Annotated in this window: 54 protein-coding genes and 4 tRNA genes (1 of these 58 running past the window's edge); 25 read left to right on the plus strand and 33 right to left on the minus strand. The window is 67.7% G+C overall.

All coding sequences use genetic code 11. The features are described from left to right. Positions 1-659 (minus strand): AraC family transcriptional regulator (locus tag G9373_RS46485; protein WP_346842830.1); only part of this gene is annotated, 659 nt, incomplete at its 3' end. Between the two features lie 99 nt (positions 660-758). Between G9373_RS46485 and G9373_RS16415 the strand changes: the two genes are divergently transcribed. Then, positions 759-1,175, plus strand: a complete 417-nt coding sequence (locus G9373_RS16415; protein ID WP_167115901.1) for an SRPBCC family protein — start codon at positions 759-761, stop codon at positions 1,173-1,175. A gap of 73 nt (positions 1,176-1,248) precedes the next feature. On the opposite strand, the gene G9373_RS16420 is transcribed toward G9373_RS16415, so the two are convergent. The 3 genes from G9373_RS16420 to G9373_RS16430 all read right to left on the minus strand — a co-directional run bounded on the left by G9373_RS16420 (position 1,249) and on the right by G9373_RS16430 (position 2,722). Next, the gene (locus tag G9373_RS16420) at positions 1,249-1,728 is read right to left on the minus strand and encodes a DUF5130 family protein (protein ID WP_005264322.1); all 480 of its coding nucleotides are present in this window, start codon (positions 1,726-1,728) and stop codon (positions 1,249-1,251) included. Continuing rightward, on the minus strand, positions 1,715-1,975 hold the full coding sequence (locus G9373_RS46490; protein ID WP_005248217.1) for a hypothetical protein: 261 nt from the start codon (positions 1,973-1,975) through the stop codon (positions 1,715-1,717). The genes G9373_RS16420 and G9373_RS46490 overlap by 14 nt, the downstream gene beginning before the upstream one ends. A 75-nt stretch (positions 1,976-2,050) precedes the next feature. Further along, a complete protein-coding gene (locus G9373_RS16430; protein WP_167115904.1) occupies positions 2,051-2,722 on the minus strand; it encodes an HNH endonuclease in 672 nt (223 codons plus the stop codon). 140 nt (positions 2,723-2,862) lie between these two features. On the opposite strand from G9373_RS16430, the gene G9373_RS16435 reads away from it, so the two are divergent. The 3 genes from G9373_RS16435 (at position 2,863) to G9373_RS16445 (ending at position 5,820) form a co-directional block, all read left to right on the plus strand. Continuing rightward, entirely contained in the window at positions 2,863-3,258 is a 396-nt protein-coding gene (locus tag G9373_RS16435; RefSeq protein ID WP_005264320.1) for a globin, read from the plus strand. Between the two features lie 67 nt (positions 3,259-3,325). After that, on the plus strand, positions 3,326-4,921 hold the full coding sequence (locus G9373_RS16440; RefSeq protein WP_005570298.1) for a glycoside hydrolase family 13 protein: 1,596 nt from the start codon (positions 3,326-3,328) through the stop codon (positions 4,919-4,921). After that, on the plus strand, positions 4,909-5,820 hold the full coding sequence (locus G9373_RS16445; protein ID WP_167115907.1) for an EamA family transporter: 912 nt from the start codon (positions 4,909-4,911) through the stop codon (positions 5,818-5,820). Before G9373_RS16440 ends, G9373_RS16445 begins: the two co-directional genes overlap by 13 nt. A gap of 7 nt (positions 5,821-5,827) precedes the next feature. Here G9373_RS16445 and G9373_RS16450 read toward each other — a convergent pair whose 3' ends face one another. The 7 genes from G9373_RS16450 to G9373_RS16480 form a co-directional block, all read right to left on the minus strand. Beyond that, positions 5,828-6,514, minus strand: coding sequence for a hypothetical protein (locus tag G9373_RS16450; RefSeq protein WP_005570295.1), 687 nt, complete (start codon positions 6,512-6,514; stop codon positions 5,828-5,830). Beyond that, entirely contained in the window at positions 6,507-6,932 is a 426-nt protein-coding gene (locus G9373_RS16455) for a thioesterase family protein (RefSeq protein ID WP_167115910.1), read from the minus strand. Before G9373_RS16455 ends, G9373_RS16450 begins: the two co-directional genes overlap by 8 nt. Beyond that, positions 6,929-11,830: an NAD-glutamate dehydrogenase gene (locus G9373_RS16460; RefSeq protein ID WP_133984508.1), complete on the minus strand. Its 4,902-nt coding sequence runs from the start codon at positions 11,828-11,830 to the stop codon at positions 6,929-6,931. Before G9373_RS16460 ends, G9373_RS16455 begins: the two co-directional genes overlap by 4 nt. A 107-nt stretch (positions 11,831-11,937) precedes the next feature. Next, positions 11,938-12,363, minus strand: coding sequence for a thioesterase family protein (locus G9373_RS16465; RefSeq protein ID WP_037207361.1), 426 nt, complete (start codon positions 12,361-12,363; stop codon positions 11,938-11,940). Position 12,364: 1 nt separating this feature from the next. Continuing rightward, a complete protein-coding gene (gene ettA / locus G9373_RS16470; RefSeq protein ID WP_005264313.1) occupies positions 12,365-14,044 on the minus strand; it encodes an energy-dependent translational throttle protein EttA in 1,680 nt (559 codons plus the stop codon). Between the two features lie 133 nt (positions 14,045-14,177). Then, positions 14,178-14,606 (minus strand): single-stranded DNA-binding protein, encoded by a 429-nt coding sequence (locus G9373_RS16475; RefSeq protein ID WP_005264312.1) that lies wholly within the window; start codon positions 14,604-14,606, stop codon positions 14,178-14,180. Between the two features lie 168 nt (positions 14,607-14,774). Continuing rightward, positions 14,775-16,805, minus strand: coding sequence for a cytochrome c oxidase assembly protein (locus G9373_RS16480; RefSeq protein ID WP_133984510.1), 2,031 nt, complete (start codon positions 16,803-16,805; stop codon positions 14,775-14,777). A gap of 104 nt (positions 16,806-16,909) precedes the next feature. Between G9373_RS16480 and G9373_RS16485 the strand changes: the two genes are divergently transcribed. Both G9373_RS16485 and G9373_RS16490 read left to right on the plus strand, forming a co-directional pair. Beyond that, on the plus strand, positions 16,910-17,287 hold the full coding sequence (locus tag G9373_RS16485; RefSeq protein ID WP_005264310.1) for a DUF4345 domain-containing protein: 378 nt from the start codon (positions 16,910-16,912) through the stop codon (positions 17,285-17,287). A gap of 57 nt (positions 17,288-17,344) precedes the next feature. Then, positions 17,345-17,417, plus strand: a tRNA-Arg gene (locus G9373_RS16490). A gap of 70 nt (positions 17,418-17,487) precedes the next feature. On the opposite strand, the gene G9373_RS16495 is transcribed toward G9373_RS16490, so the two are convergent. The 3 genes from G9373_RS16495 to G9373_RS16505 all read right to left on the minus strand — a co-directional run bounded on the left by G9373_RS16495 (position 17,488) and on the right by G9373_RS16505 (position 19,984). Further along, positions 17,488-18,312: an alpha/beta hydrolase gene (locus G9373_RS16495; RefSeq protein ID WP_133984626.1), complete on the minus strand. Its 825-nt coding sequence runs from the start codon at positions 18,310-18,312 to the stop codon at positions 17,488-17,490. Positions 18,313-18,707: 395 nt separating this feature from the next. Further along, positions 18,708-19,268: a PaaI family thioesterase gene (locus tag G9373_RS16500; protein WP_005570286.1), complete on the minus strand. Its 561-nt coding sequence runs from the start codon at positions 19,266-19,268 to the stop codon at positions 18,708-18,710. Continuing rightward, the gene (locus tag G9373_RS16505) at positions 19,268-19,984 is read right to left on the minus strand and encodes an SDR family oxidoreductase (RefSeq protein ID WP_133984628.1); all 717 of its coding nucleotides are present in this window, start codon (positions 19,982-19,984) and stop codon (positions 19,268-19,270) included. Before G9373_RS16505 ends, G9373_RS16500 begins: the two co-directional genes overlap by 1 nt. An 86-nt stretch (positions 19,985-20,070) precedes the next feature. Between G9373_RS16505 and G9373_RS16510 the strand changes: the two genes are divergently transcribed. Together G9373_RS16510 and gdhA are read left to right on the plus strand one after the other, a co-directional pair. Beyond that, the gene (locus tag G9373_RS16510) at positions 20,071-20,574 is read left to right on the plus strand and encodes a helix-turn-helix domain-containing protein (RefSeq protein ID WP_005570282.1); all 504 of its coding nucleotides are present in this window, start codon (positions 20,071-20,073) and stop codon (positions 20,572-20,574) included. Between the two features lie 100 nt (positions 20,575-20,674). Further along, complete coding sequence (gene gdhA, locus G9373_RS16515; RefSeq protein WP_005570280.1) at positions 20,675-22,018, plus strand: NADP-specific glutamate dehydrogenase; 1,344 nt, start codon at positions 20,675-20,677, stop codon at positions 22,016-22,018. 55 nt (positions 22,019-22,073) lie between these two features. Here gdhA and G9373_RS16520 read toward each other — a convergent pair whose 3' ends face one another. Genes G9373_RS16520 through G9373_RS16530 form a run of 3 tightly spaced genes read right to left on the minus strand, consistent with a single transcriptional unit; the run spans position 22,074 to position 24,611 of the window. Next, positions 22,074-22,283: a hypothetical protein gene (locus tag G9373_RS16520; protein ID WP_005248259.1), complete on the minus strand. Its 210-nt coding sequence runs from the start codon at positions 22,281-22,283 to the stop codon at positions 22,074-22,076. 12 nt (positions 22,284-22,295) lie between these two features. Further along, the gene (locus tag G9373_RS16525) at positions 22,296-23,468 is read right to left on the minus strand and encodes an acyl-CoA desaturase (RefSeq protein WP_043791709.1); all 1,173 of its coding nucleotides are present in this window, start codon (positions 23,466-23,468) and stop codon (positions 22,296-22,298) included. Between the two features lie 33 nt (positions 23,469-23,501). Next, a complete protein-coding gene (locus G9373_RS16530; protein ID WP_133984630.1) occupies positions 23,502-24,611 on the minus strand; it encodes an FAD-binding oxidoreductase in 1,110 nt (369 codons plus the stop codon). 118 nt (positions 24,612-24,729) lie between these two features. Between G9373_RS16530 and G9373_RS16535 the strand changes: the two genes are divergently transcribed. From G9373_RS16535 to G9373_RS16545, 3 genes are all read left to right on the plus strand, one after another. Then, the gene (locus tag G9373_RS16535; protein ID WP_133984632.1) at positions 24,730-25,437 is read left to right on the plus strand and encodes a TetR family transcriptional regulator; all 708 of its coding nucleotides are present in this window, start codon (positions 24,730-24,732) and stop codon (positions 25,435-25,437) included. A gap of 26 nt (positions 25,438-25,463) precedes the next feature. Beyond that, positions 25,464-26,315, plus strand: coding sequence for an alpha/beta hydrolase (locus G9373_RS16540; RefSeq protein ID WP_005570272.1), 852 nt, complete (start codon positions 25,464-25,466; stop codon positions 26,313-26,315). Between the two features lie 77 nt (positions 26,316-26,392). Next, positions 26,393-26,971, plus strand: coding sequence for a hypothetical protein (locus G9373_RS16545; RefSeq protein ID WP_005261984.1), 579 nt, complete (start codon positions 26,393-26,395; stop codon positions 26,969-26,971). Here the strand turns inward: G9373_RS16545 and G9373_RS16550 are convergent. Beyond that, positions 26,968-28,293, minus strand: a complete 1,326-nt coding sequence (locus tag G9373_RS16550; protein WP_133984634.1) for an MFS transporter — start codon at positions 28,291-28,293, stop codon at positions 26,968-26,970. The genes G9373_RS16545 and G9373_RS16550 overlap by 4 nt on opposite strands. 126 nt (positions 28,294-28,419) lie before the next feature. Between G9373_RS16550 and G9373_RS16555 the strand changes: the two genes are divergently transcribed. Genes G9373_RS16555 through cmrA form a run of 3 tightly spaced genes read left to right on the plus strand, consistent with a single transcriptional unit; the run spans position 28,420 to position 31,813 of the window. Further along, positions 28,420-28,953 (plus strand): PadR family transcriptional regulator, encoded by a 534-nt coding sequence (locus G9373_RS16555; RefSeq protein WP_037206011.1) that lies wholly within the window; start codon positions 28,420-28,422, stop codon positions 28,951-28,953. A 13-nt stretch (positions 28,954-28,966) separates the two neighbouring features. Beyond that, a complete protein-coding gene (locus G9373_RS16560; RefSeq protein WP_005570269.1) occupies positions 28,967-30,991 on the plus strand; it encodes an NADPH-dependent 2,4-dienoyl-CoA reductase in 2,025 nt (674 codons plus the stop codon). 18 nt (positions 30,992-31,009) lie between these two features. Beyond that, positions 31,010-31,813 carry a mycolate reductase gene (gene cmrA, locus G9373_RS16565; protein ID WP_005570268.1) on the plus strand — a complete coding sequence of 268 codons (804 nt, stop codon included), beginning with the start codon at positions 31,010-31,012 and terminating at the stop codon, positions 31,811-31,813. 63 nt (positions 31,814-31,876) lie between these two features. Here the strand turns inward: cmrA and G9373_RS16570 are convergent, their stop codons facing one another. Beyond that, on the minus strand, positions 31,877-33,613 hold the full coding sequence (locus tag G9373_RS16570) for a helicase HerA-like domain-containing protein (RefSeq protein WP_167115913.1): 1,737 nt from the start codon (positions 33,611-33,613) through the stop codon (positions 31,877-31,879). Positions 33,614-33,698: 85 nt separating this feature from the next. On the opposite strand from G9373_RS16570, the gene orn reads away from it, so the two are divergent. Beyond that, positions 33,699-34,298: an oligoribonuclease gene (gene orn, locus G9373_RS16575; RefSeq protein ID WP_005570251.1), complete on the plus strand. Its 600-nt coding sequence runs from the start codon at positions 33,699-33,701 to the stop codon at positions 34,296-34,298. Positions 34,299-34,383: 85 nt separating this feature from the next. Next, positions 34,384-34,459 (plus strand) — tRNA-His (locus G9373_RS16580). A gap of 62 nt (positions 34,460-34,521) precedes the next feature. On the opposite strand, the gene G9373_RS16585 is transcribed toward G9373_RS16580, so the two are convergent. Further along, positions 34,522-35,760, minus strand: coding sequence for an Ig-like domain-containing protein (locus G9373_RS16585; RefSeq protein WP_005261990.1), 1,239 nt, complete (start codon positions 35,758-35,760; stop codon positions 34,522-34,524). 289 nt (positions 35,761-36,049) lie between these two features. Between G9373_RS16585 and G9373_RS16590 the strand changes: the two genes are divergently transcribed. Beyond that, positions 36,050-36,122: transfer RNA gene (locus G9373_RS16590), tRNA-Lys, on the plus strand. A 155-nt stretch (positions 36,123-36,277) separates the two neighbouring features. Here the strand turns inward: G9373_RS16590 and G9373_RS16595 are convergent. After that, positions 36,278-36,499, minus strand: coding sequence for a DUF3618 domain-containing protein (locus G9373_RS16595; protein WP_037236402.1), 222 nt, complete (start codon positions 36,497-36,499; stop codon positions 36,278-36,280). A gap of 161 nt (positions 36,500-36,660) precedes the next feature. On the opposite strand from G9373_RS16595, the gene bcp reads away from it, so the two are divergent. Both bcp and G9373_RS16605 read left to right on the plus strand, forming a co-directional pair. After that, on the plus strand, positions 36,661-37,134 hold the full coding sequence (bcp, locus tag G9373_RS16600) for a thioredoxin-dependent thiol peroxidase (protein WP_005261992.1): 474 nt from the start codon (positions 36,661-36,663) through the stop codon (positions 37,132-37,134). A gap of 260 nt (positions 37,135-37,394) precedes the next feature. Beyond that, entirely contained in the window at positions 37,395-38,084 is a 690-nt protein-coding gene (locus G9373_RS16605; RefSeq protein ID WP_005248286.1) for a TetR family transcriptional regulator, read from the plus strand. 68 nt (positions 38,085-38,152) lie between these two features. Here G9373_RS16605 and G9373_RS16610 read toward each other — a convergent pair whose 3' ends face one another. Together G9373_RS16610 and G9373_RS16615 are read right to left on the minus strand one after the other, a co-directional pair. Then, positions 38,153-38,545 (minus strand): holo-ACP synthase, encoded by a 393-nt coding sequence (locus tag G9373_RS16610; protein WP_005248288.1) that lies wholly within the window; start codon positions 38,543-38,545, stop codon positions 38,153-38,155. A 9-nt stretch (positions 38,546-38,554) separates the two neighbouring features. After that, complete coding sequence (locus tag G9373_RS16615; protein ID WP_167115916.1) at positions 38,555-47,878, minus strand: type I polyketide synthase; 9,324 nt, start codon at positions 47,876-47,878, stop codon at positions 38,555-38,557. Between the two features lie 454 nt (positions 47,879-48,332). Here G9373_RS16615 and G9373_RS16620 point away from each other — a divergent pair, with 454 nt between their 5' ends. The 5 genes from G9373_RS16620 to G9373_RS16640 all read left to right on the plus strand — a co-directional run bounded on the left by G9373_RS16620 (position 48,333) and on the right by G9373_RS16640 (position 50,506). Further along, positions 48,333-48,992, plus strand: a complete 660-nt coding sequence (locus G9373_RS16620) for a hypothetical protein (RefSeq protein ID WP_167115919.1) — start codon at positions 48,333-48,335, stop codon at positions 48,990-48,992. Beyond that, positions 48,989-49,471, plus strand: coding sequence for a hypothetical protein (locus tag G9373_RS16625; RefSeq protein WP_054248371.1), 483 nt, complete (start codon positions 48,989-48,991; stop codon positions 49,469-49,471). The genes G9373_RS16620 and G9373_RS16625 overlap by 4 nt, the downstream gene beginning before the upstream one ends. 47 nt (positions 49,472-49,518) lie before the next feature. Next, a tRNA-Leu gene (locus G9373_RS16630) sits at positions 49,519-49,601 on the plus strand. 141 nt (positions 49,602-49,742) lie between these two features. After that, complete coding sequence (locus G9373_RS16635; RefSeq protein ID WP_005248296.1) at positions 49,743-50,144, plus strand: hypothetical protein; 402 nt, start codon at positions 49,743-49,745, stop codon at positions 50,142-50,144. Then, positions 50,141-50,506, plus strand: coding sequence for a DUF3817 domain-containing protein (locus G9373_RS16640; protein ID WP_005248298.1), 366 nt, complete (start codon positions 50,141-50,143; stop codon positions 50,504-50,506). The genes G9373_RS16635 and G9373_RS16640 overlap by 4 nt, the downstream gene beginning before the upstream one ends. A 136-nt stretch (positions 50,507-50,642) precedes the next feature. Here G9373_RS16640 and rdgB read toward each other — a convergent pair whose 3' ends face one another. The 10 genes from rdgB to clpS form a co-directional block, all read right to left on the minus strand. After that, positions 50,643-51,260, minus strand: a complete 618-nt coding sequence (gene rdgB / locus G9373_RS16645) for an RdgB/HAM1 family non-canonical purine NTP pyrophosphatase (RefSeq protein WP_054248372.1) — start codon at positions 51,258-51,260, stop codon at positions 50,643-50,645. A gap of 4 nt (positions 51,261-51,264) precedes the next feature. Beyond that, the gene (rph, locus tag G9373_RS16650; protein ID WP_005570849.1) at positions 51,265-52,053 is read right to left on the minus strand and encodes a ribonuclease PH; all 789 of its coding nucleotides are present in this window, start codon (positions 52,051-52,053) and stop codon (positions 51,265-51,267) included. Positions 52,054-52,098: 45 nt separating this feature from the next. Next, positions 52,099-52,857: a cyclic nucleotide-degrading phosphodiesterase gene (locus tag G9373_RS16655; RefSeq protein ID WP_043792108.1), complete on the minus strand. Its 759-nt coding sequence runs from the start codon at positions 52,855-52,857 to the stop codon at positions 52,099-52,101. A gap of 132 nt (positions 52,858-52,989) precedes the next feature. After that, entirely contained in the window at positions 52,990-53,673 is a 684-nt protein-coding gene (locus tag G9373_RS16660) for a rhomboid family intramembrane serine protease (protein WP_005570845.1), read from the minus strand. Positions 53,674-53,683: 10 nt separating this feature from the next. Then, entirely contained in the window at positions 53,684-54,646 is a 963-nt protein-coding gene (locus G9373_RS16665) for a cysteine synthase (RefSeq protein WP_005570843.1), read from the minus strand. 8 nt (positions 54,647-54,654) lie between these two features. Then, the gene (locus G9373_RS16670) at positions 54,655-54,927 is read right to left on the minus strand and encodes a MoaD family protein (protein WP_005262004.1); all 273 of its coding nucleotides are present in this window, start codon (positions 54,925-54,927) and stop codon (positions 54,655-54,657) included. A gap of 63 nt (positions 54,928-54,990) precedes the next feature. Then, positions 54,991-55,410: a M67 family metallopeptidase gene (locus G9373_RS16675; protein WP_240483034.1), complete on the minus strand. Its 420-nt coding sequence runs from the start codon at positions 55,408-55,410 to the stop codon at positions 54,991-54,993. Positions 55,411-55,540: 130 nt separating this feature from the next. Continuing rightward, the gene (locus G9373_RS16680; protein ID WP_167115921.1) at positions 55,541-56,611 is read right to left on the minus strand and encodes a P1 family peptidase; all 1,071 of its coding nucleotides are present in this window, start codon (positions 56,609-56,611) and stop codon (positions 55,541-55,543) included. Beyond that, on the minus strand, positions 56,608-57,195 hold the full coding sequence (locus G9373_RS16685) for a DUF2017 domain-containing protein (RefSeq protein ID WP_167115923.1): 588 nt from the start codon (positions 57,193-57,195) through the stop codon (positions 56,608-56,610). The genes G9373_RS16680 and G9373_RS16685 overlap by 4 nt, the downstream gene beginning before the upstream one ends. Before the next feature lie 36 nt (positions 57,196-57,231). Continuing rightward, positions 57,232-57,570 carry an ATP-dependent Clp protease adapter ClpS gene (gene clpS, locus G9373_RS16690; protein WP_039950843.1) on the minus strand — a complete coding sequence of 113 codons (339 nt, stop codon included), beginning with the start codon at positions 57,568-57,570 and terminating at the stop codon, positions 57,232-57,234. Between clpS and G9373_RS16695 the strand changes: the two genes are divergently transcribed. Continuing rightward, positions 57,569-57,671, plus strand: the 5' end (the start) of a protein-coding gene (locus tag G9373_RS16695) for a nicotinate phosphoribosyltransferase (protein WP_065491791.1). The gene runs 1,277 nt beyond the window's last position; 103 of the gene's 1,380 nt are visible here — the first part of the coding sequence; the start codon lies at positions 57,569-57,571; its stop codon lies beyond the right edge, outside the window. The two genes, clpS and G9373_RS16695, sit on opposite strands and share 2 nt — an antisense overlap.

Raw genomic sequence — 57,671 nt, forward strand, 5'->3', positions numbered from 1 at the left:
CGCCCGACCCGAACCCTGTTGCGGTACCTGGTGAGCGAGACGCCCATGACTGCACTGAACGCACGACTGAGCGCGAACGGTGACACCCCGAACCGTCCGGCGAGCGGTATCAAACCGTCCGAGCCGGGCTCGTCGTCGAGGACCGCCGCGCGGGCCGCCGCGGCCACTACGTGGTCCGGAATGCCGCCGCGCCGGTGTGAACGCGACCGCGCCCGTGACGCGGCGACCGCGACGACCGCGACGAGCCGGACGGCCTCCTCGGCGAGGGCGAAGTGGACGTCGCCCGTCCGGCCGGCACGGAGCAGGCGCCGATGAAGAAGGTCGACGCGGGCATCGACGTACACATCCGAACGGCCGAGTGTCCAGTGGTCACCGGCGATCGCACGCCAGAGCTCGGGCCGGACACTGATCGACGTGCACCGGTCTCCACCGGCGGGGTGCGCGAACTGTTCCACTTCGCCGGGTATTCCGAGATACGCCACGGTCGGATCGGCCACCGACTCACGTCTGCCGATCCGGCGAACGAATCGGCCGCCACGGACGAGCACGAGCCGGTGATCGTCCCGCACCTCCACGTCCGACCAGGCCGTGTGCACGCCACAGCAGTCCACCGCCCAGACACTCGCGCCCGGCAGACGTGCGACCTCGCTCACCGCCACAACGGGGACGCTACTCGTGGGGCCCGACACCTTCCCGCACATACGGTGGCCTGCAAGAATCTTCAATCCTCACGGCAGTTCCCGCGGCAGGCTGCAGTCATGTCATACATCTACGAGTCCACCCACATCGATGTCACACCCGCTGCCGCGTGGGACGCTCTGCGCGACTGGGGTGCGTTGCACACGCGGCTCGCCGCAGGTTTCGTCACCGCCTCGGTGATCGACCGGGGAGATCGGGTCATCACGTTCTTCGACGGTTCCGTCGTCCGGGAGCGTCTCGTCTCGTGCGACGAGGACGCGCGCCGACTGGCCTGGTCGATCGTCGACGGCCCCTACCTGCATCACAGTGCTTCCGCCCAGGTGAGCGACGACGGCCACGGCGCGACCGTGTTCGTCTGGATCGCGGACATCCTGCCCGCAACTCTCGCGGAGCGGACCGCGCAGATGATGGAACTCGGCATCGACGCCGTTCGGCGGACCCTCGAAGGCGCCGATCGCGTCGTCGGCACCCGGTGAGACACCGACGGCCCGATCCGGTTCAGGAGGACTGAGCCGGATCGGGCCGCGCGGATGCTGATCTGTGTAGGTTTTACGGCGAGGCGATCGCCGCACTCATCACGCGGATGGCACTCACGAGACCGTCGATGAGGTCCCCGTCGCCGAACGACGACACGGCGGCGGTGGCGCCGAGCTGGGCGACCCGGTCGGTGACCCGGTTGGCCACGGCCCGGCCGCTGCGGATCTCGACCGTCCGCTGGTTGGGCGAGACCGCGATGAGCACGGACCGTTCCGCCTCGGGCGTCGTCGGGAACAGCGCGTCGGCGCCGGCCGCGGTGTCGGCGCCGAGGTCGCCGATGTACGCGTTGAAGCGCACCTTCGTCTTGCGGGTGCCTTCGGTGAGGGCATCGTCGAGGCGGACGAGTTCGTCCGTCGTGAACGGCAGGTCGTCGGTGAACGGCTCACCGACGCGGTGCACGCCTGAGATGCGACCGCTGGAGGTCACGACGCTGCCGACAGGCAGATTGTCCGCGGATACCGCCGACGCGGGAATCAGGTCACCACTTGCCACTTGCCGAGCCTCCAATCAGGTCTGCCGAACCGGCGTGCGCGCCGTGGTGTCCGCCGTGATGACCGTGCGTGGTCACCTCGTCGACGGCGCTCCACAGCACCGGCGCGTGCGTCCATTCCTCACCGAGGTGGAACGCGGGCGGCACGGGGCCCGGCGTCTTCTTGCCGACGAACGACATCCCCGCGAAGAAGGCGGTGATCAACGCCGGAATTCCTACGAATATCAGCACTGTCTCGAGAATGCTCACAACGCAAACGGTAGCCCAGAACCGTGCGAGGGGAAGCGTCAGGGCCGAACTTCGCGAAGCGGACGCGCGGAACGCTCAGGCGGCGCCTTCACCGAGGTAGGGCATCCACGACGGGTGCAAGTCCTTGGTGGACGCCAGCAGTCGCCAGTGCGGCCCCGACGGAGGCACGAGGGAGGCCCTGAGCGTCCAGCCGAGTTCGCTCAGCAATTTGTCCGCCTTGCGGTGGTTGCAGGGTGCGCAGCAGGCCACGCAGTTCTCCCACGAATGCTCGCCGCCTCGACTGCGGGGAACCACGTGATCGACGGTCTCGGCCTTGGCACCGCAGTAGGCGCACCGGAACCGGTCCCGGTGCATGAGGGCTGCGCGGGTCATCGGAACGCGGGCGCGATACGGGACGCGGACGTAGTTCCGGAGGCGGATCACGGACGGCACCTGCACGGACCACTGCTCGGAGTGGACGACCGGGGCCTGGGGATCCTCGTGGACGGTATCGGCTTTACCGCAGGTCATCAACACCACGGCGCGGCGGGCAGGAAGGGCGGTGAGCGGCTCGTAGGTGACATTCAGGAGAAGCACCCGGCGCTTGATCCAGAGCGGAACCGCATTCTCGCCCGGGAAAGTAGGCTCTGCGCTGCGCGCGGAGCCTTCGGTGATCACTTGTAAAGCAAACGCCCCTGAAACCCCGGCACTCCGGGCATCAGTGGGCACGAGTTGTCGGTGCGCGCGGGCGCTGTGTCGATTCTTCATGCGACCTCCGGGAGATTGCCACCAAGTGCACCATGAATTGCCTGCTCGTGCACGTCCATTTCCGACAAGAATGCAGGACGTTCGGTGAACAGACGGTGACGAAGACCGTTCGCGCCCGCACGTGCACAATGGAGGGCGCCATGACTGACGTGCAGCAGACCTTCTACGAGGCGGTGGGCGGAGCGGAGACGTTCCGCAAACTCACCGCGCGCTTCTACGAGGAAGTCGCCAAGGACGACATCGTGCGGCCCCTCTACCCCGAGGAAGATCTGGGTCCGGCCGAGCGCCGGATGCGGATGTTCCTCGAGCAGTACTGGGGCGGACCGCACACCTATTCGGACGAGCGCGGCCACCCACGACTGCGGATGCGACACCAGCCGTTCAAGATCGGCCCGATCGAGCGTGACGCCTGGCTGCGGTGCATGCACACGGCCATCGCGTCGATCGACACCGGAACCCTCGACGACGCCCACCGCAAGGCCCTCTCCGAGTACATGGACATGGCCGCGGCGTCGATGGTGAACTCCGCCTTCTGAAACCGCCCCGCGCCGATTACGCCGGTCGAGTCGTGGTGCGGGCGATCGTTTGGCACGATGGGCGTTTGTGAGCACTCCCGCCGAAACGTCCGCCGACGACACACAGCCGGCACCCTGGTGGTCCGACGCCGTCTTCTACCAGATCTATCCCCGCTCGTTCGCCGACGCGAACGGTGACGGTGTCGGCGACCTCCACGGAGTGCGGGACAAGCTGGGATACCTCGAACTGCTCGGTGTCGACGCCCTCTGGCTGAGCCCGGTGATGCGCTCCCCGATGGCCGATCACGGTTACGACGTGTCCGATCCCCGAGACATCGACCCGCTGTTCGGTGACCTCGCGACCATGGCCGCACTGATCGAGGCCGCGCACGCGCGCCAGATCAAGGTGACGATGGACCTGGTGCCCAACCACACGAGCGTCGAGCACGAATGGTTCCGCGCAGCCCTGGCGTCACCGCCCGGCAGTCCCGAACGGAACCGGTACATCTTTCGCGACGGTCGCGGTGAGGACGGCGCGGAGCCGCCCAACAACTGGCCGAGCATCTTCGGCGGGCCGGCCTGGACGCGGATCACCGAGGCCGACGGCAAGCCCGGCCAGTGGTACCTGCACATCTTCGCGACGGAACAGCCCGACCTGAACTGGGACAACCCGGATGTCGTCGAGGATCTCACGACGACGCTCCGGTTCTGGCTGGACCGCGGTGTCGACGGATTCCGCATCGACGTCGCGCACGGCATGGCGAAGCCGGAAGGTCTGCCGGACCACGACTGGTCCGCCAACGCACTGCTGCAGAACTCCGACGACGATCCGCGGTTCGACAACCCCGCGGTCCACGACATCCACCGCGGCATCCGCAAGGTCCTCGACGAGTACCCGGGCACGATGGCGGTCGGAGAGATCTGGGTTCGCGACAACGAACGCTTCGGCGAGTACATCCGGCCCGACGAACTGCACCTCGGGTTCAACTTCCGGCTGGCCGAGGCCGAGTTCTCGGCGGAGACGGTCCGGGAGGCGATCGAGAACTCCCTGACCGCCGTCGACCAGGTGGGCGGGACACCCACCTGGACCCTGTCGAACCACGACGTCGAACGGGAAGTCACCCGGTACGGCGGCGGCGAGATCGGCACGGCACGCGCCCGGGCCATGATCCTCGTAGAACTGGCGCTGCCGGGTGCGGCGTTCCTGTACAACGGCGCCGAACTCGGCCTGCCCAACGTCGACCTCCCCGATTCGGCGTTGCAGGACCCGGTGTGGGAACGGTCCGGTCACACCGAACGCGGCCGTGACGGCTGCCGTGTGCCCGTTCCGTGGGAGGGCACCGAACCGCCGTTCGGGTTCAGCACCGGCGAGCCCTGGCTGCCGATGCCACCCGAGTGGGCGGACCTCACCGTCGAGGCGCAACTCGAGGACGTCTCGTCGACGCTGTCGCTGTACCGGGCCGCACTCGAACTGCGCTCGCTGCGCCCGGAGTTCTCCGGGCCCGGGGTCGACTGGTACGGGAGCCCCGCGGGTTGCTTCGCCTTCCGCAGGCGCGGCGGGCTGATCTGCGCCCTCAACGCCACCGACGGGCCGATCTCGCTGCCACCCGGTGAGGTGCTGCTCAGCAGCGCGCCGCTCGTCGAGGGGCAGCTCCCACCGAACGCGGCTGCGTGGCTCATCTGACCCGCACTCCCGCAGTTGCGGCGGTCGTCGCAGCATCGATCCTGTTCGCCACGACGGGAGCCGCGCAGGCCCTCGCGTCCCGCTCCCTCGGCTACGACCTCGACCCGCTGGCGGTCGGCTCGGCCCGGGTCGTGGCCGCGGGCGCGCTCCTCGCGGCGTTCGCAGCGCTGCGGGGCGGGCTCGGGTTCGGTGACGGCTCCGGGATGCGCGGGTACGTGCCCGCCGTGTGGGGCGGGATCGGAGTCGCGGCGTACCAACTCGGCTTCTTCAGTGGTGTGCAGAGCGCCGGGGTGGCGGCAGGAACCATGATCGCGCTGGGTTCGGGCCCCGCGTTCACCGGGGCACTGCAGTGGGCGGTGCACCGGCACCGTCCCGGCCCGGTGTGGGCCGTGTCCACCGTCATCGCGGTCGCCGGAATGGCGTTGATCGTGGCGGGCACGACGGGCGGCTCCGACTCGTCCGGGATCCTGGCGGGTGCACTCCCTGCGCTGCTCGCCGGCCTCGGGTACGCCGCCTACACGGTTTCCGGATCGTCGCTGCTCGCCGCGGGTGCGAGTCCCGAGGCGGCGATGGGACAGATGTTCGGTCTCGGTGGACTTTTCCTGATCCCCGTGCTCGTCGCGACCTGGCCCGGCGGCCTCGACACCGGACCGGGCGCTGCGGCCGCGGTGTATCTGGCGATCGTCCCGACCGTGCTGGCGTATCTGCTGTTCGCCGCCGGTCTGCGGCGGCTGCCACCCGCGACGGTCGCGACGCTGACGCTCACCGAACCGGTGGTCGCGGCACTGCTCGGGACCGCGGTGCTCGGCGAGCAGCTGACCCTGGTCGCGGGGCTGGGCATGGCGGCCGTCGTCGCGTCACTCGCCGTTCTGGCGACCAGCACCCTGCGGTCCGGCTGACGGCGCGCTACCGCACGACCGACAACGGAATCCCCCCACCGCGGTGCCGGTAGATCGACCCGAACCGGGCGTCCACCCGCAGCCACGACGCGGTGGCACGCACCCGGACCAGTTCGGCCGCATCGATGCGCTCGAGGTCGATGTCGGCGGTCAGCCGATCCGAGCCCGCGTGCGGAACGAATCCCATCGCGGTGAGTGCGAACACCACCCGCATCGGGATGCCGACCGTGTGCTCCGCGCCCTTCACCTCCAGCACCTCCTGGTCGAGGAGTGATGCGGGCGGGCCGTGGCCGCCGCCGTGCTCCTGCGCCAGGGCCGCACCGCGCTGCGCGAGGTCCACGAGGACACGCGCCGGGACGTCGTCGACGTGCACGAAGCCCTCCGTCGGAGGCAGAGCGCCCCGCCACGCCGAATCCATCGAAAACCCGGGATCGATGTCGGCGGCGGTCGCCGCTTCGAGGGCGGCGAGCAGTTGGTCACCGGCAGCCGACGTGTCGTCGGGGGTGATGGTCCCCGCGACCGTGCGCACCGCCAGCGCGTCGAAACCGGTTGCCGCCCAGATCGTCAGGCGGCCGGGTCCGCGCTGACGCAGACGCACCACCGCCGACTCGTCCAACCGGACCACCCGCGTGAGGAACGTGGCGAGATCACCGCGTTCCGTGGCGTCCGGGATCGACAGGACGCGCTCATGCACGCTGCCAGCTCTCCAGGTACGCACGCTCGACGTCGGTGATTCTGCGCAGTCGCTGGGTGTCGATGTCGAACGCCGCGATCTGCGTGGAGGCGATGATGGACGGCGCGACCGAGACATCGACGCCCTTCGGGCGGACCTCGTAGTTGATCGTGAAATCGACCGCGCGCACCTTCTCCACCCACATCATGACGTCGAGCGGTGAATCGCTGTGCCGGAGTTGCCCGCGGTAGCGCACATGGAGGTCCGCGATGACCGCGCCGTCACGCAACGTGACAGTGGGCCGATCGTCCTCGAACAGCCAGGGAATCCGCGCCTCCTCCAGCAACGTCACCATCCGTGCGTGGTTGATGTGCTGGAAGACGTCCATGTCCGACCATCGAACTTCGACCTCCGCGTGAAAGCCCTCGCTCAACGTCATACCTCCGATCGGGTGCCCATACCTCGCACCATGCTGCGTACCTGACGCGCCGCCACCGAGAGCGTCGCGAGGTCAAGGGTCCCAGACTCGAAAATTTCGGTGAGAGCGGACCTCGCCCTGGCCAGCCGGGACGCGTTCGTCGACTCCCAGTCGTCGATCTTCTCCTGCGGCGTCTCGTGAGGTTCACCACCCAGGAGCACTTCCATCGTGAGCTGACGCAGCGAACTGTAGAGGTCGTCCCGCAGTGCGAGGCGGGCCAGCGAATGCCAGCGGTCACCCCGCGCGAGTGTGGACACGGCGCTGAGCAGCCAGTCGATGCCGAGGTGCGCGTCGAGTTCGTAGTACAGCTCGGCGACCTCGTCGATGTCGCGTTCGGCGATGTCCGCGATGTCGCTGATGTCGAGCAGGCAGAACTTGTCCAGAAGCCGGAACACCTCGAACGCGAGGTCCTCCGGCGCTCCGCGGACGACGAGCGGCCTCGCCCGTGTCTCCACGTCGGCAAGCTGATGCCCCCGCACGAGCTGCGGGACTCGCGGCGAGAGTGCGCGGAAGTCGGCCGAGTACCGGGCGATCTCGGCGCCCACGGCGAGGGGCTGAGGCCGGTTGGTCAGGAACCAGCGGGACGCGCGGTCGAGAACCCGGCCGGACTCGAGAATCAGGTCGTCCTCGATGTCCGCCGCGATGTTCGCCGACCGGATCCTCGACCACAGCTCGGGCAGGGCGAAGATCTCGGTGACCGCCGCGTAGGCGCGGATGGCGTCGGTGCTGCTCGCACCCGCCTCGTCCGCCAATCGGTACGCGAAGGTGATACCGCCGTTGTCGATGGTCTCGTTCGCGAGCATCGTCGCCACGATCTGCCTGCGCAGAGGATGCGCCTTGATCGCGGTGCGGAACCGCTTGCGCAACACTGTCGGGAAGTACCGCGGCAGCCGCGGGGCGAACGTCTCGCTGTCGGGCAGGTCGGTCGCGAGGAGATCGTCCTTGAGCGCGAGTTTCACGTGCGCGGTGAGGGTCGCGAGTTCCGGAGAGGTCAGTCCCTGCCCCGCCTGCCTCCGTCGTGCGATCTCCTCGTCGGTGGGCAGGGCCTCGAGTTTCCGGTCGAGTCCGCGACGCGACGCCAGGTGCTCGATCTGGCGGCGGTGCACACTCAGCATCGGAACCGCGCTGGTCCGGGAGACACCGAGGAGATTGTTCTGCGCGATGTTGTTCGCGAGCACGAGTTGGGCCACCTCGTCGGTCATCGACGCCAGCAGAGGATTACGTTCCTCCCGTGGCAACCCGCCGCTGCTCACCAACGAGTCCAGCAGAATCTTGATGTTCACTTCGTGATCGGAGCAGTCGACGCCCGCGGAGTTGTCGATCGCGTCGGTGTTGATCCGGCCACCGTTCTGGCTGTACTCGATCCGGCCGAGCGCCGTCACCCCGAGGTTGCCGCCCTCACCCACCACCTTCGCCCGCACCTCGTTGCCGTCGACGCGCACGGAGTCGTTGCTCTTGTCGCCCACCATCGCATTGGTCTCGGTGGACGCCTTGACGTACGTGCCGATGCCACCGTTCCACAGCAGGTCCACCGGGGCACGCAGGATCGCCCGGACCAGTTCCGGCGGGGAGAGTTCGGTGACGGCGTCGTCGAGTCCGAGCGCAGTGCGCGCGGCGGCACTGATCGGGACCGATTTGCGCGTCCGGTCCCACACTCCCCCGCCCTCGCTGATGATGCCGGTGTCGTAATCGGCCCACGACGACCGGGGCAGCGCGAACATGCGGGACCGCTCCGCGAAGGACCTGGCGGCGTCGGGCTCGGGGTCGAGGAAGATGTGCCGGTGGTCGAACGCCGCCACCAGCCGGATGTGCCGACTCAGGAGCATGCCGTTTCCGAACACGTCGCCGCTCATGTCACCGACACCGACCGCAGAGAAGTCCTGGGTCTGGGTGTCGACGCCCATCTCCCGGAAGTGCCGTTTCACGCTCTCCCAGGCGCCGCGCGCGGTGATGCCCATCCCCTTGTGGTCGTACCCGGCCGACCCACCGGACGCGAACGCGTCGCCGAGCCAGAACTTGTACTGCTCCGCAACAGAATTGGCGAGGTCGGAGAATTTCGCGGTCCCCTTGTCCGCGGCCACGACGAGATACCGGTCGTCGCCGTCGCGCCGCACCACCCGGGCCGGGGGCACGATCTCCCCCGACGCCTGATCGACGTTGTCGGTGAGGTCCAGGAGCCCGCAGATGAATGTGCGGTAGCAGTCCTGACCCGCCTCCAGGGCGGCCGCGCGGTCGGCCGCCGCGTCGCCCGAGGGTGTCGGCGGATTCTTGACGACGAAACCGCCCTTCGCGCCGACCGGGACGATCACCGCATTCTTGACGGCCTGAGCCTTCGCCAACCCCAGGATCTCGGTGCGGAAATCCTCACGCCGGTCCGACCAGCGCAGCCCGCCGCGGGCGACGGATCCGAACCGCAGGTGGACACCCTCGACGTCGGGCGAGTACACGAAGATCTCGTACTTGGGGCGGGGCTTCGGCAGTTCCTGGATCGAGGTCGGATCGAGCTTGATCGACAGGTACGACGGCGGCTCCCCGGTGCGGCCGACGACGAAGTAGTTGGTGCGCAGCGTCGACTTGATCAGCCCGAACAAACCGCGCAGGATGCGGTCCGCGTCGAGGCTGACCACGGCGTCGATGTACTCCCGCAGACGGGTGTCGAGTTCGGCGACCAGGTCGGGTGAGGGCGTCTCCGGGTCGAACATCGCCTCGAACAACTCGACGAGCGTGTACGCGGAGCGGGGATTCGCCAGCGCAACCCCCTCGATGTGGAACTGACTGTAGGGAAACCCCGCCTGGCGCAGGTACTTTGCGTAGGCCCGCAGGATCACGGCCTGCCGCCACGACACTCCCGCCCGCAGGATCAGCTCGTTGAACCGGTCGGCCTCGGCCCGTCCGAACCAGACCGCGGTGAAGGCATCGGTGAACCGTTCCTGAAGCTTCGGGGCGGCGGCGGACGCCTCCTCGGCGGCGAGTTCGGCGTCCAGGTCGTCCTCGACCGAGGAGCGGAGCAGCTCCGCCGGCACCGACAGCCCGAAATCGTAGATCCAGCACGACAACCCGTCCGGCCGCGGAATCAGGTAGGGCCGTTCGTCGAGCACCTCCACACCCAGGCTCTGCAGCACCGGAAGTACCTGGCTCAGCGAAATGCCGTCGCCGCCCACGTACAGGGTGAATCGCCAGTGCCCGACCTCCGCCCCGGGATCGCGGTAGAGCAGCAGGTCGATGGAACCGTCTTCGAGCGCCTCCAGCCTCGCGAGATCCGACAACGCGCGCGTGGCGTCGAAATCCTCCTTGTACCCCTCGGGCAGGACGGCGGCATAACGCTGCGCCAGAACGGGATCCACACCGGTGGTCACCGGGAGGAGGTCACCGAGATGGTCGTCCCAGCTGCGGCTCGCCTCGGCCAGCATGCCCTGGACCCGCTCACGGTCGGCGTCCGAGAGGTCGAGCCGCGACCCCATCTGTTCGGCGCTCTTGCGGATCGTCACGTGCAGCAACGCCAGGTCGGACTCGGTGACACGCGCGGTGTATTCCAAAGTGCCGCCACCGAATTCCCGCAGCAGGATGTCCTGCATCGCGAGCCGGACCCGGGTGGTGTACCGGTCGCGGGGCAGATAGATCAGGCAGGAGACGAATCGCCCGAGGAAATCCTCGCGCACGAACAGACGCACCTGACGCCGGAGCCCGATGCTGTGCACGGCGGTCACCGTGTCGAAGAGGGTGTCGGCGTCGCTCGAGAACAGCTCCGTGCGCGGGAACGACTGGATGACCTCCAGCATCGCCTGCCCCGAGTACGAATTCAACTGGAACCCGGCCCGATCGATCACCTTGCGCACCCGGCGGGCGATCACGGGAATGTCGAGGACGTTCTCGTGCAGCGCCGTGACCGTGAAGACGCCGAGGAACCGGTGCTCACCGGTGATGTTGCCGTTCTCGTCGAGGATGCTCACGCCGACGAAGAACGGGTAGACCGAGCGGTGGACGGTCGCGGGGAACGAGCCCTGCGTGAGCACGAGCAGGGGCCGGTCGGGGATCTCGGCGGCCGGCGGCAGACTCAGCGGACCTTCGGTGACCGTGTCGGAGCGCAGCAGTCCGAGACCGCTGCCCGGCACCACCTGCAGGCTGCGGGCGCCGGAGCTGTCCGGCTCCCCCAGTTCGAAGCGGCGGTAGCCGAGCGCCGCGTAATTGCCCTGCGACATCCACCGCAGCAGATCGGCGCAGTCCTCCAGGTCGTCCTTCGTCACGCCGGGACAGGGTGTGGACGTTTCGAGTTCGTCGGCGAGCGTCCGCTCGAGCTTGCGCATGATGTCGGTGTCCCGGACCACCTGGCGCACGTCGGCGAGGACGGTGCCGACTTCCTTCTCGAGTGTGTCGAGAACAGCGGCGTCGGCACGTGGATCGAGTTGGACGTGGATCCACGACTCGGAGACGGCGTCCTCGTCGGCGTCCTTGGCCTTGTCTCCCATGAGGATTCCGCGCAGCGCGCCGATCGGATCGCGCCGGACCGAGATGATGGGGTGCACGAATTCGCTGATCCCGATGCCGAGGCGGTTCAGCAGCGCGGTGATCGATTCGACGAGCAGCGGCATGTCGTCCGTCACGAGTTGCAGGGACGCACCGAGTTCGCGCCCGTCGCCCGGGCGGTAGACCCGGGTGACCGCGCGTTCCGGCGGACGATGCAGGGCGAGTGTCAGATGCGCGCCGAGCACGGCCCCGGAGGCGCCGTTGACGGCGCTCTCGCTGTCACCGCGATCGACGTGACGGAAATACACCGCCGCGAGGGTCGGCACCTGAGACCGGAGACCTTCGGGCAGATCCCGCGCCCACTCCGCATCTTTCAGTGCTGCCGATTCCGTCATCGGGGCTCACTTCCTCTTCGTTCCGATCGCCGCGGGCAACTCTCTCGAGACTAGCCCGCGGCGATGGGAACAGAGGGTGAACTTCGGGCACCCGCGTGCCGGATCCGTCAGCCGGTGGTCACCGGCGCAAGGTACCGCTCGAGCGCGTCCCGTTCCGCCGCGGACAGCGGACGCGAGCGTTCGGCCTTCACGTCGAACGCCACCATCAGGGCGTCGCCCGTCGCGCAGCGGACCCCGTCGCGGTTCGTGACGACGTGCCGGATCGTGTACGACGAATTACCGACATGGAGTACCGACACGTCGATCGTCAACGGCCCGGAGGCGTCGGTGACGGGACGCAGGAATTCCACGTCCATCTTGCGCACCACCGTGGCACCCGCCCGGGCGCCCGCCGACTCCAGCTCCGACGACAGGAAATGCACACGTGCTTCCTGCATGTACTCGACGAAGCGGGTGTTGTTGACGTGCCCCAACCGGTCGGAGTCGCCCCACCGGACCTGGATCTCGTACGTGAAAACCTTCGGCTCCACCAGGTCAGTCCCTCGTGAGCTTGCGGTGCGTCACCCGGTGCGGACGTGCCGCGTCCGGTCCGAGCCGCTCGACCTTGTTGGCCTCGTAGCCCTCGAAGTTGCCCTCGTACCAGTACCAGGCGGCCTCGTTGTCGCCGAAGCCACCCTCCCACGCGAGGATGTGCGTGCAGGTGCGGTCGAGGAACCAGCGGTCGTGCGAGATCACGACGGCGCAGCCGGGGAACTGCTCGAGGGCGTTCTCCAGCGAACCGAGGGTCTCGACGTCGAGGTCGTTGGTCGGTTCGTCGAGCAGGATCAGGTTTCCGCCCTGCTTGAGCGTCATCGCGAGGTTCAGGCGGTTGCGCTCACCACCGGAGAGGACGCCCGCCGGCTTCTGCTGATCGTGGCCCTTGAACCCGAACGAGCTGATGTACGCGCGCGACGGCATCTCGGTCTGGCCGACCACGATGTGGTCGAGACCGTCGGACACGACCTCCCACACCGTCTTGTCGGGGTCGATGCCCGTGCGGTTCTGGTCGACGTAGCTGAGCTTGACGGTCTGACCGATCTTCACCTCACCGGCGTCCGGCTCCTCGAGCCCGACGATGGTCTTGAACAGCGTCGTCTTACCGACACCGTTGGGGCCGATCACGCCGACGATGCCGTTACGCGGCAGGGTGAACGACAGGTCCTTGATCAGAACCCGGCCGTCGAAGCCCTTGTCGAGGCTCGAGACCTCGACCACGACGTCGCCGAGGCGCGGCGGCGCCGGGATCTGGATCTCGTCGAAGTCCAGCTTGCGGGTCTTCTCGGCTTCGTTGGCCATTTCCTCGTAGCGGTCGAGGCGGGCCTTGTTCTTGGCCTGACGGGCCTTCGCTCCCGAGCGGACCCAGGCCAGCTCCTCCTTGAGGCGCTTCTGCAGCTTCTGGTCCTTCTTGCCCTGGACCTCGAGCCTCGCGGCCTTCTGCTCCAGGTAGGTCGAGTAGTTGCCCTCGTAGGGGTACAGGCGGCCGCGGTCGACCTCACAGATCCACTGGGCGACGTGGTCGAGGAAGTACCGGTCGTGGGTGACGGCCAGGATCGCACCCGGGTAGGCGGCCAGGTGCTGCTCCAGCCACAGGACGCTTTCCGCGTCGAGGTGGTTGGTCGGCTCGTCGAGCAGCAGCAGGTCGGGTTTGCTGAGCAGGAGCTTGCAGAGGGCGACGCGGCGCTTCTCACCACCGGAGAGGTGAGTGACCATCTCCTCCGGCGGCGGACAGCGCAGAGCGTCCATCGCCTGCTCGAGCTGGGAATCGATCTCCCATGCGTCGGCATGGTCGAGCTTCTCCTGCAGCTCGCCCATCTCCTCCATCAGCTCGTCGGAGTAGTCGGTCGCCATCAGCTCGGCGATCTCGTTGTACCGCTTGAGCTGGACCATGGTTTCACCCATGCCCTCCTCGACGTTCTCGCGAACGGTCTTGGTCTCGTCCAGGTGCGGTTCCTGCATGAGGATCCCGACGGTGGCACCCGGAGCGATGAACGCTTCACCGTTGCCCGGCTGATCCAGCCCCGCCATGATCTTGAGGATGCTGGACTTACCCGCGCCGTTCGGGCCGACCACACCGATCTTGGCGCCGGGGTAGAAGCTCATCGTGACGTCATCGAGGATGACCTTGTCACCGTGCGCCTTGCGCACCTTCTTCATCGTGTAAATGAACTCAGCCATGGGGCCAGCCTAATGGTGAAGTGCGATGAACCCACATCGCGGAGGGTCGGGGACGTGAACGAGGGCTCCGTAGGAAGAAGCCGCGGGTACCGGCGCCGCGGGTGCGGGATGGGCGCCGATACCCGCTGGTCCGCTACGCGACGAGGGACCGAGTGGCGACCTGTTCCGTCGCCGGGGTCGCCGCACCCCCGTCCCCGGTTCTGGGCGCGCGCTCGAGGACGACCGTGCACCGGGCGAGATCCGGTCCGATCGCGGTCGCACTCAGCTCCAGGTCGGAGCGGGCGATGCCGTCCCGCGTCGTGTACTCCGTGGTGCGCAACTCGCCGGTCACGATGACCGGATCCCCCTTCGCGATCGACTGGACGACACCGGCCATCAGTCGCCGCCTGCAGGTCACCGTGAGGTAGAGCGTGCTCCCGTCGCGCCACTCGCCCGTCGCGTGGTCCCGGCGCCGGACCGTGCTCGCCATCCGGAAACTGAGGAACTCGTCACCGGCCGCATTCGACCGGGTGACCGGGCCGGTGATGACCGTTCCGACCACGGTGCCGTGTGTTTCGTACATTCGCTCTACCCCCTGTGAGTGCGGCAAGGTGCCTTCACTCACAGCGTGCCGTCCGGCACCGCCGTTGTCGGGCGGCATCCGAAATCTGTGGAGAAACGGAGCGGGTGTGGATGACACAGCCGAAACGGCGACCGAAGCTCCGACCGTGTCGGAACCGCGTGCTAGCGGTCAGTGTCCGGCTTCTCGGTCCCGTCGCGCCAGTTCCGCGAACATCGCGTTGTGCGCTGCCAGGTCGGCGTCGTCGTCGCGGTCGGCGGCCCGGTCGACCCGCCGCGCCGTGCGGCCGTCGCTGCGGGACCACTGAATGAGCAGCGCCATCATCACCAGCACCAGCGGGATCTCACCGGTCGCCCAGGCGATGCTGCCGCCCAGTTGCTGGTCACCCACCAGGTCGGCGTTCCAGCCCAGTCCGAGCGACCGGTAGTACCACTCGCCCATCACGGCGCCCATGCTCATCAACGCCACACCGAAGAACGCGTGGAACGGTAGCGAGCCGAACACCATCGCGAGCTTCGTCACCGGCTGCAGTTTGCGCGGCGACGGGTCGATGCCGATCGCGACCCAGTAGAAGAGGTAGCCGCTCAGCAGGAAGTGCAGGTTCATCAGGACGTGCGCGGAGTGCGAGTCCACGGCGGCCTCGAAGATCCCGCCGAGGTACAGGGCGTAGAACCCGCCGACGAACAGCACGGCCGCGACGACGGGATGGGTGATGAACCGGGAGAACGGGCTGTGCAGCGCAGTCAGGATCCACTCACGCAGTCCCGGCACACCGTTCTTGCCCGCCGGATCGAGAGCGCGCAGGGCCAGCGTGATCGGTGCGCCGAGCACCAGCAGGACCGGGGCGAGCATCGACAGCGCCATGTGCGCGCCCATGTGCACGCTGAACACGGCCGGTGAGTAGCGGCCGACACCCGAGGACGTCGCGACGAGAAGCACCACGCATCCGCACATCCACGCGACGGTCCGGCCGACCGGCCAGCTGTCGCCGCGACGCCGAAGTTTGCGCAAACCGAGCGCGTAGACGACGGCCAGCACGATCGCGGCGGTGCCGTAGAGGAGGTCGAAACGCCAGTCCAGCATCAGCCGGGCGAACGTCGGCGGCCCCGCCAGGTTGTAGCCGAGTTCCACCTCTGTGAGGGTGGGTGCCGCGGTCGGAGGGGGCGGCGGTGTGCGGCCGAGCCCGACGGCGAGACCGATCGTGGCGGCGAAGACCATGGCCTCCGCGCCGGCGAAACGGATCAGGTTGCCGCGGCCGGCCGGGTCCTTCTGCAGCGCGGGCAGCGCCCGTCGACGCTGCGCCCAGCCGAAGACGCCCAGGATGACGAGCGCCACGATCTTCGCGACCACCAGGCGTCCGTACGTGGTGTCGACGAGGTCACCGATCTGGACGCGGACGAGCGCGTTCACCACACCACTGACCGCCATGACGACGAAGCAGACCGTCGCGACCGCGGAGAACCGTCGCGCTGCCACATCGGTGTAGGCGCCGCGCCGGCGCGCATGGGCGAGGAGAGCGAACAGACCGCCGGCCCACAGCGAGGCCGCGACGAGGTGCAGGATCAGACTGTTCGTCGCCATGTCGTGCGAACCGCCCGACGACGAGTGCCCCGTCAACGCGAGCGGCATCAGCCCGAGGATGCCGACGACCAGAAGGATCGGCGTCCACCACCAGCGCAGCACGAGCCGGGATGCGATCGCGAGGACGATCGCGATGATCGCGGTCCAGCGCCAGGCGCCGGCGAGTTCGACCTGATCGATCGAATTGAAGATGTTGGCCGGTTCGACCGCCTCGGCGAAGGGTTGCCCGGACGTGTCCGACAACGTCAACGGGACCAGGACGAGGGCGGACGCGGCCCACACGATCGCGGCATATGACGCGGTCCGGAGCGCACGGTAGCCGTCCACGTCCAGGACACCCGATTTCTGCGGCGGTACGAAGAACGCCGCGAGCAGCAGCGACCCGATGGTGATGACCGCAGCGATCTCCGACACGGCTCGCATCGCAGGCAGTCCGTAGGTGGTGATCGGTCCGGGATCCGGAATTCCCAGCAGCACGAGCGCCTGAGCAGCGGAAAGTCCGACGACGATTGCCGCGACCAGACCGGCGATGAGTCCGCCGACGACGAACAGGGCGGTCGAATCGGCGCGATCCGGGGGTTTCGATGCCGGGTCGGACGCCGCGAGCTGGGGTGTAGCCATACATCAAGGGTAGGACCTACGACAGGCCGTCGGAGACGCGAGGGTTCCGTCGCCGCTCCGGTTACCGTCGACAGGGACGTGTCCCGAGGCAACGAGAGGCTGAGATGGCTGAGTTTCTGATCATCGCGGTGGCGCTGTTCTTCGCGGGCATGGGTGTGTACGGGCTCGCCGCGCCGGCCCGGCTGGTCGCCCCGTTCGGTCTGTCCGCGGATTCGGCGACCTCCCGCGCCGAGGTGCGCGCGGTCTACGGCGGCTTCGGTGTCGCGGTGGCGGCCCTGCTGTTCTTCGCAGCTTTCGACGCCCACGGCATCCGATCCGCCGCCTCGGTGACCGTGGCCGTCGCCCTGCTGGGGATGGCATTCGGCCGGATCGTGTCGGCCGTCGCCGACCGGCCTACCCGTTTCTACCCCGTGTGGTTCTACTTCGTGGTCGAGCTCGTTCTGGCGGGACTTCTGCTGTCGGCGGCCGGCCTGGGCTCGTGACCCGCACACCACAGCCCCGGTCGGAGCGCTCGAGGCGGCAGGTAATATTTGCTGCGCGCCTCCGTAGCTCAGGGGATAGAGCAAGAGCCTTCTAATCTCTTGGTCGCAGGTTCGAATCCTGCCGGGGGCACTCATTCCACGGAGCGCCGACAGACGAAAACCCCCGATCACCTGGACGAACAGGAATCGAGGGTCCGTCGTCAGCCCTTCAGGAACGCCAGCAGGTCGGCGTTGATCGTCTCCGCTTGTGTGGTGGGCATGCCGTGGGGGAAGTCCTGGTACGTCTTCAACGTCCCGTTCGCGAGAAGCTTCGCGGACAGGGGTCCGGCGTCGGCGTACGGAACGATCTGGTCGTCTTCGCTGTGCATCACCAGCACCGGCACCGTGATCTTCTTCAGATCCTCGGTGAAGTCGGTCTGCGAGAAGGCGACGATGCCGTCGTAGTGAGCCTTGGCCCCGCCCATCATCCCTTGGCGCCACCAGTTCTCGATGATCGCCTCGGAGGATTCCACGCCCGGTCGGTTGAATCCGTAGAAGGGTCCCGACGGCAGGTCGCGATAGAACTTCGATCTATTGGCGGCGAGCTGTGCCTGCAAGTCGTCGAACACGTCCTTGGGGATGCCGCCCGGGTTCGCCTCGGTTTTGACCATCAGTGGCGGTACCGCGCTGATCAGTGCGGCCTTCGACACCCGGCTCTCCCCGTGCCGCGCGAGATAGTGCACCACCTCGCCGCCGCCCGTCGAATGGCCGACGTGGATCGCGTTCTGCAGGTCGAGATGCGCGGTCAGCTCCGCGAGGTCGTCGGCGTAGTGGTCCATGTCGTGGCCGTCACCGGTCTGGGTGGAGCGCCCGTGACCGCGCCGATCGTGGGCGATGACGCGATAGCCCTGCTGGAGGAAGAACAGCATCTGGGTGTCCCAGTCGTCGGCCGACAGCGGCCAGCCGTGGCTGAACACGATGGGTTGACCGGTTCCCCAGTCCTTGTAGAAGATCTCCGTGCCATCCTGGGTGGTGATCGTGCCCATGTGGTTGCCTTCCTTGACCGCTCTGGGATGACGCTGATGAGGACGGAATTCAGTACATCAAACTTCGGTACCCCACAGGGCGGCTTCGACCGGCGACGTCCTGTACGACCGTCCGATAGGCATTGCGCCCCTCGTCCGTACCCGGAGTTGCGTACTCGCGCGTAACAAACCGACCAATTAGTCTTGTTCGCGCATCGCCCCAACCCGACGGGGCAACGGTGCACCGGGACCCGCCACGATCCTCCGCGAGTGGCGGGTTTCCCGCATCTCAGCTGACTTTACTCGCGCATTACTTTTTCATGACCTAACCTAGGGGCCGCCGGCCCTCCCCCGACTCGGGTCGGCAGGCGGCCCCGCCGGACGCCCCCGAGGCACCCGGCGGGCGCCGTCCGGCGTCAGCTCTCCTGTGGAACCTCGAACACCAGCAGGGTGCTGGTGGCGGTGGCGACGAGTCGGCCCTGCGAGTCGGTGACCTCCCCCTCCGCGAACGCGATGCGGCGACCCGACTTCTTGACGACTCCGGTGGCCGTGAGGGGCCCGGAGTCCCGGGTCGCTCCGCGGATGTAGTTGACCTTGATCTCGACCGACGTGTAGCCCCACCCCGCGGGCAACGTGGTGTGCACGGCGCAGCCGGCGACCGAATCGAGCAGGGTGCACACGGCGCCGCCGTGGATGGCGCCGATCGGGTTGTACTGCGACTCGTCGGGGTTCAGCGCGAAGACGACCCTTCCGGGTTCGGCCTCGAGGAACCGCAGGTTCATCAGGCTCGCGATCGGGGGCGCGGGAATCTCGCCGCCGAGGATCGCCCGCAGGTAGCCGAGGCCGTCGAGTTCTCGCGCTTTCCGCGCCGGGCCTGCCGGGTCGCGCCATTCGACGGTCCTCGACCGCACCTCTCCCCACTCCGCGTCCGCCCCGCCCTCGACAGTCGCCACTGCACCGTTTCCGGACTCGCTCACTATGCCGTCCCCTGCTGCGCCGGCTGCGGATAGAGAACGTCGAGGTCACCCGACAGTGCCGCCTTGACGGTGCGGGAGGTGTCGTCGGCGAGGACTTCGTGAGCGCCGGACTCGATGCCGTCGAAGGCCAGTCGCGCGACCTCGGCCGCGGAGATCTTCGGTACGTCCAGACCGCTCGTCATGTCGGTGTCCATGTACCCGAGGTGCAGCCCGACCACCTGGATATTCTGCGCTGCGAGTTCGGCACGCATCGCGTTGGTGGCACTCCACAGGGCGGCTTTCGAGACGCTGTACGAACCACCGACGGCCAGCCAGGACAGGACGGAGTGCACGTTGAGGATCGCGCCGCCCCCATTGGCGGCGATGATCGGTGCCAGCGCGCGAGTGACGTTGAGCGGGCCGTAGAGGTTGGTTTCGAGTTCCCGGCGCATTCCGTCGAGATCACCCGTGAGCGGCGACTCGCCGATGAGGATGCCGGCGTTGTTGATCAGCACGCCGAGGTCCCCGACGTACTCCGCGGCGGCGTAGACCGATTCGGGGTTCGTGACATCCAGTTCGACGGGCACGACCCGGGGATGTCCTTCGATCGTCGACATATCACGCGCCGACGCGTAGACCGTTCGCGCTCCTCGTGCGAGCGCCTCGGCGACGAAGGCACGTCCGAGCCCGCGGCCGGCTCCGGTGACCAGCACCGTTCGATCTTGAATCGTGGTCATGACGACCCCTTCGAGAGAGTAAGTCTGCTTTTCCAACTAACTGCGCTACGACAGTAACCCCTATCAGTTGGAAACCACAACCCTCTATGATGGAGTGCATGAACAATGGCGACACCGAGCGAGCGACACCCGAGATCGTCATGGACCGCATGCCACTGGCGCCGAGACCCTGCGCGATCGCCGCCACCATGGAACTGATCGGCGACCGCTGGTCCATGCTGGTGATCCGCGAACTGAGCTACGGGGTGCACCGCTTCGACCGGATTGCCGGGTACATCGGCGTCTCGCGCGACATCCTCACCGCGCGACTACGCAAACTCGAGGAGGTCGGCGTCATCGAGCGCCGCCAGTACTCCGAGCACCCTCCCCGTTTCGAGTACCACCTCACCCCGGCGGGCGAGGACCTGCGACCACTGCTGCTCTCACTGTTCCAATGGGGCAGCAAGTGGGCCGTCGACGAGGCACCGTCGGTGCTCGTGCACGACTGCGGGCACTCACTGGAGCTGGAACACCGCTGCGCGCACTGCGGCGAGGCCGTCGAGAACACCTCTGTCGCAATGCATTCCCGCACACTACTGCGGGAGTCCTGACCTCTCCGCACGGCGCGATACAGGACGCCTGACGCCAGGTCTATAGTTTCCAAAGTAAACGTCAGGTAACGAATTCCTCACACGTCAGGCAGGTGGGTCTGTGTCAACGCGCGACCAGGTAGCAGAGATCTACGAGCAGGTCCGCCTGCGGAACGCCGGAGAACCCGAGTTCCACCAGGCAGCCGCCGAGGTCTTCGAGTCGCTCCAGGTCGTGCTCGACCACCATCCCCACTACGCCGACTCCGGATTGATCGAGCGACTGTGCGAGCCGGAGCGTCAGATCATCTTCCGGGTGCCGTGGGTCGACGACTCCGGCAACGTGCACGTCAACCGCGGTTTCCGGGTGCAGTACAACAGCGTGCTCGGCCCCTACAAGGGCGGCCTGCGGTTTCACCCCAGCGTGAACCTGGGAATCGTGAAGTTCCTCGGCTTCGAGCAGATCTTCAAGAACGCACTCACCGGACTTCCGATCGGCGGCGGCAAGGGTGGCTCCGACTTCGACCCCAAGGGTCGCTCGGAGGCCGAGATCATGAGGTTCTGCCAGTCGTTCATGACCGAGCTGCATCGCCACATCGGCGAGTACACCGACGTCCCGGCAGGTGACATCGGCGTCGGCGGGCGCGAGATCGGCTACCTGTTCGGCCAGTACAAGCGCCTCACCAACTCCTACGAGTCGGGGGTCCTCACCGGTAAGGGCCTCACCTGGGGCGGCTCGCAGGTGCGTCGCGAGGCGACGGGTTACGGCGTCGCCTACTTCGTCGCCGAGATGCTGAAGGCGGCGAACAGCTCACTGGGCGGCAAGACCGTCGTCGTCTCGGGCTCCGGAAACGTCGCGATCTATGCGATCGAGAAGGTGCACCAGCTCGGCGGAATCGCGATCGCGAGCTCCGATTCCTCCGGATACCTCGTCGACGAGAAGGGCATCGACCTCGAGCTCCTGAAGGAGATCAAGGAGGTGCGACGCGGACGGATCAGCGAGTACACGGACACCGTGCCGCACGCCCGGTTCGTGCCGAACGGCTCCATCTGGGACGTGCCGTGCGACGTCGCGCTCCCCTGCGCCACCCAGAACGAACTCGACGAAGCGGCCGCCAAGACACTGGTCGCGAACGGCGTGCAGGCGGTGGCCGAGGGCGCGAACATGCCCACGACCCCGCAGGGCGTCCAGGTGTTCCGCGATGCCGCGGTGGCCTTCGCCCCGGGCAAGGCGGCCAACGCGGGCGGCGTCGCCACGTCGGCACTCGAGATGCAGCAGAACGCATCCCGCGACTCGTGGGGCTTCGAATACACGGACGAGCGGTTGGCCGGAATCATGCGCGGCATCCACGAGCGCACCGTGGCCACGGCCGCCGAGTACGGCATGCCGGGCGACTACGTGCACGGCGCGAACATCGCCGGTTTCGTGAAGGTGGCCGACGCCATGATTTCGCTCGGCGTCATCTAGCAGAGCGAAAAGGGGCGCGGCCGTCGCCGGCCGCGCCCCACCCACGCGAGGATCCTCAGTCGACCGGCTTGTCCTCGCCCTCGTCTTCGCGGGCCTTCTTCGCGGCCTCGCGCATCTCGATGCCGTCGGACACCCAGTCACCGATCTCCCGGGTGACGTCCCGGACGGCGCCCGCGATGATCGTCGCGATGTGGCCCACGTGCGTGGCCGCGGACTCCGTCAGTTCCTGCACGGTGTCCTTGCGCCGCTCGAACTTCCCCACCATGTGTTTCGCCTCTCAGGCTGCAGTCTTCTGCCGCTCGACGATAACACCGGGAGGGGTGTCGGACGAGACGAGACCGGGCGGCAGTGCGAACGTGAAGATCTTCCCCCACACGGAGCCGATCTGCTTGAAGAAGCCACCGGTGTTGTAGGGCAGCCCGTGCTTCTCGCACAGCGCCTTCACCGCGGGCGCCATCTCCGGGTACCGGTGGGCGGGCAGGTCCGGGAACAGGTGGTGCTCGATCTGATGCGAAAGGTTGCCCGACATGATGTGGAACAGCGGACTCCCCTCGATGTTCGCGCTGCCGAGCATCTGCCGGACGTACCACTCGCCGCGGGTTTCCTCCGCGGTCTCGTCCTCGGTGAAACTCTGCACGCCGGTGGGGAAATGGCCGCAGAAGATGATGGAGTACGCCCACACGTTGCGGATCAGATTGGCGGTCACGTTGCCGAGCAGTGTGGGGACGAACAGCGGCCCGGTGAGCGCCGGGAAGATCGCGTAATCCTTGAGCACCTGCCGACCGGCCTTGCGCCACCAGCCCTTCAGCAGCGGCTTGACGTCGCGCCACTTCCGCTTGCCCTGGATCACGTTCTCCGCTTCCAGGTCGTGCATCATGACGCCCCACTCGAACAGCATCATCAGGAAGAAGGCGTAGACCGGGTTCCCCAGGTAGTAGGGGTTCCACTTCTGCGCCTCGTCGATCCTCAGGATGCCGTAGCCGATGTCCCGGTCCCGGCCGAGGATGTTGGTGTACGTGTGGTGCATGTAGTTGTGGGAGTGCTTCCACTGATCGGCCGGGCAGACCGTGTCCCACTCGAACACGCGGGAGTTCAGGCCCGGTTCACGCATCCAGTCGTACTGGCCGTGCATGACGTTGTGGCCGATCTCCATGTTGTCGAGAATCTTCGACACACCGAGGGCCCCGACCCCGGCGATCCAGGCCGGCGGAAAGAAGCCGAGGTACATCAGCCCGCGGCCGGCGACCTCGAATCCCCTCTGCGCCTTGATGATCTTGTAGATGTATTCGCGGTCCTCGGCGCCGAGGTCCGCAACCGTCCGGTCGCGGAGGGCGTCCAGTTCCCGGCCGATTTCTTCGACCTGGTCGTGACTGAGCACCACCGGGGCGTCGTTACGGGAACCGTCGGAGCCGTCGACGAACGGGAGGAACGAGAGTGAGAGTCCAAACATGTCGGTCTCCAAACGTTGGATGTCGAGTGAAAATCAGATGTCGAGGGCGACGTCGCCCACCGGAACCGAGACGCACAGCTGGATCGCCTTGTCCGGATCGGTGTCGGTGTCGCCGGTGCGGACGTTCTTGGTGCACCCCGACTTCTTCACCGTGGTGCAGGAGAAGCAGATGCCCATCCGGCATCCGTACTCGGGATGGAGTCCGGCGGCCTCCGCTTGTTCGAGCAGCGTCGCTCCGGAATTGTCCGCGGTGACACCGCTGGCGGTGAAGGACACCTCACCACCGGCCTCGCCCTCCGCCGGGGCTGCGGTGGGAGCGAATTCCTCGGTGTGCAGACGGTCCTCGATGCCGAGTTCGCGGTACACCTCCCGAACGCCACGCATCAGTCCGGGCGGCCCGCACAGGAAGGTGTCGGCGTCCGCGTACCAGGGTGCTACCGCGTCGAGGTGCTCCTGGCCGAAGAATCCGTGGAGATGGCCGCCGGTGTCCTGATCGGTGTACGCCAGCACGAGCGAGACGTTGGCGTTCGCGTCCGCGAGTGCGCGCAACTCGTCGAGGTACGCGACGTCGTTTTCGGTGTACGCGTAGTGCAGAAAAGTGATGCTTCCGGAGTGCTGCTCGTCGACCAAGGTGCGCAGCATCGACAGAACGGGGGTGATTCCGCTGCCTCCGCTCACCAGCAGGAGCCGGCGAGGGCGAGGAGAGGGAAGGGTGAATTCGCCCGCCGCTTGAGACAGGTCGAGCACGAGACCGGGGCTCGCGTGGGCGTGCAGGTACTGCGAGACGAGACCCTCGGGATGCGCCTTGATCGTCAGCTCGACGAGCCCGTCGGTGGACGCCTGTGCATTGGCCGGCGAGTAGCACCGGGTGTGGCGAACCCCGTCGATCACGACGCCCACCTGCACGAACTGCCCCGCACGGAATCCGCGCCACTGACGGGTGGGGCGCAGCGTGAGGGTGACGGTGTCGGCGGTGGACCGCCGGACCTCGACCACTTCTGCACGCAGGTCGCGCACGGTGACCATGGGAGTGACGAGTTCGAGGTAGCGGTCGAGCTGGTGCGGAGTGGCCATCGCCTCGAACAACGACAGCAGCGAGAACCTGCGTCCCTCCGCCGGACGACTGGTGTGGGCAACTGACACGTCAGCCTCCTCCGTTTGAGTGCACGGTTGTACACTGACAATAGTGTGACAGAGGGGGACAGCAAGTTGTCAATCAGAATGTGACCGCACGCACACTCGAGGCAGGGATCGGATACGCATGCCGGATGACGGGTACGAGCCCCCGGAGATGACAGGTGTGGGCACTGTCGCGAATACACTCACTGCCGTGAGTCAGTCGACCGGCGCCGAACCCGAGAGCAGGGCAGTCCGCAAGGAGCGCACGAGGAAGGCGCTTCTCGACGGCACGCTCGAACTCATGGCGGATCGGAGTTTCGCCGGCGTGAGCCTGCGCGAGATCGCCCGCACCGCGGGAATCGTGCCCACCGCGTTCTACCGCCACTTCGCGTCCATCGAGGAGCTCGGCGTGGTGCTCGTCGAGGAGGGCATGCGAATACTGCGGCAGATGCTGCGCGACGCCCGGCGCACCCCGAGCACCAAGAGCGCAGGCGCATCCCTCGACATCCTAGTCCGGCAGGTCCGCACCCACGAGGCGCAGTTCCGGTTCCTCAGCCGTGAACGCTACGGCGGCGTCCCCGAAATTCGCCGGGCGATCGCGACCGAGATGAAACTGTTCGTCAGCGAACTCACGGTGGATCTGTCCCGCATCGAGGGTTTGCAGTCCTGGGACCACGACGACCTGGAGATGGCGGCCGACCTGATCGTGTCCACCATGTTCGCCGTCGTCGTCGATCTGCTCGAGGCCGATCGTCCCGGAAGCCGAAGCGAGGCCGAGGTGGTCGCGCGCGCCGAACGGCAACTGCGCCTGATCATGCTCGGCATGAGCGGGTGGAATCCCGGAAAGTAGTCGCGCTCTCGCCGTACGGTGGGGGCATGCTGTCAACCTCGGAACACGCGCACATCACTCTCGGCGACCTGACGTTCGACGTCACGACCAGCGGTCCGGCCGACGGCGCCCCCGTCGTTCTCCTGCACGGGTTTCCGGAGAGCGCCGCGTCCTGGGAACCCGTCAGCGCCCGGCTGAACGAGTCCGGTCTGCGGACGTACGCCCCGAACCAGCGCGGATACTCGCCCGGTGCGCGACCCGACGGAGTCGACTCCTACAGGATCGACCACCTCGTCGCGGACGTGATCGGACTGCTCGACGCACTCGACCTCGACACGGCGCATCTCGTCGGCCACGACTGGGGCGCCGCCGTGGCCTGGGTCGTCGCGGCCAGGCACCCCGATCGGATCAATTCGCTCACCACCGTGTCGGTGCCACATCCCGGCGCGTTCGGCTGGGCGTTGCGCGAGGACGCCGATCAGAAGGAACGCTCCTCCTACATCCGGCTCCTGAGGATGGAGGGCAAGGCCGAGCGGGTTCTCCTCGACGACAACGCGCACTCACTGCGCGCAATGTTCGGTGACGTCGTCCCGCCGGCGCTCGTCGACCGGCACGTCGCGCTGCTCAGCGAACCGGGAGCGCTGACCGCCGCGCTGAACTGGTACCGCGCCATGACGAGCGACTTCGAGCAGACGCCCGCCGTCACCGTTCCCACGACCTACGTCTGGAGCACCGGCGACCAGGCGCTGGGGCGTGCGGGAGCGGAGCGGTGCGGCGAGTTCGTCGATGCGCCGTACGAATTCGTCGTCCTGGACGGTGCCACGCACTGGATCCCGGAACAGCGACCCGACGCCCTCGCGGACGCGATCCTCATGCGTGCCGGAACCGTGCCGAACTGAAATCCGCCCTTCCCCTCGACGGGGCGTCCGTTCTGGTTTGATGGCACTACTCGTCTCGTGCACCCTGGGAGGGCACCATGAGTGGCATCGCAATTCTTCTGGTCGGCGCCGTTCTGTGCTTCGCCGGTGTCGGTTCACTCCACGTCGCCGTTCTCGCCTCGGGTTTCGGCCTCGGCTGGCTCCTGGCCGATCTGCTGTCGCTGTCGCTCGGGACGACGTTCCTGGTCGCGGCGATCGGCGCGGTAGTGGTGTGGGTGGCCACGACCCTGATCTTCAAGTTCGCCGCATTCTTCATCGGCATCATCGCCGGCGCGGTGATCGGAGCGAAGCTCAGTCGTGTTCTGCAACCCGACGACGCCGGCTGGCTCCTCAGTGGAGTCGTGATCGTCGCGCTCGCCGTCGCCTGCGGTTTCATCGCCGACCGGTACCGGGCGCGGGCATTGTTATGGCTCACCGCGCTCGGCGGCGCCAGCATGGTGCTGACCGGGCTCGGTCTGGCCGTCCCCCCGCTGGGATTCCTGGAGGATCCGAACGAGGGCGGCCAGCAGTTCTTCGCCACGCTGATCTGGATCGTCGTGGCGGCGGCGGGCTGGCTGACGCAGCGGCGCCTGTTCCCGGAGAAGCTTCGCATCGACGACACTCGCGCGAGGCGCTAGTCGCGTGCGGGCGCCTTCACCACCGTCAGCGCGGCGAGGCCGATCGCGAGCACGATCACCAGGCCGAGGATCCCCGCCCGATCCGCCGCGAGCCACCAGGCGAACAATCCGAAGAGGGTGGGCGAGAGGAACGACACCGCGCGACCGGTGGTCGCGTACAGGCCGAACATCTGCCCCTCCCGGCCGGGCGGGGTGATCCGGGCCAGGAACGTGCGCGCGGACGACTGCGCGGGACCGACGAACAGGCACAGCAGCAGTCCGAAGATCCAGAACATGGCCGGTCCCGAGACGGCCATCAGGACGACACCGACGATGATCATCGCGATCAGGGACGTCATGATCACGGTCTTCGGCCCGATCCGGTCGTCGAACCGGCCGGCGGTGAGCGCGCCGAGCGCGGAGACGACATTGGCCGCGACGCCGAACAACAGCACGTCACCCGCACCGATGCCGTAGACGTTGACGGCGAGGACGGCGCCGAACGTGAAGACACCGGCCAGACCGTCGCGGAACAACGCACTGGCCACCAGGAAGTAGACGGTGCGCCGGTCGGCGGACCACAGGTCGCGCAGATCGCGCCACAACACCCGGTACGACTCGACGAAACCGGCCTTGTCCGCACCCGGATCCGCGTGCGGGCGGGGTAGCTCGGGGACCTTCAGCAGCACGGGAATCGCGAAGACCGCGAACCAGACGGCGGCCAGCAGCGCCACCATCCGGATGTTCAGGCCGCCGTCCGTGGTGAGCCCGAGGAACCCCCGGTTGTCGCCGTCACCGGAGATGAAACCGAAGTAGCACACCAGCAGGAGCACGATCCCACCGAAATAGCCCATCGCCCAGCCGAACCCGGACACCCGGCCGATGTTCGCCGGCGTCGACACCTGCCTGAGCATCGCGTTGTACGGAACGCCGGCCAGTTCGAAGATCACCGAACCGGCGGCCAGCAGCACCAACCCGAGCCACAGGTACTGATACGAGTCGCGGACGAAGAACATCGCCGCCATGCACCCGACCGTCGCGAACGTGAGGACGCCGAGCGCCCACTTGCGTCGTCCCGCGGCGTCGAATCGCTGCCCGGTGACGGGGGCGAGCACGGCGATGAGGAAACCGGCGATGCCGAGCGACCACCCGAGCCACGTGCTCGCGGAGATCGATCCCGGCAGGTCCTCCCCCACGGCGTCCGTCAGGTACACGGAGAAGACGAACGTAAGGATCACGGCGTTGAACGCGGCCGATCCCCAGTCCCACAGCCCCCACGCGACAACCTGTCTGCGCGTCGCGGCCTCGCCGATCCCGGCCGGCGGACGAACGTCGGTGCTCATGCCCGCGAGCCTATGCGAGCGAACGGGGAGTTCGTGCGGTCTGACGCGACGAGCGTCCCGTTCGACCGGGAGGACCTAGTGTGCACTCAGTTGCATACGCACCTCGTTGCATACATACTTCTGTTCGTGGCCCTCGAACATGCGCTTCTCGTCTCCCTGACCGAGCACTCCGGCTCGGGCTACGAATTGGCGCGCCGGTTCGACAAGTCCATCGGCTTCTTCCAGAGCGCCACCCACCAGCAGATCTACCGCGTCCTCAAACGCATGGACGAGTCCGGCTGGGTCGACGCCGAGGTCGTGGCACAGGACGGCAGACCCGACAAGAAGGTGTACCGGGTCAGCGCGGCCGGACGCGCGGAACTCGAGCGCTGGATCGCCGAACCGACCGAGCCCAATCACCTGCGTAACGAGCTGGCAGTGAAGATCCGCGCCGCTCAGCACGGTGACATCGCCGCACTCACCGCCGAGGTCGCTCGCCACCGCGACGGCCACGCCGCCCGGCTCGAGGTCTACCGCATGATCGAAAAACGCGACTTTCCCGCACCGGACAAGCTCTCCGGGGCAGCCCTGCACCAGTACCTCGTCCTGCGCGGCGGAATCCGCGTCGAAGAGGGATTCGCCGACTGGTGCCAAGAAGTACTCGACGCGCTCGCACAGTAAGGACACGCCGCCAATGACTCAGTTCCCTCAGCTCCTCGCTCCCCTCGACCTCGGTTTCACGACGCTGAAGAACCGGGTGATCATGGGCTCCATCCACACCGGGCTCGAAGATCGCGCGAAGGACGTTCCCCGTCTGGCCGAGTACTTCGCCGAGCGTGCCCGCGGAGGTGTCGCGCTGATCGTCACCGGCGGATACGCGCCCAACCGGACGGGCTGGCTGCTGCCGTTCGGCGCCAAGCTCACCAACCGTGTCGAGGCCGGGCGGCACCGCGCGATCACGAAGGCGGTGCACGACGAGGGCGGCAAAATCGCCCTGCAGATCCTGCATGCCGGCCGGTACAGCTACCAGCCCTTCAGCGTCTCCGCCTCCTCGATCAAGGCCCCGATCAACCCGTTCCGGCCCCGCAAACTCACCGGCCGCGGCGTCCGCTGGCAGATCCGCAACTTCGTCCGCTGCGCCCGACTCGCGCAGCAGGCGAACTACGACGGCGTCGAGATCATGGGCGGCGAGGGCTACTTCATCAACCAGTTCCTGTGCGAGCGCACCAACAAGCGCACCGACACGTGGGGCGGCACTCCCGAGAACCGCAGGCGGATGGCCGTCGAGATCGTCCGCCGCACGCGCAAGGCGGTGGGCCCGAACTTCATCATCATCTTCCGCCTGTCGATGGCCGACCTCGTCGAGGGCGGTCAGACGTGGGACGAGATCGTCGCGCTGGCACAGGAAGTGGAGGCCGCGGGCGCGACCATCATCAACACCGACATCGGCTGGCACGAATCCCGTGTTCCCACGATCGTGACGTCGGTGCCGCGGGCCGCGTTCGCCGACATCACCGGCAAGCTCGAGAAGCACGTGAGCATCCCCGTGGCCGCGTCGAACCGGATCAACATGCCGGAGGTCGCCGAGGAAATCCTGACCCGCGGCGACGCGCAGCTCATCTCGATGGCACGCCCGATGCTCGCCGATCCCGACTGGGTGCGGAAGGCGGAGGCAGGCACCCCCGACGAGATCAACACGTGCATCGCATGCAACCAGGCCTGCCTCGACCACGCCTTCGTCCGCAAGCACGTGTCGTGCCTGCTGAATCCGCGTGCAGGCCGGGAGACGGAACTGACGCTCTCCCCCACCCGGGCCGCGAAGCGTGTCGCCGTCGTCGGCGCCGGCCCCGCGGGACTGTCCGCGGCGCTCGGCCTGGCACAGCGTGGCCATTCGGTGACCCTGTTCGAAGCGGATTCGGAGATCGGCGGCCAGTTCGGCATCGCCCGCAAGATCCCCGGCAAGGAGGAGTTCGCGGAGACGATCCGGTACTACAACCGCCAGCTTCCGCTCGCCGGTGTCGACGTCCGGCTCGACAGCCGCGTCACCGCGACCGAACTGATCGGCGAGTACGACGAGGTGATCGTCGCGACCGGTGTGACGCCGCGCGTTCCGTCCATTCCGGGTATCGACCACCCGAAGGTGCTCACGTACCCGGAGGTCGTGCGGGGCGGCAAGCCCGTCGGGAAGTCGGTCGCGGTGATCGGAGCCGGCGGGATCGGCGTCGACGTCAGCGAGTTCCTCACCCACGAGCATTCCCCGACGCTCGACCTGAAGGAGTGGAAGCAGGAGTGGGGTGTCACCGAACCCGAAGCGGCGGCGGGCGCCCTCACCACACCCATTCCCGAACCGTCGCCGCGCGAGGTGTACCTGCTGCAGCGCAAGAGCGGCCGGATCGGCGCCGGACTCGCGAAGACCACGGGCTGGGTTCACCGGGCAGCGCTGAAGAACAAGGGCGTGCAGGAACTGTCCGGGGTCAACTACGAGCGCATCGACGACGACGGCCTGCACATCACGTTCGGCGCCAAACGCGAGAAGCCCCGCACCCTTGCCGTCGACAACGTGGTGATCTGCGCAGGTCAGGAATCTGTGCGTGACCTCGTCGACGAACTGACCGTCGCCGGCGTCACCACCCACGTCATCGGCGGCGCCGACGTCGCAGCCGAACTCGACGCCAAACGCGCGATCGAGCAGGGCACCCGGCTCGCCGCGCGCCTCTGACGCACTACGCTGCTGACCGTGAGCTTGCCGAACCCCACTCCCAGTGCCCGCGCCGTCGTGACCGGCGCCTCGTCCGGAATCGGCGAGGCGCTGGCCACCGATCTCGCCTCCCGGGGCCACTCCCTGATCCTCGTCGCACGCCGCGGCGAGGTGATGGAGTCACTCGCCGGGACCCTGCGCGACAAGCACGGCGTCGAGGTCGACGTGCGCGCGTGCGATCTGTCGGATCGCGACGCTCGGGCCACCCTCGTCACCGAACTGTCCGGACGAGAGATCAGCGTCCTGTGCAACAACGCGGGGATCGCCACGTTCGGCCCGGTCGCCGGACTCGATCCCGCGTACGAGCGGGCCCAGGTGGAACTCAACGCCGTTGCGGTGCACGACCTCACCCTCGCGGTGTTGCCCGGGATGCTCGAACGCAAGTCCGGCGCCATCCTCATGGTCGGCTCCGCGGCAGGCAACATGCCCATTCCCCACAACGCCACGTACGCGGCCAGCAAGGCGTTCGTCAACACCTTCTCCGAGTCGCTGCGCGGCGAACTCAAGGGGACGGGAGTGAACGTCACGCTGCTCGCACCCGGCCCGGTCCGCACCGAGGAGCCCGATCCGGCGGAGGCGTCGATCGTGGACAAGCTGGTGCCCGACTTCCTGTGGATCTCCAGCGAATACACCGCCAAGGTGTCGCTCGACGGGCTGGCCGACAACAAGATGCGCGTCGTGCCCGGCATCATCAGCAAGGCGATGTCCGTTGCCGGGCAATACAGCCCGCGCGCGGTGGTCGCCCCGATCGTCGGAACGTTCTACAAGAAGCTGGGCGGATGACCCCCGGGTGAATGTACCGGTCACCCCTGCCGAGGCGCTGAAAGGTACATTCGCCCAGCGTTTCTAGCGCCTGCGACGTTTTCCCGTCCCGAAGATGCTGCGGGAGATCTCGCGGCCGGCGGCCGACGCGGCCGAGCGGAGGAAGCTCTTCACCGCGGAGTTCCCGAGAATCTGCTCGGCCATGTTCGGCCCCTCCGGCTGAGCGGGCGGCGGTGGCGGCAGGTCGGGCAGCGGGGGCAGGTCGAGGCCCGGTTCCGTGGCCGGTGCCCCGGCGACCTTCGCCGTCAGCTTCTCGTACGCCGATTCCCGGTCGACGGTCTGCCGGTACTTCGCCGACAGCGGGCTCGACGACGCCGCCGCCGTGATCGCGTCGTTGCCGATGGCGTCCATCAGCGAGCGGGGAGGCCGAATCCTCGTCCACGCCACCGGCGTCGGCGCGCCCCGTTCCGACAGGACCGTGACGATCGCCTCACCGATGCCCAGTGAGGTGAGAGCTTTCTCGAGGTCGTAGTTCTCGGTGGTCGGGTACGTCCGTACCGTTTTCGTCAGTGCCTTCTGGTCGTCGGGGGTGAAGGCGCGCAGCGCGTGCTGGATCCGCGCGCCGAGCTGCGACAGCACCGCATTCGGGACGTCCGTCGGCAACTGGGTGCAGAAGAACACCCCCACTCCCTTGGAGCGGATGAGCTTCACGGTCTGTTCCACCTGCTGCAGGAACGCCTTCGACGCGTCCGCGAAGAGCAGGTGCGCCTCGTCGAAGATGAAGACGAGCTTGGGTTTGTCGAGATCGCCTTCCTCGGGCAACGTCTGGAACAGGTCGGCCAGCACCCACATCAGGAAAGTGGAGAACAATGCCGGGCGCGCGGCCTGGGCGCCCAACTCGAACAACGTGATCACGCCTTTGCCGTCGAGCACCCGGAGCAGGTCCTCGGTCTCGAGCTCGGGCTCCCCGAAGAACGTGTCGCCGCCGTCCGCTTCGAGATTGACGAGGGCCCTGAGGATCACGCCGGCCGTGGCCGGGGACACGCCGCCGATGCCCTTCAGATCGGCCTTGCCCTCGGCGCTGATGAGATGCGCGATGACCGATCGCAGATCCAACAGGTCGAGCAGCGCGAGCCCCTGAACGTCGGCCCAGTGGAAGATCAGCCCCAGCGTGGACTCCTGAGTCTCGTTGAGCCCGAGAACCTTGGCGAGCAGGATCGGCCCGAACGCCGTGATGGTCGCGCGGACGGGAATGCCCAGGCCTTCCGTTCCCAGCGAGAGGAATTCGACCGGGGACCCCGTCGGCCGCCACTCGTCGTCACCCGTCTCGGACGCTCGGGCCGTGATCTTGTCGCCCGCCGCACCCGGCTGTGACAGGCCCGACAGGTCGCCCTTCACGTCGGCCATCACCACGGGAACCCCTGCAGCCGACAACTGCTCGGCAATACCCTGCAGCGTCTTCGTCTTTCCCGTCCCGGTGGCGCCGGCGACGAGTCCGTGCCGGTTGACCGTCGCGAGGGGGATGCGCACCCGGGCCGCCCGATCCACGACGCCGTCGAGAACCACGGTGCCCAGCTCCAGAGCCGCACCCTCCGAGGAGTATCCGGCCGCGATGTCCGCGGCGGCACCGGAGGAGGCGGCGACGTCTGCGGGAGCACGGTTCTCCGCGGCCTCCGCGTCCCGGGCTTCCTGCTCCGCCGCCTCTGCCGCTGCCGCAGCCTCCGCCGCGATCCTGGCCGCTTCGGCGGCCGCCGCCCTCGCCGCCGCCGCCCTTTCCGCCGGGGTCGAGGTCGCGCCGCCGTCCTGCGATTGCCGGGTCATCCAAGCCCTCCTCGAATCACGCACGTCGGGAGAAAGTGTCCACCGCAGACCTTATCCCGTCACTCACGTGACTACTGTGTTCCTGGTGCAGGACAAACTTGTGTGGATCGACTGTGAAATGACCGGGCTCCGGCTCGGCACCGACAAGCTGATCGAGATCGCAGCTCTGGTCACGGACAGCGAGCTGAACGTGCTCGGTGAGGGTGTCGACATCGTCATCCACGCCGACGACGACGCGCTCGCGGCCATGCCCGACGTGGTGACCAAGATGCACGAGAACTCGGGGCTGACCGACGAGGTCCGGAAGTCCACGGTCACGCTCGCCGAGGCCGAGCAGCAGGTGCTCGCCTACATCCGCGAGCACGTGCCGGTCGCCGGGACGGCGCCGCTCGCAGGCAACTCGATCGCGACCGACCGCGGATTCATCGCCCGCGACATGCCGGACCTCGACACCTACCTGCACTACCGGATGATCGACGTCAGCTCCATCAAGGAACTGTCCCGGCGCTGGTACCCGCGGATCTACTTCGGTCAGCCCGAAAAGGGTCTCGCCCACCGCGCCCTGGCCGACATCAAGGAGTCGATCCGGGAACTGAAGTACTACCGGAAGACGGCGTTCGTGCCCGAGCCCGGACCGTCTACCAGCGACATCGCCGCAGTTGTCGAGGAACTCGGGCCCGCCTGAGATACCGATTGGCTTCTCGGGCACCGGACGCGCTAGTATCTTCCTCGCCGAAGTTACTGCCCCCGGGCGGTGCCTGAAGCACATGGTGAGTGTAGTTCAGTTGGTAGAGCACCAGGTTGTGATCCTGGCTGTCGCGGGTTCGAGTCCCGTCACTCACCCCAAACGGAAAGCCCCCGGCCTCGGCCGGGGGCTTTCCTCTTTGCGATTGGTCTGACGCCCGCCGTCAGGCGTTGGCGTTGCCCGCCTTCCAGACATCCCACGGGATGTTCCAGTCACCGAGGCCGTCCGTACCCGACAGCGTGCCGCCCAGCGTGTTCTTGACGATCACGATGTCGCCGCGCTTGGTGTTGTCGTACACCCACTTCGCGTTGGACGGGCTGAGATTCAGGCAGCCGTGGCTCGCGTTCGAGTAGCCCTGCTGCCCCACCGACCACGGCGCCGAGTGGAAGAAGATGCCGCTGTAGGACATTCGCGTGGCCCAATCGACGGGAGTCTTGTATCCCTGCGGGGAGTTGACCGGCACGCCGTAGGTGGACGAGTCCATGACGAGGTTCGCGAACCGGTCGCCGATGATGTAGACGCCGTTGTCGGTGGGTGTGTCGTCCTTACCCATCGACGTGGGCATCGTCATGATCACTTCGCCGTTGCGCTCGAACGTCACCTGCTTGGTGTTGTCGTCCGCCGTCGCGATCAGGGCGTCGCCGATGGTGAAGGCCGTGTGGACGTCCTCCTGGCCGAACAGTCCGTCACCGAGATCACGGCCGTACACGGCGACCTTGACGTCCACGGCGGTGCCGGGCGCCCAGTAGCTCTGCGGACGCCACCGCACCTCACGGTTGTTCACCCAGTAGAACGCGCCCTCGACGGGCGGATTCGTCGTGACGGTGATGCCGGCCTCCGCAGCCTTGCGGTCGGGGATGTTCTCGTCGAACTGGACCGCGATCGGCTGACCGATGCCCACCACGTCGCCTTCCGACGGCATCACGTACGGCTTGGTGACGTTGCCGGGAGCGCTGGTGGTGAACGCGGATGTCGAGGTGGTGCCCCCGCCGAGTCCGTTCGCCTTCACCTCGAGCCGGTACTCCTTGTCGTAGCCCAGCGGCTCCGTGTTGACCCAGGACAACCCGTCGGGCGCGATGGCGCCGTCGACCGTCTCGCCCTCCGGGTTGAGCATGGTGACCGCCGCCAGCGTGCCGTCGGCCACCGTCACCGTCACCGGCTGTCCGGGCGAGAATCCCACCGCACCATCGACGGCCGACGCCGTCAGCTTCGGCTTGATGAGCTCGGTGACCGGATTGGAATCGATCGGCGCCTCACCTTCCGACGTGACGCTGTCGGCACCGGAGACGGTGCACCCCGCGATCGACAATGCGAATACGAGTGATGCCGCCACAATCGTCGCCGTCTTCGAGACGGATCTCACCGATTGCGCACGCACGCGCCCGCCACGCCCCACACCCATGGATAACCCCACTTCACGTCCTCGCTCCGAATTCACGTTCAAGCCGGCACGTCCCTCGCCTTCGCGAGACGAATCAGCACGTCGAGACCGTGTGGTCTCCAATGATGCCAGCCACTGGAGACCGGTTCCAACCAAGCGCCGAGCCGCTCAATAACGTTCGAATATCAATCGTGACCAGCGGCGCTCTCGTTACGCGCCACCGTGCGGACCGGGTCGCCACGGGCAGTCGCCACCAGGCGATTTGCATTCCCGAGAAGCGACCCGCTAATGTTCTGTCTCGCAAGAGCGAGCGCCTATAGCTCAGTTGGTAGAGCAAGTGACTCTTAATCACTGGGTCCGGGGTTCGAGTCCCTGTGGGCGCACTTGCACGAAGGCCCCCATCCTCTCACGAGGATGGGGGCCTTTCTCGTGTCACCATCTCAACGCACCGCTCGGGCGGTCAGATGACGAACGGGCCGCCGGAACGTGAAGTCACTGCGAACTTCACATCCGACGGCCCGTTGTCGACGAGGGTCGTTCAGCGCAACGCTTTGCGGAGCACCAGGAGCCCTGCCACCGCACCCACGGCGATCAGTCCGTACTTGACCGCCGGCTCGTTCAGCTTCGCGATCAGCGTGCGCTTCGTGTTCTCCACGAGACGCTTCGGGTTGGTGCGGACCGTCAATTCGTCGAGAGTGCTCGCGAGCTGATTGCGCGCGTTCTCGATCTCACGCTCGATGCTCTCGGTGTCCCTGGGCACGTGTCCTCCAACTTGTTCGACTGGTTCGATCAGCGAGAGCGACGCTACCGCGACGATCCCACACTTGCGTCAACCGTAGACGAGAACTCCCGACCTGCGACTCCGTCTCCCCCGATCGCGCTTCGGGCCACGTCCACACCTTCCCGGTAGCCTGACTTCTCGTGACCGACAACAACAGACTCGCCCCCGGAGACACCGCACCCGCCTTCACGCTGCCCGACGCCGACGGCAACGACGTGTCGCTCGCCGACTACCGCGGCCGCAAGGTCGTCGTGTACTTCTACCCGGCGGCGAGCACGCCGGGCTGCACCAAACAGGCCTGCGACTTCCGCGACAACCTCGCCGACCTGAACGGCGCCGGCCTGGACGTGATCGGCATCTCCCCCGACAAGCCGGCGAAGCTGGCCAAGTTCCGCGACAACGAGGGACTGACGTTCCCCCTCCTGTCCGATCCCGACAAGGCCACACTCGAGGCGTGGGGCGCATTCGGCGAGAAGAAGATGTACGGCAAGACGGTGCAGGGTGTCATCCGCTCCACGTTCCTCGTCGACGAGGACGGGAAGATCGAAGTGGCCCAGTACAACGTCCGCGCCACCGGCCACGTCGCGAAACTGCGCCGGGACCTGTCCGTCTGATCCACGCGACGGGCGGCTGCATCGTCAGCCGCCCGCGACCCATCCGAAACGGTCCGTGGCCTGCTGTCGGGCACACACGCCGACGCCACGGCACTGCCCGCGGCGTTGTGGTGGGTCGGAATCTCAGCGAGCGGCCACTTGTGGCCGATCACATCGGTCACGCCCGAAACGGCGCGACGAGTCTCCTCGCCCAGGTGAAACCCGACGCGTCACCGGGAGGGATCTTCGGAATCCGGACGAAAGACGGATAGCCTTGGGCGGTGGAGTCTTCAGTCAGCAAGCAAGCGCCGCGCCGAGTGGACCCGGCGTTGGAGCTGCAGTCGGACCCGCAGGAACTCCTGCCCCGCAGACGGCCGACCCAGGAACGTAGTCGCCGGAAGTTCGACGCGCTGCTCACGGCATCGCGGGAGTTGCTGGTGGACGTGGGATTCGAATCGTTCACGTGCGAGGAGGTCGCCGCACGCGCGGACGTCCCGATCGGCACCCTCTACCAGTTCTTCGCGAACAAGTACGTGATCGTCTGCGAACTCAACCGGCAGGACCTCGTCGGAGTCCAGCACGAGATCGCCCAGTTCAACGGTGAGGTCCCGTCCCTCGACTGGCTGCGGTTCCTCAATTCCTTCGTCGACCACATGGCGGGCCTGTGGACGTCCGACCCGTCGAGGCGCGAGGTGTGGCTGGCGATGCAGTCGACGCCGTCGACGCGCGCCACCGGTGCCATCCACGAGAAGGCGTTCGCGGAGCAGGTGTCACGGATGCTCGCGCCGCTCACCCCGCAGACATCGCGGGAGCGGCGCACGATGATGGCCGAGGTGCTCGTCCACGTCGTGTACTCGATGCTCAACTTCTCCGTGCAGGACAATCAGAGCCACGCGGACGCCGTCGCCGAACTCAAACGGCTGATGGTGGCATACCTGTTGGTCGCGGAGAAGGAATCGCGCTCCACCTAGGCGCTACGCGCCTGTGCGCCCTTCCGGTTGCCGGAGCTACCAGAAAGGCGCACGGGCGCCGAAGGCGCCTACAGCGACTCGATGACGGCGAACGCGCCCGCCATGTCTCCGTCGTGTGTGAGGGAGATGTGAATCTTCACGTCGGTCAGATGCTTGGCGACGTCTCCGCGTAAGCGGATACTCGGTCGCCCCCACGCATCCGTCACCACCTCGATCAGGTGGTGGATCATCTCGGGCAGCACCGGCGGGCTGGCGAAGAGAGACGTGGACCAGGCCTTGATCACTGCCTCCTTCGCAGCCCACCGGGCGGCGAAATGTCTAGCCGGATCGGAGCTCCGGGTCACGGCGTCCCGACGCTCGCCCGGTGTGAAGTTGTCGAGCATGGCCGTCCCTGGCCGGTCCAGCTGCTCGGCGAACTCCGACACCGTCACGAGATCGAAGCCGATCCCCAGAACTCCCATCCGTCGTTCCTACTTGCAGCCGGGCAGACCCGAGCTGTACACGTCGTCCGCTCCGAGGCGCGCGGCCTCGGTGAGCAGGACGTCCGCCTCGAGCTGACGGGACGCTGCGGCCGGGACGCTGTCGCCGCCGAAGCGACGATCCGCCGGACGCTCGTACAGGCTGCCGCCGCCGACCATGGCCTTCGCCAGTCGACGCTGACCCTCGACGGTGCGCTTGCGTGCCTGCTCGAGGTACGCCTCACGCTTGTCGGCCGGGATGGCCTCGACGAACGCCTGCGAGTGCACGACCGCGACCATGCCGGACACGTGCCCGAAGCCGAGGCTGGTCAGCAGACCGGCCTTCAGCGCGAACTGCTCGCCGAAGCGGAGCGGCTCCCGAGCCCACACGAGGTGTTCGAACTCGGCCATCTTCTCGTCGACGCAGTCGAGGCTGCGGTTCGGCGGAACGATGCCCTGGTCGAGCACCTGGCAGAGACCGATCAGCTGGAACGCGGCGGCACCACCCTTGGCGTGTCCGGTGAGGCTCTTCTGCGAGACCACGAACAGCGGTGCACCTTCGCTGCGGCCGAGTGCCCCGGCGAGGCGCTCGTGCAGCTCCGCCTCGTTGGGATCGTTGGCCGCGGTGGACGTGTCGTGCTTGGAGATCACCGAGATGTCGTCGGCACTGACACCGAGCTTGCCGAGGGACTGGGCGAGCTGCGAATCCGCTCCCCCACGACCCGCGCCGAGCGCACCGATTCCGGGAGCCGGGATCGACGTGTGGACACCGTCCGCGAACGAGCCGGCGTAGGCGACCACACCGAGGACGGGCAGGCCCATCTCGAGTGCCAGGTCACCGCGGGCCAGCAGGATCGTGCCACCACCCTGCGACTCGACGAACCCGCCGCGACGACGGTCGTTGGCCCGGGAGAATCGACGGTCGTCGATGCCCTTGGCCCGCATGTCGTCGGTCTTGGCCGTGGCGGACATGTCACCGAATCCGATGATGCCCTCCGCGCTGAGGTCGTCGAACCCGCCGGCGACCACGAGCTGGGCCTTGCCGAGCTTGATCTTGTCGACGCCCTCTTCGACGGACACCGCGGCCGTGGCGCACGCCGCAACCGGGTGGACCATGGCGCCGTAACCGCCGACGTAGGACTGGACCACGTGCGCCGCAATCACATTCGGCAAGGCTTCCTGCAGGATGTCGTTCGGCCGGTTCTCGCCGAGCAGCGTGTCGATGTACAGCGACCTCATGGAGGTCATGCCGCCCATGCCGGTGCCCTGGGTGTTGGCGACCAGCGAGGGGTGCACCCACCGCAGCAGTTCGCTGGGCGTGAACCCACCGGTGAGGAACGCGTCCACCGTGGCGACGATGTTCCACAGGCCCACGCGGTCGACGGAGTCGGCCATGTCGGCGGGGATGCCCCACTTGGTGACGTCGAATCCGGTCGGGATCTGACCACCCACGCTGCGCGTGAGCTTCATCTTGCGGGGGACGCGGATCTCGGTGCCCGCACGGCGGGTGACCTGCCAGTCACCGCTGTCCGGGACCGGCGTCGCGACCGTGTTCTCCGGGTCGGCCTCGACGAAGGCCAGTGCCTCCGCCTCGGTGCTGACCACGAAGCTCAGGTCCTTGTCGAGGAAGACCGACGTGAGGAGCGGTGCGGTGTTCTCGACCATGGCGCCGTCGTCCGCGTAGCGGCGGATGCCGCAGCGCTCGACGACTGCGTCGTGGTACTTGTCCGCGATCTCGGCCTCCGGAACCAGTTCCCCGGTCTCGGCGTCGTACCAGCCTGCGGACGGCGTGGTCTCCCACACGACGAGTCCGGTGTTCCAGGCGAGTTCGAGAACGCCTGCCGCCGAAAGCTCTTCGTCGACCTCCATCTCGAAGCGGGTACGCGAGGAACCGAACGGTCCGAGCTCACCGGCGCCGACGATGACGACGAGGTCCTCCGGAGCCGCGGTGACGCCGGACCAGGCCGGTGCCACCGACGCGGAGACCCGCGGCGGGGCGGGGAGAGCCGCGATGGTGTCGAGCTCGTCCGCATCTGCGTCGGCCTCGGCGGCTGCGGTCGCAGCTTCCTGAGCCTGCTTCGCCAGCGCGGGCAGGTCCAGGTTCGCCTGGGCGAGCCCACCGGTCAGATCGGCCGCGAGCGGCTCGGTGGAGGCGAGGCGACGTGCCTCGGGCTCGCACCACTGCAGCAGCTCGGTGGCCATTTCCTGGGTGGACCAGGTACGGACTCCGGCACCCTCGACGGCCTCGACCAGCGGGTCGTTGCCGCCCATGAGGCCGGTTCCGCGGACCCAGCCGATGAGAGCGTGCACCAGGGTGACGCGCTCGGCCCAGTTGCGCTCGGCCTTCCAGCGGCCGACCACTGCGTCCAGCGCGGCCTTGGCCTCGCCGTACGCACCGTCGCCACCGAACAGGCCGCGGTTCGGGGAACCGGGCAGGACCACGTGCAGGTGGGTGTCGACGTCACGGTCGTAACCGATCTTCGACAGTCCGCCGATCAGGCGCTCCACCGACCAGAGGAGAACGCGCATCTCCATTTCGGCGCGGGCGCCGGCGTCGGCGAGGTCGCCTGCCACGCGGGGCGCGGCGAACGGGAACAGCAGCGTCGGGGTGACCGCTTCCTTGACGAGCTTCTTCGATCCACCGGCCGTCTCGTACTGGGCTTCACCGATCCACTCGATGAGCGCGTCGATGTCCGTGTAGGACGCCATGTTCGCGGGGACCACCCACAGGGCGGCACCGGCGCGAGCAGTGCGGCGGTAGAGGTCGCGGTAGAAGCCGAGACGCTTGTCGTCGAGACGCGAGGTGGTCACGAAGACCGTCGCGCCGCCGGCGAGGAGCTTGCCTGCGACCGAGGCCGCGATGGAGCCCTTGCTGGCACCGGTGACGACGGCGACCTGGTCTGCCCATTCCGGGGTCTCGTCGGTGACGACGGCTGCCGCCTCCGCGATGCGTCCGTACTTCTCGGCCAGGGCCGTGCGACCCTCGTCGGTTGCGCGGGCCTGCCACCATGCGGCCTGCGCCGCAACGGACTTGCCTGCACCGGCGAAGCCTTCGATCTCGAGAGACTCCACGCCTGCCGCGTCGATCCACAGACGAGCGAGGTCCTCACGTGCGCTGGCCCAACGGTCGTCGAGCAGGACCGCCCGCTTGGCGTCGAACGCCGGAGCGACCAGGCGCGGCCAGTCGGAGCCGAGTTCCGCCGACACGAGGTCGACGAGTTCGGTGTCGGTCGGTTGCGCTGCCGTCGCAGTGTCGCCTGCGAAGCCGAGCTGCTCGAGCACGAGGCGGGCGGCCGAGGCCAGCACGCCGTCGCGGCCCGTGATGTGCTCGGTGAACTCGCCCAGTGCCGCGGCGTCGACGGTGCCACCGGCTCCGCCACCCGAGGACGGGAGGGAGACGCTGATCCCGCGGCGCGAGGCCACTGCGGCCACTGCGCTGTCGATGACGGCGTCGACTGCGGCGCCGTCGGCGAGACCGCCGCCGGCCAGGCCGCCGAGGTCACCACCACGGATGCTGGAACCGTCGCGGGTTCCGAGCGCCACCTCGGCGGTGACGTGGTAGGCCCAGCCGTCGCCGAGTTCCCAGACCTTCTTCACACGGTCTGCGATGGCCGCCGGGCGACGACCCGAGGGGCCGAAGACCTTGCGGAGGTGATCGTTGATCGAGTCGGACAGCACCGGGCCGAACGGCTTGTACGTGCGGGCCAGGGAGTCGACCGTGCCGGCGAGCGAACCCATGTCGGCGTCAGCGGCACCGTCGATCGCGCCGAGCGAGAGCTCGGAGCCGAGGTCGACGAGCAGCTGGTTACGCCGCGAGGACACGCCGTCGCACAGCGCCTCGATCGTGTCGACGGGGCCGACCTGATCGGGACGGAGCTTGGTCCACAGGCTGATCAGGACCTTGGTGGCGTCGGCGGCCTTGAACGCGATGTCGTCGGGACGCGGTCCGCCGGACGGTGCAGCGGCCGGGGCCGGGGCGGCGGCGGGTGCGGCCGATGCGGCGGGCGCCTCGGCTGCGGGTGCTGCGGGCTCGTCGTCCTCGACCGGCGCCGGATCGACGTCGGTGGAGTACACGATGGACGCTTCACGCTCGATGTTGAGGACCTCGACCGGGTAGCCGAAGCGGCCCGGCAGCTTCAGGGTCTGCGACGCGAGGTTCGCGACGGTCGGGACGGAGCCCAGACCGATCTCCACGAACCGCTCGACACCCAGTCCACCCTCGGACTCGTCGGCGAACAGCAGGTCCTGCGTCTCGATCCAGCGCACCGGGCTGGCGAACTGCCAGGCCAGGAGCTCGGTGAGGACCACGCGGGTGAGCTGGACCGGCTTCTTCGCCCAGGAGTCGAAGTCCTTCAGCACCTTGTCGAGGGGCTTCGACGGCACCAGGTCGGCGATCTCCTGCACGAACTCCTTCTTCAGGGAGAACGGCTTGGGGACCAGGTTCGGGATGTAACGCCCGATCAGGATGGCCGGGTCGATGTCCTGCGGAAGCAGTTCCTCGAGACGTCCGCGGAAGTCGTCGACGCCGCCGCGGAGCACCGTCGAGTGGAACGGGACGTCGATGCCCGGGACCATGATGTACGCGCGCTTGCCACCGAAAGCCTCACGGCGGATGTCGATTTCGACCTCCAGCGCGTTGAGTCCGGCGACCGTACCGGCGATGGCGTACTGCGAGCCACGCAAGTTCAGGTTCACGATCTGCAGGAACTCACCGGTCGCCTCGGCGACACAGGCGACGAACGCCTCGACGTCGTCGTCGGCCAGACCGATCTGCGACGGGCGGATGGCAGCCATCCGGTAGTCGGAGCGGCCGGCCTCGTCGCGGGGTACGAGTGCGTGCATCGCGGAGCCACGCTGGAAGACCACCTCGAGAACGGCTTCGAGAGGCAGCACACCGGCGACGGCGGCGAGGGCGTTGTACTCACCGACCGAGTGGCCTGCGAGCAGGGCACCCTCGACGAAGGCACCGGATTCGCGGAGCTCGGCAACCTGAGCCACACCGAGCGTCGCCATCGCGACCTGGGTGAACTGGGTCAGGTGCAGAACACCGTCCGGGTGCTTGTGCTCGACACCGCGGGCCTTGACGACCGTCGGGTTGTCGCGGACCACGGCGAGGATCGAGAAGCCGAGGGCCTTGCGGGTGTGCTTGTCGGCGCGGTCCCAGATCTCACGGGCGGCCTTGGAGCGGGCGCGGGCGTCGAGGCCCATGCCGGGACGCTGGATGCCCTGTCCGGGGAACGCGTAGACGGTCTTCGGGGCGGCGGTGCGACCCGTTGCGACCATCACCAGTTCACCGTCGATGCGGCAACCGACCTCGACGATCTCGGCGCCACGGTCCACCGCGATGCGGTCGACGCGGACGTCGATCTCGGCGCCCGGGCGAACCATGCCCAGGAAGCGTGCGGTCCAGGCGGTGAGGCGACGCGGCGGCGTCTTGGTCTCGGCCGGATCCACGGCGGTGACGACCTGCTGGGCGGCGGCGGAGAGCCACATGCCGTGCACGATCGGGCTGCCGAGGCCGGCGAGCAGTGCCGCGTTGTCGGAGGTGTGGATCGGGTTGTGGTCGCCCGACACCTGGGCGAAGGAGCCCATGTTGCGGGGAGCGACGATCGTGGTGTCGCGGCGACGACGACGCGGGGTGTCGACGGCCTCGTCACTCAGCGAGCCACCGGCGCGGGCCGGGTCGGTCAGTTCGCCCTTGCCGGTGCGGCCGCGGATCGCGAAGCGCTCCGACAGGGTGACGACGGCAGGCGCGTCCAGGCCCTCGCCGAGCATGGCGCCGACCTCGACCTTGACCTCGACGACGCGGCCCAGGTCGGTGTCGAGAACCGAGGCGACCTCGGCCTTGACGACGAGAATGCTGGTCTCCGAAGGCAGTTCGCCGACGAAATCGACGCTGTGGTCCAGGTGGACCAGGTCGAGCATGCCCTCGATGACGGACAGCGAGTCCTCGGTCTTGGCAGCACCGAGCACGGCGAACACGGCCGGCCAGCAAGCACCGACGACCACGTCCGGGACGGCCTTGCCGCTGACGCTCAGCGTCGTGGGCAGACCCGAGCCGGTGACACCGGCATGGTCGGCGACCAGGTCGGGCGTCCAGGCGAGGTTGAGGCGTGCGACACCGTTCTTGACGGCGGGCAGTTCCTGACCGGCCGCGACCGCGAGGAGTGCGGTCATCGACTTCTCGGCGTCGGCCTCGGTGACCACGGGAGCGCCACCGTCCGCGACGGACGCGGGAACGGTGATGGTGATCTGGACGGACTTGGCTGCCACCAGCGGGACGGTGAGGAGCACCTGCTGGTCGTCGATGACGGACAGCTCGGCACCGGTGGTCTCGTGCACCGCGAGGGTGTCGGACTCGATCGACCACTTGTCGAGGTCACCGAGCCGGCGAACCGGGTTCAGCGTCAGGCGCGAGGCCCACTGGATGTCGGGAGCCGACAGCACGGTGTCGAGGAGGCCGCGGGCGATGTCCGCGTGACGGCGTGCGGGCAGCGACAGCGGCGCGACACCGGCCGTGACCAGCTCGTCGTACGTGGCCTTCTCGAAGCGGTCCAGCAGCTCGCCGACAGGCTCGTCGACGCGCGTGATGCCGGCGACGGCGACGGTGCCGGGGATGACGCAGACCTGGTCGGCCGTGTAGCGAGGATCGTGTGCCTGCCACAGCGAGTCGGAACGCCACCAGCGGCGGACGTCACCGTCGACGACGGGCACGAAGTTGACCGGCTTGCCGGGGGTCTTGCACAGCGAGACGAAGAAGGAGACGTCCGCGGGGTGCAGAACCGTGGTGGCGTAGTCGGGGTACTGCGCCTGCAGGGCGCAGACGGCCGCCTCGGGACGCTCGAGAATCGCGTCGTCGGCGAACAGGGTGGGGATGGGGCCACGATCGACCGGGTGCAGACGCGACTCGGTGCGCTGCAGCATCTCGCCGAAGCGCGCACGCCAGGTGATGTCGAGCCACGGGCTCGAGGTGGCCTCGGTGATGGCGTCCTGGAGGTCGGTGCCGCAGTCGAATGCCTTCGCCGCGTCGATGCCGACGGCCAGCTCGAGGTAGCGGCGCAGCCACTGCTCGTACGTCATGGTCGCGACGTCGCCGAAGTACGGCTTCGCCGTGATGTTCAGTGCCTCGATGATCTCGTCGCGACGCTCGGCGACGGCGTCGGCGTCTCCGGCGACCTCGTCGAGCAGACGGCCGGTGCGGGACGCTGCGTTGTCGATCTCGTGGATGTCGGCGCCGAGCTGGCTGCGGCCGGAGGCCATGCCGCCCTCGGCGGTGCCTGCTCCGACCCAGTCCGGAGTACCGGGGGTGTCGACGAGGAGCTGCTTCACCTCGGCAGAGGTGGTCGCCTCGAGGGTGGCCATGGCGGCGGTACCGACCAGGATGCCGTCCAGCGGCATGGCCGGGAAGCCGTGTGCAACGGACCAGCGGCCGGTCAGGTAGTCGGCAGCCCGCTCGGGCGTGCCGATGCCGCCACCGACGCACAGGACCAGGTTCGGCCGGGTACGCAGCTCGGCGTAGGTGTCGAGGAGCAGGTCGTCCAGGTCTTCCCACGAGTGGTGGCCGCCGGCGCGGCCGCCCTCGATGTGGGCGATGACGGGGAACGAGGGAACCTCGTTGGCGATGCGGATGACCGAGCGGATCTGCGCGACCGTGCCCGGCTTGAACGCGACGTAGCTGAAGCCGGCATCGGTGAGGTCGCCGATGATCGAGACGGCGTCCTCGAGCTCGGGGATACCGGCGGTGACGACGACACCGTCGAACGGGGCGCCCGCGGCGCGGGCCTTCGGCACGAGGCGCTTGCCACCGACGTGGAGCTTCCACAGGTAGGGGTCGAGGAACATCGAGTTGAACTGCACAGCGCGGCCCGGCTCGAGCAGCCCGGTGAGCTTCTCGACGTTGTCGGCGAAGATCTGCTCGGTGACCTGGCCACCGCCGGCGAGCTCGGCCCAGTGGCCTGCGTTGGCTGCTGCGGCGACGATCTTCGGGTCGACCGTGGTCGGGGTCATACCGGCGAGCAGGATCGGCGAACGACCGGTCAGCTTCGTGAACGCGGTCTCGACGCCGATGCGACCGCCCGGCAGCGACACCGGCTTCGGGAGGAACTCGGTCCACGCGGCGGGAACCTCGGGGGTTGCGCCCGGCGTGAGCAGGTTGCGGTGACCGCCACGGGTCGCGGCGGCAACGATGCCGACGCCCTGGCCGCGGACACTGGCCGACGTCATGCGGGTGAGGAGGTCACCGGGTCCGAGGTCGAGGATCCACGCGGCACCGGCTTCGAGGGTGCTGTCGACGGCAGCAACCCAGTCGACGGGATCGACCAGGCAGGCGCTCGTGAGAGCGCGGGCCTTCTCCTCGTCGAGACCGCAGCGCACAGCCCACTGGCCGACGATGTCGATCGTCTCCGCGAGTGCGGGGTGGTGGAAGCCGATCTCGACCGCGAGGGGCTCGAAGACAGGCGCGAAGATGGAGCCGCCACGCTTCTTGGCGTCGCGCTCACGGGCCTCGTCGGCCTCGATCTGCTCGCACCGCTGCTGAACGCGTGCCAGCTGGGCGGGCGGGCCGGACAGCACGACACGGCGACGGGCGTTACGGATGCCGAGGACGGCTGCACGCTCGGGCTCGAGGCCCTCGGCGAGCTCCTCGACGATCTGACGCAGTCGTTCCGGGTCGACGTTCGATACAGCGAGCATCGGGGTGGAGTCGGCGGCGGCGATCACTCCGCGACGACGGCCGACGAGGCCGGCAGCCGCACCGATGAGCTGAGCGAGGGCGAGGAGTTCGCCGTCCTTCTGACCCGAGGAGGCAACGGCCTCCGCGGCGAGGAGCCCCTGGGAGTGGCCGATCACCGACACGGGAGCCGTAACCGCGGGATCGAGGCCCTGAGCAGCCAGCGCACGCAGCGCTGCGATCTGGGTGAGGAAGACGCCGGGGAGAGACACCGCCGCCGAGGTGAGGGCTGCCGCGGAGGGACCGGCCGCCTGGGCGCCGTCCTCTTCGTCGGCGAGTTCCTGCTCGAGGATCCAGGCGATGGGGTCGAATCCGACCGGGCGCACGACGAGGAGTTCCTGCGCCACGGGGGCCAGGTAGTCGGCCGCGTCGTTGACGATCGTGGTGAGTGCCGGCTCGAGTCCGTTGTCGCGGCTCAGTTCCTCCAGCGAGCTCAGCCAGGGCGCGCCCTGACCACCGAAGGCGAGCGCGTACGGCTCACCTCCGAGCAGACGATCCACGAGGGTGCCCTTGCTCGACGACCGAGTGTCGTCCCGGTCTACGCCGATGCGCCGCGAACCCTTCGAGTTTTTTCCGTTTCCTGCGGGTGTCGTGTCGTCAATCGTCACGCGTATGTCCTCTCCTGGTCCCCTCTGGGGGGAGGTGGGGATAGTGTCTGCCGCCCTCGGCATCGTGTGCCAGCTGTATCGGCTCTGATCAGCTCTTCCGGGCTGTTCAAGGTTGACACAGAATCATGAGGATTTCCTCACGTTCACGAGCCGTCGTGGTGTCACAGCCGTGCATCGGAGAAATATCCCGTGATGTCCCTCACAGATCTCCCGTGAAGTGACCGGCGAGTAGAACGCGTCCGTGCTGGACGAGGGCGGTGCAAGGACGTCCAAGAACCTGAGGAAAGCCTCATATTAATCGTTATCAATCTGTTACCACCTTGACGAAGTCCCAGGTTCATGCAGGTCTGCGTCCTCGAATCCGGGTCCGCGACCAGCGAAAGCGAACCTGTCGGACCCTCGCACTAATGTTCGAATCCAGGAACTGCCGACAGCCATTCTCCGGGGGGAAGAAATGAGCACAGCCCACGTCCGCGCCCTACTCGATCACGTCGCCGCCGAACTGCCACGAGAGCCGTGGCCGCACTGGACGGAGGGCTGGCCGCGCGAGATCGAAGCCGGGCTCCTCGATGCCGCGTTCTCCGCCCGCGCCACCTACGGAACGCCTACCACGGGGGTCCGCGCCGTCATCACCCGCTGGCGCGATCACCGGGCCGGACCCCTCGACGACCTCACGGCACTCGCTGCGCACGCCGATGAACCCGAAGACCTCCTGGCCGTCCTGAACAACAGGCAGCGAGTACCGGGGAACTACACCACCAAGGCCGAGGCCGTCGCCTCGGCGGCACGCTCGCTCGCCGAGCTGGGCTGCACCACCTCGGCGGATCTCCGCGACGACGAGGCACAGCGGAACGCGATCGTCGGGGTGCCCGGGTTCGGTATCGCCACCTGGGAGTGCTTCGCCATGCAACTCGGCGTCCGCACCACCGAATCTCACCAATTGGTGTGCGATTTCCTCGGCGAGGCACTCGATCTCGAAGCACCCCCATCGACTGCAGACGCCGAATACCTCGTCGCCGCAGCAGCAGCACGGCTCGAGATCACACCTACCACCTTCACCCACGCCGTCTGGCGGTACCAGCGCGCGCAGCGACGGGTGGCGGGTGCGAGATGAAGTACACGCGGGAAGTACTCGAGCAGGCGGTCGCAGAATCGACGAGCTACGCCGGCGTCATGCGCTACCTCGGACTGAAGCCCGCGGGTGGGACACACGCGCACCTGAGTCGGCAGATCAAGAAGTTCGGGATCGATACGACGCACTTCACGGGGAGTGCACACACCAAGGGCAAGCGGGCTCGCAATCGCATGTCGTGGGAGGAGATTCTGGTGAAACGACCACCAGGTAGCGCACGCGTGAAACCACATCTGTTGCGCCGTGCCCTGATCGAGGCCGGAGTCGAATACAAATGCGTTCTCTGCGGCCTCGGTGACGACTGGTGCGGACTCCCACTGATCCTGCACGTGGACCACATACGGGGTGACCCGTCGGACTCCCGCTTGGAGCAAGTTCGATTCCTGTGCCCCAACTGCCACAGCCAGACTGCGACGTGGGCCGGGCGAAGGAGCGGGAACGGAGGCGAGCACACCGGCTGACGCGTGTGCGCCAGAGTGTCGCTCACATGGCGTAGTCTGTGCTTCGCGCGCGAGTGGCGGAAGGGTAGACGCGTCAGGTTTAGGTCCTGGTGTCTGAAAGGACGTGGGGGTTCGAATCCCCCCTCGCGCACTTCTCGGGTTCTTTGCCAATTTTTCGGCGGCCCTGTTTCGCTTAGATTTACGGCTTGTCGGGCGCTGCGGCGGCTGTGACCGCCGCCATAGCGGCAACCTCTCCTAGCAGCGCATTCAGCGATTCAGGTACCGTCGTTACGTGTCCGGTAACCGTAAGCAACGCCGCCCCGCGCTGATCCTGTTGGTGGTCGTCGGGGCTGTCGGGTGCCTCGCACTCGGCTGGTGGCAGTGGACACGTTTCGAAGCCGTGGGCGGGACCGGCCAGAATCTCGGATACGCGTTCCAGTGGCCGCTGTTCGCGGCGTTCCTCGTCTACGCCTATCGGCGATTCGTGCAGCTCGAGGACGCCGAACCGGCTGACCCCGCCGACGTCCCGGATGCTCCCACCGAACTGCGGGAGATCCCGGCAGACGTCCTGCCCCCTCGTCCCTCGGTGGCCGAGGACGACGATCCGGACGACCTCGAGAGCCGGCAGATTTCGCAGTACAACCAGTACCTCGCCGAGCTGTCCGCTCGCGAGACCGATAGGAGCACCACGTGAGCACGGGCCAAGACGAGACGACTGCCGGTTCGGTCGCAGACACCGCGAAGCAGAAGAAGATCGCCCCCGCGCTCCTGCGCTACCGCGTCCTCGCCTACGCCACCGGTGTGTGGCTGCTGGTACTCACCGCTGAGATGGTGGCCAAGTACATCTTCAAGGTCGACAACCTGCCCACCTGGATCGCCGTCGTCCACGGCTGGGTGTACTTCGTCTACCTGTTGGTGACGCTCGACCTGGCGGTCAAGGTGCGCTGGCCCGCGGGCCGGACGGTCGGGACGCTCCTCGCGGGCACCATTCCGTTCCTGTCGTTCTACGTGGAGCACCAGCGGACCAAGCAGGTCCGCCGCGACTTCGGTCTCTGATCGAACCGGTCGGCTTCCTCACATGATGACCGGCTGCCCGGTGATCATCGCGATCACGTAGGTCAGCCAGCCGAGCGGCGTCTGCGGCACCATCATCGGCGACATGCGAACCTCCTCCCGTGAAGCGTAGCGAGTGTCAGCGCCCGGTGAGCGCCGCCAGGGCGGGGACGAGCTGAACGAGTGCCCGCCCCCGGTGCGAGGACGCGTCCTTCTCCTCCGGTGACAGCTGGGCGGCCGATCGGGTGTCCCCGTCGGGCACGAAGACCGGGTCGTAGCCGAACCCGCCGTCGCCGACGGGCTCGCGGGCGATGCTCCCCCGCCATTCGCCGCGAACCACCGATTCCTCGCCGCCGGGCACCACGAGCGCGCACGCCGAGACGAACGCCGCCCCCCGGCGGTCGTCGGGCACGTCGCCGAGCTGAGCCAGGACCAGGGCGGTGTTCGCGGGATCGTTTCCGTGCGTGCCCGACCAGCGTGCGGACAACATTCCGGGCATGCCGTTCAGTGCGTCCACCTCGATTCCGGAATCGTCTGCGACACAGGGCAATCCGGTTGCGGCGGCACCGTCGCGCGCTTTCGCCAGGGCGTTCTCCTCGAACGTCGCACCCGTTTCGGGGGCCTCGGGGTATTCGGGTACGGCATCGAGTCCGACCAGTTCGATTCCGTCGACACCGGCTGCCGCGAGCACGCGATGCAGTTCCCGGAGTTTCTTCGCGTTGCGGCTGGCCACCAGCACTCGTGTGGTTTCCGGCACCGATCTAGCTCCCGAACTTCTTCTTCGACGTCTCCGGGATCTTCGGCTCCGGAAGCACACCGGGGTAGGGCAGTTCGAGTGCGGCCTTCTGGATCTCGAACAGTTGCTCGCACCCTGTGAGCGCGGAATCCAGCAGTTTGTCGAGCGTGCTCCGCGGGAACGTCGCGCCCTCGCCGGTGCCCTGGATCTCGACGAGAGTGCCGGTGTCGGTGGCGACTACGTTCATGTCGACCTCGGCGCGCGAGTCCTCCTCGTACGGCAGGTCGAGGCGCACACGGCCGTCGACGACGCCCACACTCACCGCGGCGATGCCGCAGGAGATCGGCTGGGGGTCCGCGAGACGGCCGGCGGCGCGGAGATAGGTCACCGCGTCGACGAGGGCCACATAGGCGCCGGTGATGGCGGCGGTGCGGGTTCCGCCGTCGGCCTGCAGCACGTCGCAGTCGAGGGCGATGGTGTTCTCACCGATGGCGGCGAGGTCGATGCAGGCGCGGAGGGAGCGTCCGACCAGCCGGCTGATCTCCTGGGTTCGTCCACCGACCTTGCCCTTGACGGACTCTCGGCCGCTGCGGGTGTGGGTGGCGGCGGGCAGCATGGCGTACTCGGCCGTCAGCCAGCCGAGTCCGGAGCCCTGACGCCAGCGGGGAACACCGTCCTCGACGCTGGCTGTGCACATCACCCTGGTGTTTCCGAATTCCACCAGCACCGATCCCGCGGGATGAGTGGTGAAACCGCGGGTGATCTTGACCTCGCGGAGTTCGTCGTCCGCCCTACCGTCTTCTCGTGTGGTCACGGCAGAGAGCCTAGTCGCCCCGGTGCGGGGGGCGGGCACACGGCTTCAGACGGTGTAGACGCCGCCCGCGGACACCGCGTGCACGGGGCCGGAGAATTCGGCCTTGGCCTCGGCGATGACGTCTTCGCGCGACGTCCACGGCGGTATGTGGGTGAGCAGCAGTTCGCCGACACCGGCGCGGTGTGCGACCTGACCGGCCTCGGTGCCCGAGAGGTGGATCCCTTCGGGCCGATCCGGGCTGTGTGTCCACGACGCCTCGGCGAGCAGTACGTCGGCCGCGCGGGCGAGGTCGATCACTTCTTCGCACATGCCGGTGTCGCCGGTGTACACGAGGGTGCGCCCGGCACCGTTGGTCACACGGAACCCGTACGCCTCGGGCGGGTGGTTGACCCGGCGCGCGGTGATGGTGAGGTCGCCGAACGTGACCGGTTCGCCGTCGATCCAGTGACGCAGGTCGATCGTGTCGGAGATGTCGTCGATGTCGCCGCCGCACTCCGCGGACGCGACGCCGATCCGGCGGGCGGTGTCGGACGGGCCGTAGACGCGTGCGCGCCCCTTCGGCGGGTGAGGATGATAGCGACGCCAGACGAGCAGTCCGGGGAGGTCCAGGCAGTGGTCCGCGTGCAGGTGGCTGAGCAGGACGGAGACCTCGCCGGGATCGGCGAACCGCTGGAGCGCCCCGAGGACACCGGGTCCGAAGTCGAGTACCAGCGGCGGTGTGTCCGGCGCTGTCAACAGATAACCCGATGCAGGTGAGTCTGGTCCGGAGACGCTCCCTGAACACCCCAGGACGGTAATGCGCATACCCGCCATGCTGCCACGACGACCCGTTTCGGAAAAAGCTTCCGACCGAATTGGCGCGTCGACCTCACAACCGATGGGGAACTGTGACCTGATCGCACGCGTCGGGGGCTTGCGCCGACCGGGCCGGGGCGATCACCCGAACGATTGTGGCCCCACTGCTTTCCGGGCCCGCTGTTTCCTGGCGTCCGCGGAGAGCAGCCAGGCGGCGACGACACCGCCGACGGCGCCGAACAGATGTCCCTGCCAGGACACACCGGGAGCGCTGGGCAGCACACCCCACAGCAGGCTGCCGTAGACGACGAACACCACCACACCGACGAGGATCTGACCGAGGCTGCGGGCGAAGATTCCCCGGACCAGCAGGTAGGCGAGCCAGCCGAAAATCAGGACGGAGGCGCCGATGTGGTTGGAATAGGATCCGCCGGTCAACCAGGTGCCCAGACCTCCGACCACCCAGACGATCCCGGTGGCGGCGAGGCCGCGGGCGATGCCCGACAGCAGCACGAGGAACCCGAGGACCAGCAGCGGGACGGTGTTCGCGAACAGGTGCGCCCAGTCGTCGTGCAGGACCGGGGCGAACAGAATCCCCCGGAGCCCGTCGACGGAGCGCGGCCCGACGCCGTTCTCTTCGAGTCGCTCGTCGGACGCCACGTCGACGATCTCGATGACGTACAGCAGCATCGTGAAGGTGCCGATGAGGATTGCGGACTGCAGCCACAGCGGCTTCGACTTCGACGCGGGCGCCGGCTTCGCGCCGCCCCTGGGCACCGGCGAGTCGAATCGCGAGGAGTCGAACGACGAAGTCACGATCCACACACCCCTGTCGTCATGCCCACAACTGCCCTTCCAGTGCTTCTTCTGCTTCCTCGACCGTACCGCCGTATGCGCCGGTCGACAGATATTTCCATCCGCCGTCGGCGACGATGAACGCGATGTTCGCCGCGCGTTCGGCCTTGACGGCCTTGCGCGCCACCCCCAGCGCGGCGTGGAGGATCGCGCCGGTCGAGATGCCCGCGAAGATGCCTTCGTTGTCGATCAGTTGCCGGGTGCGGCGGACGGCGTCGGCGGGGCCGACGGAGAACCGTGAGGTGAGGACGGATTCGTCGTACAACTCGGGGACGAAGCCCTCGTCGATGTTGCGGAGGCCGTAGACGAGTTCGCCGTAGCGGGGCTCGGCCGCCACGATCTCGATGCCGTCGACGTGTTCGCGGAGGTAGCGTCCCACACCCATCAGGGTGCCGGTGGTGCCGAGGCCCGCGACGAAGTGGGTGATCTCGGGAAGGTCGCGCAGGATCTCGGGGCCGGTGGTCTCGTAGTGCGCCAGCGCATTCGCGGGATTGCCGTACTGGTACAGCATCACCCAGTCGGGGTGCTCCGCGGACAGCTCCTTGGCCACGGCCACAGCCTGATTCGAGCCACCGCGCGCGGGTGAGTCGATGATCTGTGCACCGAACATCGTGAGCAGTTGCCTGCGTTCCACGGACGTGTTCTCGGGCATCACGCAGATCAGGTGGTAGCCCTTGAGTTTCGCGGCCATCGCGAGCGAGATCCCGGTGTTCCCGCTGGTCGGTTCGAGGATCGTGGCGCCGGGTGTGAGGGTGCCGTCGTTCTCGGCCTGCTCGATCATGCGGAGGGCGGGCCGGTCCTTCACCGAACCGGTGGGATTGCGGTCTTCGAGCTTCGCCCACAGCCGGACCGGCGCAGCGCCGTTCCAGCTGGGAGACAGGCGGGGCAGCCCGACGAGGGGTGTGTCGCCGAGGGTGTCGATCAGCGAACCGAACCGCGCCACGGCCGCGATCAGCCTCCGGCGACGGCGGGCAGGATCGTCACGGAGTCCCCGTCGGTCACCTCGGTGTCGAGTCCGCCGGAGAATCGGACGTCCTCGTCGTTGACGTACACGTTGACGAAGCGGTGCAGACGACCGTCGTTGATCAGGCGGTCCTTGATGCCGCCGTAGTTGCCGTCGAGATCGTCGATGACGTCGGAGAGTGTGGGACCTGTTGCCTCCACCCGCTTTTCACCGCCGGTGTGGGTTCGCAGGATGGTGGGGATCGAAACTGTGACAGCCATGGTCGGCTCCTCGGGATGTGGGTGTCTTTGCATGCCGCGGGCCCGTCGCGAGGGACGGCACCGTCACTTGTCGGGGATGTCTGCCACGGACGTGTGGGCGAACTTGTAGCTCTGGACCACGTCGACGGGTTCCTCGGTGACGACACCGTCGACGATGCGGTAGCTGCGCAGTTCGTGGGCGTCGGGGTCGCGGGTGGAGATCAGCACGTAGTGGGCGTCCGGTTCGGATGCGAAGGAGATGTCGGTCCGGCTGGGGTGCGCCTCGGTGGCGGTGTGCGAGTGGTAGATCACGACGGGCACCTCGTCGGCGTCGTCCATTGCCCGCCACACCTTCAGTTGCTCACCCGAGTCGAAGCGGTAGAACGTCGGCGAACGCTCGGCGTTGATCATCGGGATGTGCCGTTCGGGGCGGTCGGAGCCTTCCGGCCCGGCGATGACCCCGCACGCCTCGTCGGGGTGGTCGGCGCGCGCATGCGCCACCATCGCCTCGACGAAGTCCGATCGAATCACCAGCACGTCATCCACCTCCGTGAGCGCCATCCTAGGTGCGCACCGGCGAGTCGGCCACCGACCGGCCGGTACCTCAGGAACGGGTACCTCAGGTACGCGAACCTCAGGAACGCAGTGCAGAGGGGAACAGTTCGCGGTAGGTGGGAATTCCCGCGACGGGGGTGGCGCTGAGGACGGCGTCGACGATGGCCTTCTCCACCACTTCGGCGGCCGCGGTGCAGACGGCGTCGACGACGGGCAGATCGGGCGGGAACGCGTCGGGCACTCCCGGCGGGTGGTGAACCGGGTGGATGCCGGTGGAGAGCGCGAAGATCGTGTCGCCGTCGAGCGGCGAATGCGCCGGCCGGATCGCGCGGGCCAACCCGTCGTGGCCGGCGACGGCGACGCGGCGTAACGCCGCCTTCCCCAGGACGGCGTCGGTCGCGACGACCCCGATGGTCGTGTTGAGGACCGTGCTCTTGGCGATCAGTTCGCGCGCCGCCGACACCTCGGCGGCGACGGGGGGCCTGAGCCCGAAAGCGGCTGCACCCACGGTGGCGACACCCCACGGCAGTCCGGTCGCCGGGTCGAACACGGTTCCGACGGGGTTGGCCACCATCAGCGCGGACACCGTGATGCCCTTCGCGGGACCGTCCGTGACGACGACGCTCGCCGTTCCGAGCCCCCCTTTGAGCGCGCCCGCCCGCGCCCCGACTCCGGCGCCCACCGAACCGGAGAGCACGGCGTGCGACGCGGACTCTGCTGCCCGGTAACCGAATTCGGCGGTAGGACGCGTGCGCCAGTCACCGACCGGTAGGTCGAAGATCACGGCGGCGGGGACGATCGGAACCACCTGATCGGGCTCCCCCATGGCGATTCCGTGACCCTGCTCCTCGAGCCACCGCATGACGCCGTCCGCGGCGGCGAGTCCGTAGGCGCTGCCGCCGGTCAGGACGATCGCGTGCACCTTCCGGACGCTGTGGCTGGGGTCGAGAAGGTCGGTTTCCCGGGTGCCCGGTCCCCCGCCACGGACGTCGACCGCTCCGGTCGCGCCGTGCGGCGCGAGGACCACGGTGCACCCGGTGGCGGCACCGCTTCCGAGCGTGGCGTCCGCGTCGAGTTCGTGGTGGTGCCCGACGCTCAGGCCCACCACATCGACGAGCGAATCGGTGCGGCCCGGCGTCGTGGCCGTCACGGCGCGAGTGCCTGAACGAGCGAGTCCTGCATCCAGGTCAGCCAGTGGTAGATGTCGAGGTGCGGTGCGCGGGGATCGGCGGGATCGAGTTCGTCGGGTGTGTCGGCGTCAATGCCCAGGTTGGTGCCCAGCGCCAGCCGGACGTCGTTGAGACCGCTGAGCCAGGCGTCGGCCTGCTCCGGCGTGAGCAGCACCTTGCCGCCGTTCTCGGGCACCGTGTGGAGAATGACCGAGCCCGCCGCCAGTTTGGCGTCGATGATCTCCGGTTCGTGGAGTCCGCGCAGCGCACCGTTGATGTCGGCCTTCGATTCGGCGCGGATCTCGTCGTCGTCCGGCGCGTCCATGTCGGGACGGTGGAAGTCGGGCAGCAGCCGCGCGAGGACCTCCTCGTCGGGTGCCGCCGTGTTGCCGGTCCGCATCCCGGTGAGCGCCGCGAGTTCGTCCTCCGGGGCGGACGCGGCCCGCTCCTCGAGGAGACCGAGGACGGAGGCGACCAGCGATCGCAGCACCGTGGCCTCGTGCGCGTCAATCTCCGAACGCAGCTTCACACCGCCGAGCGAGTTCTTCCTGCTCCACATCCGCACGTCGTGTACCGAGTTCCTTACTGTCCGAACGGAAAGTTAGCTGCCGTCACGCTGCATCGTGGCCCACAGGCCGGCCGCGTGCAGCTTGCGTACATCGTTTTCGACCTTGTCCCGGGAACCGCTCGACACCACGGCCTTTCCCTCGGAATGGACCTGCATCATCAATTCCGTGGCCTTGGCTTTGCTGTACCCGAAGAGTTTCTGGAAAATGTAGGTGACGTAGTGCATCAAATTCACCGGATCGTCCCACACGACGGTGACCCAGGGACGATCATTGGCTTCATCGATCTCGGCGACCTCCGACTCTGCAGGGGTGACCTGCGGCGATGCCGGCATGGCATCCACGAATGGAGCTGTCGTCGAGCAATGAGCCATGACACCAGGGTACGACGCTCCTCCACTGGGCGACACCGCGGCTTACAGTGGCCGGGTGTCCAGAGAGAGCACCGCCTTGTTCACCGACCAGTACGAGTTGA

The organism is Rhodococcus sp. A14, from assembly GCF_011603105.1.
GTDB classification, from domain to species: domain Bacteria; phylum Actinomycetota; class Actinomycetes; order Mycobacteriales; family Mycobacteriaceae; genus Rhodococcus_F; species Rhodococcus_F opacus.

What these genes read in the sequence shown, in the direction of transcription:
- G9373_RS16525 (WP_043791709.1), bottom strand. Translation starts at nt 23,468, where the DNA reads ATGTTTGGACTCTCACTCTCGTTCCTCCCGTTCGTCGACGGCTCCGAC.
- G9373_RS16545 (WP_005261984.1), top strand. Translation starts at nt 26,393, where the DNA reads ATGAGTGGCATCGCAATTCTTCTGGTCGGCGCCGTTCTGTGCTTCGCC.
- G9373_RS16505 (WP_133984628.1), bottom strand. Translation starts at nt 19,984, where the DNA reads ATGACCACGATTCAAGATCGAACGGTGCTGGTCACCGGAGCCGGCCGC.
- G9373_RS16475 (WP_005264312.1), bottom strand. Translation starts at nt 14,606, where the DNA reads ATGTACGAAACACACGGCACCGTGGTCGGAACGGTCATCACCGGCCCG.
- G9373_RS16560 (WP_005570269.1), top strand. Translation starts at nt 28,967, where the DNA reads ATGACTCAGTTCCCTCAGCTCCTCGCTCCCCTCGACCTCGGTTTCACG.
- G9373_RS16455 (WP_167115910.1), bottom strand. Translation starts at nt 6,932, where the DNA reads ATGACGTTGAGCGAGGGCTTTCACGCGGAGGTCGAAGTTCGATGGTCG.
- G9373_RS16670 (WP_005262004.1), bottom strand. Translation starts at nt 54,927, where the DNA reads ATGGCTGTCACAGTTTCGATCCCCACCATCCTGCGAACCCACACCGGC.
- G9373_RS16430 (WP_167115904.1), bottom strand. Translation starts at nt 2,722, where the DNA reads ATGAAGAATCGACACAGCGCCCGCGCGCACCGACAACTCGTGCCCACT.
- G9373_RS16415 (WP_167115901.1), top strand. Translation starts at nt 759, where the DNA reads ATGTCATACATCTACGAGTCCACCCACATCGATGTCACACCCGCTGCC.
- G9373_RS16480 (WP_133984510.1), bottom strand. Translation starts at nt 16,805, where the DNA reads ATGGCTACACCCCAGCTCGCGGCGTCCGACCCGGCATCGAAACCCCCG.
- G9373_RS16610 (WP_005248288.1), bottom strand. Translation starts at nt 38,545, where the DNA reads ATGGGAGTTCTGGGGATCGGCTTCGATCTCGTGACGGTGTCGGAGTTC.
- G9373_RS16535 (WP_133984632.1), top strand. Translation starts at nt 24,730, where the DNA reads ATGCCGGATGACGGGTACGAGCCCCCGGAGATGACAGGTGTGGGCACT.
- G9373_RS16510 (WP_005570282.1), top strand. Translation starts at nt 20,071, where the DNA reads ATGATGGAGTGCATGAACAATGGCGACACCGAGCGAGCGACACCCGAG.
- G9373_RS16655 (WP_043792108.1), bottom strand. Translation starts at nt 52,857, where the DNA reads ATGCGCATTACCGTCCTGGGGTGTTCAGGGAGCGTCTCCGGACCAGAC.
- G9373_RS16435 (WP_005264320.1), top strand. Translation starts at nt 2,863, where the DNA reads ATGACTGACGTGCAGCAGACCTTCTACGAGGCGGTGGGCGGAGCGGAG.
- ettA (WP_005264313.1), bottom strand. Translation starts at nt 14,044, where the DNA reads ATGGCTGAGTTCATTTACACGATGAAGAAGGTGCGCAAGGCGCACGGT.
- G9373_RS16485 (WP_005264310.1), top strand. Translation starts at nt 16,910, where the DNA reads ATGGCTGAGTTTCTGATCATCGCGGTGGCGCTGTTCTTCGCGGGCATG.
- G9373_RS16550 (WP_133984634.1), bottom strand. Translation starts at nt 28,293, where the DNA reads ATGAGCACCGACGTTCGTCCGCCGGCCGGGATCGGCGAGGCCGCGACG.
- G9373_RS16625 (WP_054248371.1), top strand. Translation starts at nt 48,989, where the DNA reads ATGAAGTACACGCGGGAAGTACTCGAGCAGGCGGTCGCAGAATCGACG.
- G9373_RS16585 (WP_005261990.1), bottom strand. Translation starts at nt 35,760, where the DNA reads ATGGGTGTGGGGCGTGGCGGGCGCGTGCGTGCGCAATCGGTGAGATCC.
- clpS (WP_039950843.1), bottom strand. Translation starts at nt 57,570, where the DNA reads ATGGCTCATTGCTCGACGACAGCTCCATTCGTGGATGCCATGCCGGCA.
- G9373_RS16675 (WP_240483034.1), bottom strand. Translation starts at nt 55,410, where the DNA reads ATGGTGGCGCATGCGCGCGCCGACCACCCCGACGAGGCGTGCGGGGTC.
- G9373_RS16495 (WP_133984626.1), bottom strand. Translation starts at nt 18,312, where the DNA reads ATGGGCACGATCACCACCCAGGATGGCACGGAGATCTTCTACAAGGAC.
- G9373_RS16520 (WP_005248259.1), bottom strand. Translation starts at nt 22,283, where the DNA reads ATGGTGGGGAAGTTCGAGCGGCGCAAGGACACCGTGCAGGAACTGACG.
- G9373_RS16460 (WP_133984508.1), bottom strand. Translation starts at nt 11,830, where the DNA reads ATGACGGAATCGGCAGCACTGAAAGATGCGGAGTGGGCGCGGGATCTG.
- G9373_RS16570 (WP_167115913.1), bottom strand. Translation starts at nt 33,613, where the DNA reads ATGACCCGGCAATCGCAGGACGGCGGCGCGACCTCGACCCCGGCGGAA.
- G9373_RS16540 (WP_005570272.1), top strand. Translation starts at nt 25,464, where the DNA reads ATGCTGTCAACCTCGGAACACGCGCACATCACTCTCGGCGACCTGACG.
- G9373_RS16620 (WP_167115919.1), top strand. Translation starts at nt 48,333, where the DNA reads ATGAGCACAGCCCACGTCCGCGCCCTACTCGATCACGTCGCCGCCGAA.